The organism is Eisenbergiella massiliensis, from assembly GCF_003435485.1.
In genome coordinates, this window is record NZ_QVLV01000021.1 from 57,672 (window position 1) to 111,174 (window position 53,503).

Genomic DNA, 53,503 nt, shown 5'->3' on the forward strand with positions numbered 1-53,503 from the left:
GGAACGTTTTCACAACCTGCATTTGATAGCGGGGCGTATCCGGGAAGACAGGCCGGAACCGGAAAGTGGTAATACCATATTCCTTCCGGGAGATTTGAAAAAGGTTTCAGTGCACAGGACGGAGGACCTGGTGAGGCAGCTGGAGCGGATGCCGGAGGGAAGGTGTGTTTATTTCGGGCCGGGGCTTCATTATCTGGAAGAATGCGCTATGCGGATACCATCGGATACGGAGGTTTATCTTGAAGGCGGAGCCGTTCTGGTGGGAACCTTTATCATCAGTCACAGGGAAAATATCCGCATCCATGGCAGGGGGTGTCTGTACCTGGCCAATTTCGAGCGTTTCGGGGGGCTGAACGCCATCCGTATCAGTCATGGAAGGAATGTGAGGATAGAGGGAATTCATTTGATCAATCCGCCGCATTACAGCGTGTACATAGGCGGCTCGGAAAAAATAGAGATTGAAGATATCACGGCGTTCAGCTGTGAAGGCTGGTCGGACGGCGTGGATATCATGAGCAGCACCGACATTACAGTGAAAGACTGCTTTCTGCGCACATCGGATGACTGTGTGGCGATTTACGGAAGAAGATGGGATTACAACGCAGACAGCCGGAATATTACCGTATCCAGCTGCTGCCTGTGGGCGGACGTGGCTCATCCTACGGTGATCGGAACCCATGGGGATTATGAGCATGACGGGAATGTGTTGGAGGATATTCGTTTTGAGGATCTGGATATTCTGGAGCACAGGGAGCACCAGGACGGCTATCTGGGCTGCATGGCGATCAATGCAGGAGACAAAAATACGGTGCGGAATGTGGTTTACGAAGACATTCGTATAGAGCCCTTCCAGAGGGGGAAGCTTCTTGATATTCAGGTAAAACGCAACCCGGATTATAATCCGGTGCCCGGCGGCGGGATTGCGCATATCCGGTTTAAAAATATTACTTACACCGGCTGCGGAGAGGTAAAGTCATGCATCAGGGGCTATGATGCGGAGCATATCGTTTCGGATGTTACTATCGAAAATCTTTCCATCCGGGGCAAAAAGGCGGAAAGCCTTGCGGAAGCAGGAATCGAAACAGGGCCTTTTGCAAAAGAAATCAGACTGCTTTCATGAGGAGCGTAGAAAGAGGGTGGAGCATTATTCCTATATGGATTTTTTTCAATATGCCTGTGGAAAAAGGGGCGGAAAATATGCATTTTGTGCGGAAAATGAGGAAGATTTCCTGCGATTGAAGGGGACGCTCAGACAGGCTGTGTCAGAGAAGCTGGGGCTGCACGTCATCACAGGGCTGGCGGGGCCTGAAGACGCGGCAGGAGCGGGCAGGCGTGATGCTCTGGGATATGCAAAGACTCATGGATTACGCGGAAGGGCCGGATTATGTGGACGCAGAAAGGATCGGCTGCGTCGGTTTTTCCGGAGGAGGACAGGCCTCCATGTGGCTTGCGGCCATGGATGAGAGAATCAGCCTGGCAGTCATAAGCGGTTACTTGCACAACTATCCTGAAAGCATGCTTCACAGTCATTTGTGCTGCTGTAATTATTTTCTGGGGTTATGGGAGCTTGCGGATGTCAGCGACATCTGTTCCCTGATAGCGCCCCGGCCGCTCTTTCTGGGAAATGGGGACGAGGATGTGGAAAACGGTCCCAGGGGAATTGCAGGGCCTGTGGAGCAGGCTGAATTTTTAGCCTGGCACAGGCGGGGCGGCCTTCAGTCACCTGACCGTTGGGAATAAATATCCGAATCAGCAGGCGGACAAAGAACGCTGTTGACAGGAACCAACGTGGATTTGAGCTGTGTCCGATTTTGTGGATTTTAACGAAAGATTGTACAGCTTTTATTGCGGCCATGTACAAAGAGTGTTACAATCGAATCAGATCCTAATAGGGACAGAGTGCCGGTAATTTCTATGATATTTCATCAGCTTGCCGAAGCTGTGGGAGAAATCATTTGAATAAAGAGGAAAAGGGATGGAACAAAACAGAGGGCTTACAGATCTGATTTATGAATATTATGAATCCCGTATCCTTTTTGGAATATACAGATATGGGGAGCGGTTGTCGTCGGTGCCGCAGATCTGCGCGGCCTTCCGGTTAGGGCGGAACACGGTTCTGTCCGCATTGGATAAGCTGGAGAAAAACGGCTATATAGAAACAGAAGAGCGGAAAACCGCAAGGGTGATATATCAGGGATCGGAAGAAGTATTCCGGGAAAATGCCGCAAAATATTTTGTACCGCGCAAGGAGGGAATCATTGATTTCCAATATGCCGGTGAATTCCTTTTTTTGCCTATGTGGAAAATAGGGACGCCTGTCGTGGAGCTGGATGTATTAAACAGTGCATTTGGGAATGGTAAAAATAAGGGGAAGGTTACCATATCGCCGCCTGTAAAGCTGTATTTTGACATTCTGCGTGTATTTGACAATGAGCTGCTGATTAACCTTTACTGGCAGTGCCTGCGCTATCTGAAATTTCTGTATCCCCAACGGAATGAAAAAAGGCCGGTGTATGCTGTGGAGGGAAGGTTATCGCAGGAGCAGATCAATGATATGAAACAGGATTTTGATGATTATTTCACCAGCATGCAGGATGAGGTGCTTGATTTCATTGAGACTGCGCGTGAGGAGTATCATCTGGAAAATGTGAAGCAGATTCCCTTTTCATGGATAATCTGCCGCCGGAGGCCTCAGGTGCGTTATACCCTTGCTTCTGAAATCATACGTGAAATTCTGTGGGAGGATTATCCTGTGGACAGCTATCTTCCCTCTCTTCCTAAAATGGCGGAGCGTTACGGGGTGTCCTTAAGCACGGTGCGCCGTACACTGGATGTGCTGAACTCGTTGGGCGTAACCAGGACGTATATGGGAATCGGGACAAAGGTATGTCTGGAGCCGGTAGATATTAAAATTTTGGAAATTCCGGAAATACGCGAAAATTTAAAGATGCATGGAGAAGGAATGCAGATTCTGGCCCTGACGGTAAGCGGTGTGACGCTTTTTACGCTGGAAGCTGCCGAAGAAAAGAAGAAGGGGGAATTCTTACAGAGAATCAGGCAGCTTCATGGAAAAACAAGCAGTATACTCTGTATTGACGTTCTTTTAAGCTTCATCTCCAGTGAATGTCCCTCTTCTATTATCCGGGAATGCTATGAGAAATTGAGGGAGCTGGCAGCATGGGGCTATATTTTTTCAGCAGTAATGATGGAAAACGGAGAGCTGAACAGCAGCCTGGATGAGTTTATCGCGCTGCTGGAAGAGGATTTGCAAAAAGGGGATCTGCCTGCATTTGCCGGACGGTGGCAGTCGTTTATAGATAACAGGTTAAAATATTTTTATGCGAAGCTTTCTTTCCGGAAGAAATAGCAGGATTTGGCCTCCCAAGCGGGCGGCCCATGGATTAAACCGGCCATGCCGGGAGAACATACCGCAGGATGCGGCAGTTCTTCCGGCTTTTTTATGCTTATGCAACATAACAAAAATGTAATGTAAGTAAATTGTCTGCGTTTTAACAGCATGCTAGACTAAGGTCATCAGATGAGAAAACACGCAGGCAGAGAACAAGAGAAAAGGAGAGAATGTCATGAAAAAAATTGATAAGGAAGGCTGGAGAAAGATTATAGAGGAACATCTGTAGGAGGCATATTCTGGTTTTGCAAGCTAATCTGCCTGTCGGGAACGCTGATGGGAGGAATCGTGCTGACTGCGCTGAATCCCTTACTCAGAGCCGGGCTTGGTTTTCTGTTTGGCTGGAAGGTTTTTGGTCTCCATGTTGTTGTGGTGTGGGCCATAAAGGTATATCGTCCGTTTTGCCGCTATCTGTGTCCTCTGGGAGCCATCTACAGCCTGTTTAATCCCATCGCCCTGTACCGGTTTGAAGTTAATCAGGGAAAATGTACCGGCTGCAAGGCATGCCAGAGGGCCTTTCCTATGGATCTGCCTGTATACCAGACGCCTAATACTATGGAATGCATCCGCTGCGGAAAATGCTTAAAGGTATGCAAAAACCATTCCCTTCACAGTACATTTTCCAAAGATAAGGGCTGATGGCAGATAACAAAAAATAAAAGGAGAGCGTAAATGGAAAAAAGAGTATTGGTTCGTTTGCTGGCGGTGGCAATGTCGGCCGTGATACTGTTTGGAAGTGCTGCAGAGGTGACGGAGTCGGGCGGATAATATGAGGAAACGGTACAGGCGGCGGGTACGCCTGAAGAGAATGCCTGTGCCCTGGAGGTGCTGAAAAAGCAGGCTTCCCCTGATTATTATAAATTTTTCCGGGCCTATGCAAAAGCCTGGCTGAGATCCACATCCCGCAAAAATACGGAGGCTATGGCGGAATCGGACGAACATAGCCCCAGCATTCTGCGGGTCAACCGTGTGGTATGTAATTTCCAGGAATTTTATGATACCTATGAAATTAAGGAAGGGAATGGAATGTACGTTCCGCCGGAGGAACGGATTCAGATCTGGTAGGCAGAAGAAAGAAGAACATTTCCCAAAACGTATTCAAGATCCCGAAAAATGGTATGGCATAAAAAACTAAATTGTATGCCACATAATTCTCTTGTTTTCCGGCAGGAAAACGGCTGATATAATCAAGTCGTGGTTAAGAAACGGAAAGGAGAGAATGAAAAGTGCAGTATGAATTTATGAATAAACAGGACAATGCCGCGGCAAGACGCCGCCGCCGGATAAAACGGAGAATCAATGAAGGCCTGGTGGTATTGGGAATTTTTATATTATGTATTTTAACTGTCTGGCTGTTGTTTCAGATCGGGGCCTATGTGGCGGAGGTGAGGATGGGGTTGATGTGAATAGAAGAAATGACTTTTCAGGGGACGCGCAACGGCCGGGAGAGGTCTGGGACATACAGCGGCCGGGAGCTATCCTGGCATCAGACATAGTGGTAAGGTTTGAAAAAATATATTGAAAAGCTTCAGACTGTCGGATTTATATTAGTCCGGCGCCTGAAGCTTTTCTGCATATAGGAAAAGGGTACAACAGTAATATGTTTTGAATACGATAGAAAAATACAGGTAATTACTGTAGCCGATACTGATGGCAACTGCAATGGTGTATTGGAGGGAGTTTTGAGAAAAACTGCGGCCGGAAGCAGCCGTTCCCTGATGAGTTGTTGAGGGCCTCAAAACTTTCCCTATAACGCGTATTGGGAAGAACTGTCATCGAAGTAACTGTGTGGGTATAAGGTTGATGTATTAAATATAATGCACAATAGAAAAAAGCGGTAAAAATAATTTTTACTATAAAATGCATAAAAATATATAGTCTTTTTGAAATTATATACCATATATAGTATATAATTCACAATTGCCAAATGCTATAATCAGGGCAAATAAAGAAAACTTGCAAAAAGAAAGGAGATATTAAAGCATAATGAGTAATCCTGTGGTTAAAAGAAAATCAGGAACGCAGAGACCATTTTCTGAAAGAGTAGCTCCGGTAGTTTTTTTAGGGCCGGCAGTGATAATGCTGGTATGTATATCCATTATTCCGATTGGATATTCATTTTATCTAAGCTTTCAGTCATATAACCTTGCTATGCCTGCAAGTACAATACATTTTGTCGGTCTTAAAAATTATATAGATATGTTGGTCGATAAGAACTTTATTGCATCGATCCAATGGACGTTGACCTTTGCAGTAGTGGTAGTTGTTATTGAAACTGTATTAGGACTTGTAATTGCATCTATGCTCAACAGTGAAGCTTCAGTCCGTTTCGCTGCTCCTTTTAAGACACTTTTGATTATCCCTATGATGGTTGCAGCAGTGGTTTCAGCCACGGTCTGGAAGCTGATGTTCTATCCGGTTTATGGGGTAGTCAATAATACGCTTGCACGTTTGGGATTCTCGGAAATTAACTGGCTGGGAGAAACATTTTATGCAAAAATTGCCATAATAATTGTTGAAATATGGATGGCGACACCGTTTTGTGTTCTTGTTTTCCAGGCAGCTCTTAAGACGGTATCTACTGAAATGATAGAAGCGGCACGAGTTGACGGTGCGACAGGACCGCGTATTTTCTTTAGTATTACACTGCCAACTATCCGTAATTTTATCGCACTTGTGATTTCTATTCGCATCAGTGATGCATTACGTGCATTCGATGCGGTTATGCAGTTGACCAATGGCGCACCGGGAGCCTCTACAGAAACAATTGGAACAACAATTTATAAAACAGCGTTCCGATATAATAATGTGGGACAAGGTTCGGCAGGAGCTTTTATCTTTTTTGTGGTGGTCTCAATTGTAGCTGTTGCTACTATGCTGATTATGCGCAAACAGGACGATTGAAGGGAGGAGGCATATGAAATCCAAATATTTAAAAAAGAAACGTTTGGTTCAAGTGGGAATTTTCATTGGTCTGTGTGTGTTTAGCTTTTTCTTTGTCTTTCCGATTTACTGGGCTGTGACTATGTCATTTAAATACAATGAGGATATTCTTACTACGGTGCCGCAGTACATTCCCACACGGGTGACAACAGCACATTACATAGAGATTTTTCGTAAATCCAATTTTCCGACGTTCCTGTTTAATAGTGCCAAGATTGCAACTTTTACTACCCTTTTATGTGTGCTGGTAGCTTCTATGGCAGGCTTTGGTCTCACACGTTTCAGGTTTAAAGGAAGCAAAACAGTGTCCTTTGGTATTTACGTCATTCGAATGATACCAGGATTGCTTTATACAATCCCATTGTACATTATTTATCTGAATCTGGGACTTTTGGATAATTCCATTGGCCTTATTGCAGCTTATTGTACTTTTTCATTGCCTATGTCGATTTGGCTGTTTCTAAATTTTTATGATGAAATTCCGCGGGAGATTTATGAATCAGCCAGTATTGATGGGTGTTCCAGTTACCGGATGTATTGGAATATTGCTCTTCCTCTGGTGCTTCCGAGTATTTCGGTAGTCGCTATCCTGTGTTTTATCGGAGCATGGAATGAGTTTGGACTGGCATTAACGCTGACATTCCGGGATGAGGCAAAGACCCTGCCGATTGCTATCAATACTATGATTCAGCGTGACCGGGATACGCCCTTTGGCTCAATTGCTGCGGCAGGCACATTATCAATGGTTCCAGCTATAATTCTCTCACTCACCATGCAAAAATATATTGTAAAAGGCTTTACAGCAGGAGCAGTGAAGGGATAGGTACGCAGTCAATAAAAATTGTATCGTTCCAGCCGTTATGATTGCATAAGGGTGGTTCGGACACTCACACAAAGGAGGTTATTTTATGAAAAGAAAGATTCTGGCAATTCTTCTTGCACTGACGCTTCTGGGTAGTGCGACAGGGTGTGGTAGTGGTACGCCTGCAGCAGATCAGAGCAGTGGTGCAAACGCATCTCAACCTGAAGAAAGTCCTGCCGGAGAAACATCGGGTGGAGAAGAAAATGCAGCTGCTGAACAGGTTTCTTCATCGGGAGCCAGGGTTGCAGATTATCCCATGCTGGATAATCTGGATCTTGACGGGACACTTAAACCAGGGATGTATGAAGGAAAAAAGATTGTAGTTGCATGTTCAGGTGCCAATTACGAAACAGTATTTAAAATTTTTGCCTCTCTTTTCGAGGAAATGACAGGGGGAGTAGTGGAAGTACAATCCTTCCCGGATCAGCTCTTTGAGAAAGGGCAGATGGGACTGACAAGCAATCAGTTCGATATTGTCTGTATGCCGATTGCGTATATTCATTCTTTTGCCCATGCAGGTCTGCTAACTGATATTACTGAAATGCTGGATACGGTTGCCAGTCCTAATTACGATGAGAAGGACTTCCTTACAGGCATGTATGATACCTATTCCAGATATAATGGTATGCAGGTTGCATTTCCTTTCAAGCCTGATTCAATGGTATTTTTCTATCGTAAGGATCTGTTTGAAGACGAAAACCTGAAGTCCAAGTTTAAAGAAAAATACGGTCGTGAATTGACTGTTCCTGCGACACCGGAGGAGATGCTGGAAGTGGCGGAATTCTTTACAAAGTCAGAAAATCCCGATTCACCTGTTGACTATGGATATTCAGGAGTTTTGTCCAAGGGATCCAGTCGGTTCACCTGGTTTAACCATTTAGGATATTTTGGGGGAGAAGAAATCGGGGATAATTTTACCCCTGGATTTACGGATGGCAGTGGAGTTAAGGCACTCCAGTTCATGCTGGATTTGGTGAAATTTGCACCCAAAGAGAGTATCACCTTTGACTGGGATACCGGAAATACTTATTTTGCTCAGGGCAACGCAGCGATGATGGAGCAATGGCCGGGCTTATATATGAATTGTGAGGCAGATGGCTCTCCCACAAAGGGAAAGGTTGGATATGGTCTTGTTCCGGGCGGAAGTCCTTGTTTGGGAGGATGGGCAATGTCCATTGCAGCCAGTAGTCCCGAACAGGAAATGGCATTTAAATTCTGTGAATTGGTTACATCCAAGGATGGTGAGTATATTAAGGCACCGATCGAAATGGATCCCTGCCGTGCATCTAACTATGAACGAGATATTTTCCTTGAATTGGGCAATCCGGTTTACGATGCGTTAAAAGAAAATCTGGCGGCGGCTTCTCAGCTTGCAGATACAGATATTCCATACGTTTCAGCTCAGATAGGTGATGTTGAAGAAATAGCTATCCAATCTGCACTGGTCGGTGATATCACGGCACAGGAGGCAATTGACAAAATTGCAGAAGAAATGACCAAGGTAATTGACAGCGTCAAGGATGACCTATGACAAAATCTTTGGGCTACGCAATTGCGTAGCCCTTTTTCTGACAAAAGAACAAAACATGTATCATAAATTGTTCGAGAGTCAGCTTTGGAGAGAAAGAGAGGAATAGTCTATGAAGCAATATCAAAATCCGATTCATCTGCCTGAACTGAAAGGTGAAGGAATGGAAGAGGGCTGGGCTAAGGTTGGTGATCCGTTTGTATATCGGTTTAATGGTCGGTATTATCTGTACCCTTCTGCAGGTCCGGATGGTATTGTAGCTTGGGAATCTGAAGACCTGACGAATTGGGAATGTATTGGAATTGTTGCAGATGATCCAATTCTAAGCTACGCTTATGCGCCTGAGATTTTTTATTTTAATGGTATTTTTTATCTAATTACTTCTCCACGTGGGGAAGGACACTATATTTATACTTCCTGCAATCCTACCGGTCCCTTTGAACGGCTTACGGATAATTTTGGACAGACAATTGATGGTTCCATATTTGCCGACGATGATGGTTCACTTTATTTATTTCGGGCCGGAAATCCTTCAATATATGCTCATAAGCTGGATCGTGATGGAACAGTCCATGAGGCTCATGAACTGTTTGGTACATCAATGGGACATTGGACAGAGGGGCCAGGCGTATTCAAACGAGCCGGACGTTATTATATTACCATGACAGGAAATCATCTGCTGTCTCGGGGATACCGAATTGATTATGCTGTCAGCGAGAAAGGACCGTTAGGTCCATGGATGGTTCCGCGCAATAAGACAGTATTGGTTAATTCTGATTATGAAAGCGGCAGCCTTGGCCATTCCTCCAGTGTAATTGGTCCGGATCTGGATAGTTACTGGATTTTTTATCATAGCTATCCTGTGGATCGAAGGGGAGAACGGGATGGTCGGAATTCGCGGATGGATCGTATTCTCTTTCCGGGAGACGAATTGGCAGTGAGCGGTCCATCACAAGGAAAATGCCCGGTTCCTCCTCGCGCAGATTTTTATGGCTGGGCGGACAGTAAAGAGGATGAAAAAAAATTTCTGCATACCATGGGCCAGATTCTTTCTTCCGAAGAACTGGGAAAGACCGGGACAGCGGAGGTTACATTGATACCGGGAAATGACGGGATTGCGTTATTTGCATATCGAGACGGACAGGAGTATATAAGTATATCCTGCGCAGAAGGCCGGTTTACGGTAAGTCTGGTAAAGGAAAATGAGCAGGAATGTCTGTTGGATAAAGAACTCTTTGAGGGATTTCGCACAGATGTGCTGCATTCCCTGCGCGTGGAATTCGCTGCAGATGAGACTCGTTTTTTTATTGATTTGATGATGCAGGGGCATGTAAGAGTATTGGATGGCACAGGGCGAATTGGCTCACAGAAAGCTATGCAGACATCATACGTCGCTTTCCACGGACAGGTTGGACAGTCAGGAGATCGGCTGCATTATAATAATATTCCAGGTACGGCTTATGCCTTATTAGCTATGCCGGGTTCAGACGGAAAGGAGTTCCGGTGTGCCGACGGGCAGCGGCATCTCTTGTTGCGTGGAGGTGAAACGATCCGACTGCGTATTAATGTGGAAAGAACTGGAGCATATCATATTCAGACGTTGATACAGGCATTTGGAGATACAAATATTAAATGTTGTTTCCAGACAGGTGACTTTGAAATGAGGTTGGACAGGATGGAAACCATGCGGCGTATGGAAATGAATGTTATTACACTGGAGGCAGGAATGCAGGAATGCAGCCTGACTGTAAAGGAGGGAGAAGTGCTTCTTTACAGCATGGAATTATTCCCTGCTCCGGAACCGGAACAGAGAGAATATTGTGGATTGGAGCTTTGCCATATAGCCGATCAGATCGAAGGAGATATCAGTATTGATCGTGTGGAGGGCATGCAAATGGATCGCAAAGGGCATGTACTTTCCCGGTTTGGAAATCGATTTCATACAGATGGTTTTATAGAAGCAGATATTTTATTTTATGAGTTTGATTCGGATAATCCTTCCGGGCTTTTTCTTCGCGTGAGTGAGGATTCCAGTTATCATGAGCAGGTTCATATCGGGCACCGTGGATATTTTTTGGGATTTGACGGTAATGATATGTTCATTTGGCGGATGAATTTTGGGAAAAAGGAGTTGTGGCGCCAGCGTTGTCTGCTTTTGCCCTGGAAAGAATACTGTATCCGTATGGAGATCTATGGTGGTTCAATCGCTGTCTGGGTTGATGGGGAATGTTTGGTAACTGTAACTGAAAATGGGCCTTTTCCTTATGGACGTGCAGGAGTTGGCTCCTTTGGGGCACGAACACTTGTTAAAAGAGTTCAATACGAATTGAGGTGAATGACGTGTTATATGATCATTTTACAGACGAGGGACTAAATTTATCCATATGGCAGTTCTGCAACATGACAACACCATGCCTGGAGATGCCGTATCACGTGGGAAATTCCTGCATTGCGCTTCCTGAGCATGATATATGGAATGAAGGAAATTGTCTGCTGAGCCGCGCCTTTCTTCAGGAAAGCAGTGTTGTTGCAGCTGAATTTACCGGATGGGATGAAGAGTGCATGGGGTGCGGCGTTGGCTTCTATGCCGGGAACAGTTCTTTTGGAAAATACGTGCTTCTTGCTGCAACGAATGATCAAATTGAACTGAGGGTTCATTCAGGCAGTCAGAATGGTGAGGCCTTTATGAGCGGCGGTCAGCCCAAATGGCTGGTAGTTGCAAAGGTCGCCTGGAATAAGACGTTTCCGGTCCGGCTGACACTGCAGAGAGAGGGAAAACACTATACGGCAAAGCTATTTGATAACTTTCTGCTGGAGGCAGATATTCCGGAAATTTCAGGAGATGCCCGTGCATTAATTAAGGCACTCCCTTGGCATGAGCGATTTGAAGCATGCCATGCTTATCTGGACTGGGCTATGATAGATGGTTTTGCACCTATATGTACTCTTTCGGGACAGATATTAGATAACAAGGAACGGCCTGTGGAATGTGCGGGAATTCATTTAGCGGGATTTGATCATTTCTTTACGCTGACTGATCAGGAGGGATTCTTTACGCTGGAAAATGTGCCACGTGGAAAGCAGGTTCTTATCGTGGCAGCAGAGGGATTTCTCTTTACGCGCAGGGAACTGTGCTGTATTCCCGGACAATTGAATTCCTGCTGTATTCATTTACAGACGCAGACTCCGGAAACTACTCCACGCCGTGAGTATAACCGTCCTATGTTTGATCGTAGTGGGCATGGATGGCTTTCACTTAACGGAACCTGGCAGTTTCAGTTTGATCCGAATAATGTGGGAGTGAAGGAGCATTGGTATGAAGAACATGCACCTCAGTATGATCGACATATTCGTGTACCATTTTCCTGGGCTTCCCTGATGGGATTTGGTGAAGAGCATTTGGCTTGCGGCAGTACATTACATGAGATGAATACGCAGTTTAACAATTATCATTTAACAGGAGAATACGCATGGTATAGACGCAATTTTACTATACCGGATTCTTTTCCGGATAACGAGCATATAATCCTGCATATTGGTGCGAGCTCTAATGTAACTTATGTTTGGCTTGATAATGATTATCTTGGAATGAGGGAGGATGAATACAGTGATCTGGAGTTCGACCTTGGACTTCTGGAACCTGGATCTGTACATGTGCTGGTGGTGAAAGTTCAGTTTCCTCATGATATTCTTTCTCATAATATGGGAAAACAGATTTTTTGGTTTTCCAGTGCTCCGGGGATTTGGCAAAGTGTGTGGATAGAGCCTCGGGCAGAAGCTCACCTGACACGCGTCCGGCTGACCCCTATACTGGATTTTACAAATGGCGTATGTACGCATGCAGCAGTATTGGCAGAAGTGGCCGCAGAGAATGCACCGGATGGGATAGTAGAAATGACCCTGACAGCTCCGGAAACAGGAAGGTTATATCAGGTGGATATTCCGCTATGCGCTGGTGAGGGAAAAACGGAAATAATCATAGATGATCCCAAACTCTGGGAATATCGTCATGGAAGGTTATATGAAGTTCTTTCAGAGCTTATAATTGGTGGAAAAGGCATTGACTCTGTCAGAAGTCATGTGGGACTGCGTAAGGTAGAATGCCGTTGGCTGCCGGGACATAGTCCGGAGGATACGGATGATCCACTGGAGCAGTATCAATATCTCTATCTAAATGATCTGCCGTTTTATGTGATCGGAATCCTCGATCAGTGCTACAATGCTTTTGGTATCTATACCTATCGTAGTCTTGATGAAGAGGGAGAAGAGGGCAAACGAGGATCCATCCGTTATGATATTGATCGAACGATAGCATATGGTTATAATCTCTCACGCGTACATATTAAAGAGAATGAACCACTTTGGTACAATGAATGCGATCGGCGGGGACTGCTGGTATGGACAGAGCATCCGGGAAATTTTTATGCAACTCCGGAAGATCCCCGATGGCAAAAGGCTTATTACCGTGAACTGGATGGCATGCTTGAACGTTTACATAACCATCCCAGTATTGTAATTGTTTCTACGATCAATGAATCATGGGGAGTGGAAGGCTGCCATGTAAGTACGCCCTGGGAAAATGAATTGCGTTATCAGTTCCTGCGGGATAATGGATATCGGGCAAAGAAGGCATGGCCTCACGTGCTTGTCTGCGATAACTCAGGGTTTGGTAAAACGGAGGCTTGTGAAATTAATGATTTTCACTATTATCCTGCAGAGCATTGGGAGGCAAAAGAACGTTGGGAAACGTTGATACAAAGCTGCTATCCTGGTTCAACCTACAACTATATTAATCGAGTCCGTGCACCACATTGTGTTGGTGAAGCAATACAGTCAGGAAAACCTATCTTTATCAGCGAATTTTTGCATATTAATGGAATTGACATGCAGCTGCGAATGTTTCAGAAAATTGCAGGCTATTTACGTATGAATGTTGCATCACATGAGATGGAGGATTCCGGGCCGCTGACAGCTGAACGTTATGAACGTGACTATGGCTATGTGGATCATCATATGAATCCGCTGGGATATGATATGGTCAATAATATGGATATGGTCGTAGCTGACTGTAACCGTATTGAACATGTACATTCCGGTCAAAAACTGAGTATTGACCTTTATACTTCCCATTTCGCATGGCGGGATATGAAAAACCCCGTACTGCATGTGACTGTAACGGGTATAGATTGGCTGGGACGTTATATAGAAGGAATTATTACTATAGAACGTTCCATAGATTTTAAGCCATTCGTTGTGGAGCTGCAGGATACTATTGAATTTACTGTCCCGGAAAAAATGCGTGGGGCATATGTCTTTTTCTATGTAGAGGATGATGGAGATATTTTATGCCGTAATTATATTCAGCTTTATATAGAGGAAGCCTGCATGGACAACCGGATGGGTGAAATCACAATTTCTCCTGGCATGTATACACGTGCAGATGGAAACTATGTACAGGTTTTCCAGGAAGAAGGTGTCTGTGCAGTCAGTGTATGCGGAAAAGGAGAACTGCGCTATGTTGTAGAACTGCCGGAAACTATAACGGCAAGTCTGCTTATTTTGGAGGCAGGGGCGCGAGAAGGTAAAAATGCCATTAAAGTGACGGATGAAATTCTTTTTGGGACACAGATAGAGGTATACTGGGATGGCAAATATACGGATACACTAAAACCTCAGGATGATCCTTCAGATGAGCGTGCTCTGTTCTCAAATGGTTCACAGGGAGGAAATCCTTATAACTACCGCAATACTGGACGCCTTGGTTACGGAGAAAGATTTGAAGTACAGCTGCCGACGAATGCACTGGAAGCAGGAGTGCATGAACTTATATTGAAAAGCAGCGGCGGCGGTATGACAATTTATGGCCGGTATACAGGCAGATATGGTATGGATCCTACAATTGTATTTGAATCATAAACATAGTATTGTAATCCTGCTCTTATAATAGCAGGAATATAAAAAGAAAAATGTATGATTTAAAAGGCACGGAATCGCTTCATATGATTCTGTGCCTTTTTATATATTAAGAGATTTAAGGTAAACTAAAAATATTTTAAGTCAGTAAATCTGATTGGGTCCTTTGATTAGATAGCGCAGGCTTTGTGTGTGAGTAGGCTGAGCGTCCATGTAAATAAATGAAGTGGGTATTCGTGTGTGAACAACAGTAAAATCCCCCCGGATCTGTGTAATCAGCAAATCTATCGCATTCTGTACCATAGTACGGTAATCCTGTTGTATAAAATGGACACCAGGCAAATAGGGAGGATCAAAGCTGACGATTTCAAAATCCACACCGGGTGTCCGTTTCATTTGGATTACAGCATAATAAGCAATCTGTGCTATTTCTGCATTGGCACAGAAAAAGCCGCGAAGCTGGCTGTATTTGCGCAGATGCTGAAGAATAGAAGCCATGATATATTCAATACGATTTTCATTGCTTTTGTCCAGAAGCCGAAGATCATCTATCATACAGTCGTTCTTTGGGGTAAAGTGAAGCCTTGCATTGGCGAAGGCTTCTCTAAAACTGTCATATCGTTCAGTGACGGTACTGTTGCAAAGGGGAAAGTGTAATATCGCAATTTGTTCGCCTACTGCATTCAGAAGATAATCCGCAGCTAAACGGGATCCCTGCCGGTTATCTGAAATAATATAGGATCCCCCGGTAGTTTCCAGATAGCGATCGATAAAAACAAGAGGATATGGGGCTGTTGTACCGCAGCCACGGATCAGTCTTGAAATCATAGGGCTGTTCATTTCAGTAACTACAGGAAAAAGGATGGTTCCCTGGACACCGCTTTTTATGTACTGGTTCAAAAGCTCTTTTTCAGTTCTTACATTCTCCTGAGAACAGCAGGAGTAAAGGCGGTAATTATTTTTCTGGCAGAGCTCGTTCAAATACATCATGTATGTTTGATCAATGAGCGATGATGCGCTGGGGAAAATTGCACCAATTGAAATAGGACGGTCATTACTGTCCGTCCGGGAAATGGAATAAGGACTTTTACTTACAAATGATCCCTTTCCCCTTATACGAGTGATTAGTCCGCGGTCTGCCAGTGAATTCAGGGCATTTTTGGCCGTAATGGCACTTACATAATACTGCTCGACCAATTCTGATTGGGACGGAATTCTATCTCCTTCCCGCAGCTGGCCGGATGCAATCATATTAAATAGATCCTGTTGAATCTTTTTGTACATGGGAATTGACATCGTTATCTCCTGGCATATTAGCTTTGAATATAAACAAAAGTTAGTGATTACATATATTAATTATTTCTACAAATCTATTGTATCAAATTGAAAGTGCTGTGGCTAGTGTATGTGATAAATATTATGATGTTGGAGGGTGAATAAAACTTTGTCTAACTCCAACATTAAACCTCTGCCTCCACAAATTTAACTTTCGTTATGAAAAGCCGCCCCCACAAATTAAAGAAAATAATTAGCACTCACCTCTTGACATTGCTAATAATGCGTGTTATATTACAAATAGAACAAAGGAAAGGACAAAGATACAAAAAGCAATAAACATCGAAAGATGAGGGTACTTTTATACCGGAGTCGGAACCTGCGTTCCAGACATGTAAACGATAATTTTTATTTTACAGAAAAGGAGCGATAATTATGTTAATGCCTAGTATTTTTGGAGAAAATTTATTTGACGACTGGATGAGCTTTCCGTTCAGGAATTTCAACACGAACAGCCTTATGAAAACTGATATCAGGGAAACGGACGGCAGCTTTGAACTGGACATTGATATGCCCGGGTTTAACAAAGAGGATTTAAAGGCGGAGCTGAAGGAAGGCTACCTTACCATCAGCGCTTCCACGAACAAAGATAACGGTGAGAAGGACGAGAATGGCAGATATATCAGAAGAGAAAGATATGTGGGTTCCTGCAGCAGAAGCTTCTACGTGGGCGAGGATATTAAGCAGGACGATATCAAGGCGAAATTTGAGAACGGTATCCTGAAGATTTCCGTTCCTAAGAAAGAAGCGCAGCCGAAGGTGGAAGAAGATAAGCACATTGCGATTGAAGGCTGACAAAGTGGCAAGGCTTACAAGGCCGTCGGCAATAAAGCCGGATGCAGCGGCCCGGATAGAGAAAGGCCGCTGTAAGAGGAGAATGCTGTGGTAACTGGTGTCTGATTTCAGAAGAATGGAGGAATGACTTATGTTGATGCCCAGTATTTTTGGAGAGAATTTATTTGATGATTTCATGGATTTTCCGTTTGATGATAAATGGGAGAAGAAGCTGAACAAGGAGTTCTTTGGGAAAAAGAATCCGTTGTACGGCAAAAATGCTTCCCGCCTGATGAAGACCGATGTGCGTGAAACAGATAATTCCTACGAACTGGATGTGGATCTGCCCGGATTCAAGAAGGACGAGATTCAGGTAGAGCTGGAGAACGGCTATCTGACAATCAGCGCAGAGAAGGGCCTGGATAAGGAAGACGAGAAGAAAGGCAGGTATATCCGCAGAGAACGTTACGCAGGAGCCTGCAGCCGTACCTTCTATGTTGGCGAGGATTTGGAACAGGCTGATATTAAAGCCAGCTTCAAGCATGGTATCCTGAAGCTTTCCGTTCCCAAAAAGGAAGAAAAGAAACAGGTGGAAGAGCATAATTATATAGCAATTGAAGGCTGATTCCGTCTGCCGCAGGGCAGGCCGGACAATCGTTTTGGATAATATGGAATTGGAAGTTTCCTCCTTTACAGGCATCGGCGAAGCCGGGCGCAGCAGCGTTTCCCGCTTTGCCGGTGTCCTTTTTTTGTTCGCGGAGGTTTGTGCAATTATGCCATTTTCCTTTTTCACGTACTGTGTTAGACTTATCCTCAGAAAATAATGCAGGGGGAAATGGGCATGGAGAAAAAAATGGTAAGAGTCGCGCCGCCGCAGCTGGGGCGTTCGCTCAGGGAAGCAGAGGACGGCCTGGCGCTTCTTGGCAATGCCTGCAGGGAGGATATGCCTGTGGAGCAATGCCATATCCGCGGACTGACGGTGGAAAACCAGGATTTTTATAAAATAAATCTGGAAGGCGTGATTTTTGAAAACTGTACCTTCCTCCATTGTAATTTCGAAAAAGCCAGTTTTATCGATGTGCGGTTTAAGACCTGCGATTTGTCCAACAGCCGCTTGGACGACTGTTATTTCAGCCGCTGCGAATTCCTTTCAGTAAAAGGGGTGGGTGCGGATTTCCATGAAAGCCTGCTGAAGGAGGTACGCATGGAGGAGTGCGGCCTTTCTTTTGCCAATTTCAGTGGAACCAGGTGGGAATCGGCGATATGGAACGCCTGCGATATGCAGGAAAGCTATCTGGCGGACTGCCGTTTTAAGAAAATGGAATGGAAAGGGCTGAACCTGAAGCGGGCCAGTTTTTTCCATACGCCCTTAAAGGGAATGGATCTTCGCGGGAATGAGATTGAGGGCATTGTTTTATCGGAGGAAAAAGGGGAGCTGCGGGGAGCGGTGACGGATTTATATCAGGCGGCGGAGCTTGCGAGGCTGCTGGGGATTGTTATAAAATAGGGTCTGTAAAAAAGGCCGGACAGCGGAAAGGAAGACAGGAAAATGGCAATTGACAAGGTAAGGAATTATTTGAAAAAATGGAATGCGGACGGCAGGGTTCTGGAATTTGAGGTTTCCAGCGCCACGGTGGAGCTGGCGGCGCAGGCGCTTCACTGCGAAGGCAAAAGAATTGCGAAGACACTGTCCTTTGATTTGGGGGATCGCTGCATCCTTATCGTGACTGCAGGGGATGCAAAAATAGATAACGCAAAGTATAAGGCAAAATTCGGGAAAAAGGCGAAAATGCTTCCTGCCATCGAGGTGGAAGAGAAAATCGGACATGCTGTGGGAGGCGTGTGCCCGTTTGCTGTGAATGAGAATATATCGGTTTTTCTGGATGAATCACTGAAACGTTTTGACACAGTGTTCCCTGCCTGCGGCAGCAGCAACAGCGCGATTGAAGTTAACATGGAGGAACTGGAGGAATACTCCGGAGCCTGTGAATGGGTGGATGTCTGCAAGGATTGGGCGCAGGCAGAGAGTTGATTTCGGACGGACCGGGGCCAGGATAAGCAGGGATCAGGATGCGTACAAGCCGGGATAGGCAGGAAATGGAATACACAGAAGCCGGAATAAAACGGAACCAGGATAAACAGATATGGTAAAAAGCAGGTAAGTGATTATGAAGGAAGAACGGTTTTCAGCTTTCAGACTGCATAAGGAGCATAAAGGGATTATTTTCCTATATGGTGTTTTTGCACTGTTTTTCAGCGCATTTTATCTGTTACTGATGAGCGCCTGGAGGCCGAAGGGCGCGGCGGAGCTGGGGAAATTTGCGGCGTGCGTCGGCCTGATTTATGTGGCGCCGGGGCTTATGTGCAGCCTGCTTGGCGGCATTCTGCTGGCAGGGCAGAAGAAGAGAGGTTATTTCCTTTTGATCCTGCGGAATTTTCCGGGGCTGGCGGCAGCAGTCCTGACAGCCGGGATTGTGGGATTTTTTTCTTCGATCTGTGCTGTTGTAGGGCTTTTCCTCGGCGGTTCTGGAAGAGTCCGTACACAGAAGGAACGGGATAAGGAGTGGGAAAAATTCGCTGAAAGCGGCGTGGGATATGCGGTAAATGCAGAAGAGAACGCGCCGGCGCTGATAGTTGACAATCGAAGGGGGCGTACGGAAGAAGCGGCGATGGTATTATCCGGCGGGCTGATGGCCTCTTTAAGCAACCTGATGCTCTGCGGCGGCATGGGAGAGGGCAAATTGCCGGGACGTGCCGTGGACAGGAGCCTGGAGGTCTATGTGAGGCTTAAGGTTTATTTTGATAAGCTGATATTTTCAGGTGTTGAGGTGGCAGTTGGCTGTCTTATGACAGCGGTGTTTACATTTCTTTATGATGACAGGCGTATTGTGGGGCCGGAGGCGTTTGGGGGCGGAAGGCGGTCTGAGAATTCCCTTGTATTTAAAGCGCTGGCGAGGTGGGCCGGGGCAGCGGGAATGGCCGCAAAGCCCATGCCTGCGGATTTCATGGGCTTTGCGCTCTGGCTGCTGGTTCTGGCCGTAGTCTGTATGTATGGATACCATTTTTACAGGTGCTTCCGGCTTTATTGCTGGAATGATTCCTGGGAAGAAACATACAGGGGGAAGCTTGAGACTGCAGGCGTTGCGCCCCATATCAGTACGGTAACTTTTCCTGAATGGTAAAAAAAGGGAAAGTCCCGGGCATTCTGTGCCGCAGGGACTTTCCCTTTTGTAATTTTTCCGTAGCTGTGAGGGCACTGGAGAATTAAGTCTTTTGCTTAACCCTTTACAGCGCCGATGGCAATACCTTTTACAAAATATTTTTGCATGAAAGGATATATAACCATAACCGGCAGAATGCCCATTACGGTCAGAGCCATGCGGACTGAGGTGGAAGGCAGATCAGCGGTGTTGATATTGCCTCCGGCCTGCGCCTGTTGCCGCAGGGAGTCGAGATCCCTCTGGATATTCATCAGCAGTACCTGGATACTGAACATACGATCGTCGTTCAGATAGTACAGACCGTTCATCCAGTCGTTCCAGTAGGCCAGGCCAACAAGCAGGCCGATGGTGGCGATGATGGGCAGGGCCATGGGCAGTACGATGCCGAAAAGTATCTTAAATTCGCTGGCGCCGTCAACCCGGGCCGCCTCAATGACCGCATCCGGAATATTAGCGGTGAAATAGGTACGCATCATAATAACGTTGAAAGCGCTCATCAGCAGGTTGGGGATAAGCAGGGCGAATACGGTGTTGCGGATATGGAAGGTTTGGGTCCACATAAGGTATGAGGGAACCAGACCACCGGAAAAAAGCATGGTGAAGAATAAATAAAAGGCGAATATGTTCCTGCCCGGCAGTTCCTTCCGTGAAAGCGGATAGGCATACAGTGTGGTGAACAGCAGGTTGCACACCGTACCGATTGCAGTCACCAGAAAGGAAATTGCATAACCGCGGAATACTGCGGCAGATTTCGTAAACAGATATTCATATGCATAGGTACTGAACTTCTCAGGAAAGAAGCTGTAGCCGTTTGTGATCAGAGTCTGTTCTTCAGTGATGGAGGACATAATCAGCAGTATGAAAGGTGCAATTGCACAAATAATAAGAAAGCTCAACAGGATATGAGCAAAAATCTGGAATCCTTTTCCCTTGTCTACCATAATATGCTGCCTCCTTCTTAAAACAGGGAACTCTCATTGTCCACCTTGCGGACAATAAAGTTAGCGGTTACTACCAGAATGAATCCTACAACAGACTGATATACGCCTGCTGCGGAGGACATGCCGATGTTGTTGGTCTGCATCAGGCCGCGGTACACATAGGTATCGATGGTCTGGGTCACGCTGATCAGGGGACCGGAGTTCTGGGGAACCTGATAGAACAGACCGAAATCAGACCGGAAGATACCGCCCAGGGCCATCAGGGTCAAAATGATAATTGTAGATTTCAGGCCGGGCAGTGTTACATTTTTGATTTGCTGCCAACGGCTGGCACCATCTACCACGGCCGCCTCATACAAAGTGTGGTCAATACCGCAGATGGTGGCATAATACAGTATCATGTTGTAGCCCAGGCCTTTCCAGATGTTGATGACAACCAGGATGACAGGCCAGTATTTAGGGCTGTTGTACCAGTCGATAGGTTTTGCGCCGAAAGCAGCCAGAAGCGAGTTGTTGATATAACCATTGCTGCTGCTCAGGAAAGCAAATGCCAGATAGCTGACGATAACCATGGAAATCAGGTAGGGAATGAGGATTACGGTCTGGTACAGCTGTTTGGCCTTTTTGCTGTGGACTTCGTTAAGGATAATGGCCACTGCAACAGCCAATATGGTGCCCAGCCCGATAAATACCAGGTTATAGAGCAGGGTATTCCGGATCATGACGAAGGCATCTTTTGTGCGGAAAAGGAATTCAAAGTTTTTAAAACCGCACCACGGACTGCCATAGATGCCGTCTCTGGCGTTATACTGTCGGAACGCGATCTGAATGCCAAACATGGGTATGTAGCAATTGATAAACAGATAGATGACGCCAGGCACGAACATCAAATAAAGGGGCCAGAATCGTTTCAGCTTTTTTCTGACATTCTTCATATTTTAGTCCTCCCTATGATTTGATAATGTGTAAAGAAGAGGCGGGTTGGGGAGCAACCCATACCCGCCTTCCTTTTTTGCATGCTTATGTTTATATCAGGGTTTCCGGAGTTTATTTCTTACCTGCCAGAAACTCATCCAGCTGACGCTGTTTCTCTGCAATGATTTCATTGATGCCGGCGCTTTCCAGTTCAGCAATGAACTTGGGAAGGTTTTCATTCGGGTCCATAGCGCCCCAGCGAAGTGCTGTGTGGTATGCGGATACAACGTTGTTGCAGGCGGTAACCTGGTTCAATACCGGGTTGCTGTCCCAGGAGAAGCCATGGGCAGGGCTGGCAACACCGCTTTCATTGAACTTATTCAGCTCATCCCACAGGTCAGCCTGAGCACCTTTCCAGAGAGGAGTAATCTGCTGGTTAGGCCAAGCCCAGTCAACGGAGGAATAACCGCTGGCATTAGGATCCACGCCTTCGGGAGTGGTAATAAAGGTTTTGGAATCATCTGTGTATACCCAATGCTTGCCTTCGATACCATTGATAAACAGGTTGGAAACCTCAGGATCGGTATACATCAGGTTCCACAGCTCCATAGCCTTTTCAGGATGGGGTGAGCTGTAAGGAATGATGAAGGAGTTGCCGTTGGATACGTCGGTATATTTGTAAGGCTCAACCACTTTCATGAATACCACTTCTTTGCCTGTGGACTTGTAGTTTTCCAGTTCCTTGCCGGGCTTCCAGTTTTCAAACATTGCAAAACCGTTGCCGGAGAGCAGGTTGTTTTCAGTGGTTGTGGTAGCATCAGGCATGATCAGGCCTTCCTGATTCCATTTGTACATCATTTCACAGAATTTGCGATAGCTTTCAGTCGCATAATAGTTCACAACCTCTGTGGTGTCGTTGTAAACATTTTCCAGAATGCCCAGGTTATCGCCCAGAGGATCAGTAGGCAGAGTTTCCTGCATACCGCCGCCGGCCCATGTGGGAACGAGAGGATACATGTCGGGATATGCTTCATGAACCTGAGTCAGGATTTTGTACATATCATCGTAAGTACCCATTTCAGGAACTTCAATTCCCAGTTCGTCCACGATATCCTTGCGCATGGAGAAACCAGCGGAACGGGAAGTGTCCTTCATGTCGGGAAGTGCATACAGTGTACCGCCGAAACAGCAGGCATCCAAGTCAACAGGATTGATAACTTCAAGAGCGCCCTGTCCGTATTTTTCAACCAGATCGTCCAGAGCTGTAGCATAGTTGTTACGTACAATAGCAGCCAGCTGGCCGTTAACGTTATTATAGTTCAGCATATCGATGGGTTCACCGGAAGTAAGAGCCAGATTGATCTGTTCTGCGTCCTGACCGCGGACAAGCTCGATTTCAACACCGATTTTCTCGCGGGTAATCTCGCTGATAGCGGCGGCAACCTCGTTGCAGTCTTCGGTATCGGCACTGCCGACGCCCCATACCACCAGCTTTACAATCTCGCCGTTATTCTCACTGCCGCCGGTATTTTCGGCACTTGCGCCTTCATTGGAAGCGCCTGCATTGTCTGAATTTCCTGTACTGCCTGTACTGGTGCTGCCGCATGCGGCAAGGCTGGCTGCCATTACGCCGGCCAGCAATAAAGCTGCACCCTGTCTCCAAAATTTAATCATGTTATTTCGCTCCTTACTTGGTTAGTAGTAGTTATTAAAGCCCCTCTCCAAGGGCTGGGTCATGATGTAAGGGCCGCCGCAGCCTGCATGTCCTGCCTGCCCATTGTCCGCGAAACGGAAAACAGTGCAAAAAGGTTCTGGCTACAGTCCCCTGCATTGTAGATAATTGCCTTTCTTATCCGACAGCTAATGGATAGGGAAGGTGTGTGTCTGCCCTGACGGGTTAACCACTGTCAAAATGCGCAGGCGGTTCAAAGCCTGACTTAAATCTCTGCTTTTTCATACTCTTTTTCATCCCTCCTTTTTCAGACTGTCTGAAAACCTCCTTTTGGGTATAAAACCCGCTTCCGTTATTTTCCTGAGTACAATTTATGTTCTCCGTAAAACACCCTCCGGGAAGCTTTTTCCCCTGAAGCAGCCGGTTATCCGGCTGTTTTGTTTTCGGACAATCCTCTTTCTTGATTAATATTATATTTATCGTTAAACTAAATCTTTTTATTATATTGCCATTACTTTATAAACTTTGTCAATATAAATCACAATAAAAAACATAAATTTAGTAATTATATACAATTTTATTTATGTAAATTGGTAATTAATTCCAGTTATATCGTTAAACTTACAAACAGAAGTTAAAAAGCCTCAGAAAGCAAAATCGTGTATGCAGCGGCAGGATTTTTTGGGAAAAAGATTTTCCGTAAAGAAAGGCGGATGGAAAAAAACGTGGTAAACGGCGCATTTTGATTGCATAACCGGACATATCTGTGATAGGATGAAAGCATCGAATTTCTGTTGAGGCCGTAAGCGCCTTGTCATGTGTGTATTGTGTGAGTCTTGAAGAGAGATCTCCCTGAATTTCCGAAAATAACGGAAAAGAACAGACGGAAAAAAAGGAAGAGGCGGCCGGATACGGCGGGCTTTTTATTTGGAGGAACGAAATGGATAAATATCAGATATTGAAGCAGTATTTTGGATATGACAGCTTCAGGGACGGACAGGAGCTGCTGATAGACGGTATTTTGCAGGAACGAGATGTCCTTGGAATTATGCCTACCGGAGCGGGAAAGTCTCTCTGCTATCAGGTGCCTGCTTTAATGCTGCCCGGAATTACGCTGGTGGTATCGCCCCTGATATCCCTGATGAAGGATCAGGTAGGGGCCCTGAACAGCGTGGGAATCCATGCGGCTTTCCTGAACAGCTCACTTACATATGGTCAGTACAGGAAGGCATTGGAATACGCGAAGGCTGGACGATATCCCATCATTTATGTGGCGCCGGAGCGGCTGGTGACGGAGGAATTCCTGGATTTTGCCAGAACTGCCCAAATTTCCATGGTTGCCGTGGATGAGGCGCACTGTGTCTCCCAATGGGGACAGGATTTCCGTCCCAGCTATCTGAAAATTTCAGAGTTTATCGGAATGCTGCCTGAGCGGCCGGTGGTCGGCGCTTTTACGGCTACGGCTACCAAAGAGGTCAGGGATGATATCATAGATATTCTTATGCTCCGTACCCCGGAGGTGCTGACGACCGGCTTTGACCGGCCGAATCTCTATTTTGCCGTGCAGACTCCCAAAGATAAATATGCCACAATGAAAAATTATCTGGAGCTTCACAGGGAAGAAAGCGGGATTATTTACTGCCTGACCAGAAAAGTGGTGGAGGAGGTCTGCGAGCGGCTGCGGGGGGACGGTTTTCCGGTTACCCGTTACCATGCGGGACTCAGTGACGGTGAAAGGAGACAGAACCAGGACGATTTTATTTATGACAGATATCCGGTTATGGTGGCTACCAATGCCTTTGGAATGGGCATTGATAAATCCAATGTGCGGTATGTAATACACTATAATATGCCTAAGAATATGGAGTCGTATTACCAGGAGGCCGGCCGCGCGGGCAGAGACGGGGAGCCGGCGGAATGTATCCTCCTCTACGGCGGCCAGGATGTGGTGACGAATCAGTTTTTTATCGATAATAACCAGGATAATCAGGAGATGGATCCGCTGACAAAGGAGCTTGTGATGGAGAGGGACAGGGACCGGCTCCGGAAGATGACTTATTATTGTTTTACCAATGAGTGCCTGAGAGATTATATTCTGCGGTATTTCGGAGAATATGGCTCCAATTACTGCGGGAACTGCTCCAATTGCTTAAGCCAGTTTGAAGAAGTGGACGTGACGGAGATTGCCAGAGTCCTGCTGGGCTGCGTGCTTGCCTGCCGCCAGCGGTATGGGACGAATGTGATTATAGACACGGTGCATGGTGCAAACACGGCGAAAATCAGGCAGTACCGGATGGATGAAAACCCGCATTACGGGGAGCTGTCCAAAGTGCCTGCCTATAAGCTGCGTCAGGTGATGAATTATCTGATGCTGAATGAGTATCTGGCCGTCACCAACGATGAATACGCCATCGTGAAGCTTACCGGGAAGTCAAAGCTTATCCTGGAAGAGGATGAGACGGTGATGATGAAAATGGCGAAGGAGCAGGAGCATCCTGCGAAGGCTGCCGGTGAAAAGAAGGGCAAAAAGAGCAGGGGCGCCGTCGCCTTCGATCTGGATGAGGAGGATGAGAGGCTGTTTGAAGTCCTGCGCGGACTGCGCGGGGAAATCGCACGAAAGGAAGGCGTGCCGCCTTATATAGTTTTTTCGGATAAGTCGCTGGTGCATATGTGCGTGATACGGCCTGTGGATAAGAATGAGATGCTGTCAGTATCAGGCGTTGGTGAGTTCAAGTTTGAAAAATACGGAGAGCAGTTCCTGCAGTGTATTGCCCGGTTCAACCGGGAGAACGGCAAGACGGATGAACCGGACAGCTTGGGCGCTGTGGATTTTTCCAGCCTGGATTATGATGTGGTGCAGGATTATGAAGGGGTGCCGGAGCTGGAAGCGGATGCGGGAAAAGAGGAACTGCCGGCCGGTACGAAAAGCGGGAAAAAGACGAAGGAAGAGTTTGTGATGACGGAGGAAATCGCGTCGCAGATACACTATGCCCCGCGGATGTCCTTAAGTGATCTTGTGGGTCAGATGAATGATTTACGGGATGAGAGCGCGACGAAACGTCTGACCATAAAGGCGGTGGAGCAGATGCTGCTGGAAGAAGGGCTTTTTGAACTGAAATTCGTCAATCGGATGCCGCTGCGGAAGATAACGGAATATGGGAAGGATTTTGGGATAGAAGCCGAGGTACGGGTCAGTTCCAAAGGGAATGAATATGAGGTGTTTTATTATACGCAGGAGGCGCAGAGAGGGATTGTGGAGCTGCTGCTGACTGCGGAGGATGGAACAAGGGGTTGAAGCAGGATAAGAGTTTAAATATAATTGTACAGGGGGAATTCAAAATGAAGCCTGAAATGATAAATGGTATTATTGTGCCGTATAATTTATCAACCAAACAGCTTATTGACAGACTGCACGCTGCAGCAGATATGTCCTGCTTTTCTGTTTGCTGCACAGCTCTTTCGTATAAAGACGATGAAGAAGCGTATGAGGCCTTGCTTCCGTATTTATCTGACAATGATTATCATAAAAGGCTTTATGTATTCGGTGTGATATTTCGTATGCCTTACGCCATTAAGCTAAATGATAAATTGCAGGAAGCGTTGTTGACTGATGATATCCATTTTATTATAAGAGCATTAGAGGCGTACTCCAGCGGTAAGTTTTGTATTCACGATGAAATTATACGCGCGTGCTTTTTGAACAATCATGAGCAAATTGACGCATGTTATTATGCGTGTTTACAGCAGCTTTCCCCTACACAAGAAAATCTTGAATTTTTTAAATTGCTTTTTAATATATCAAATAACATCAGTCACCGTATTGCACTTGCTGAAGTAATTACCGAGAGAGCGACCCAAAAAACATTTTATGAATTATTGGATTTATTTCTTGATGACAGCGCAGAAAAAATACGTTATCAAGCAGCTAAGCTGGCAATTAGATTCTGTGATACAGATGCATTAAAAAAACTTTCAAACGATACTGATGGTCACATTCGTAAGCTTATAAACAAAAGTCTATGAGCACATTGCCGGCTATAGAAAACAATGTAAAGTTGTGTAGAGGAATAGAGGATAGGGAACAAATATTTTTCCATTATACAGACCGGCTACAGATATGCTAACAGGACTTTGGCGTGGGGACAAAGACATTTTAGATGAGGCGGTTCCAAAAGCAAATAAATTTGCAACATTATTTGTGAAATATCCTGAGCCAACCATAAACCATGTTTTAACCAATCCCAATTTATAAGGAGGAGTAAAATGCCATATATAACAATTGAAAGCGGAGCTTTATCAGATGAACAAAAAGAAAATCTGATTAAGCGTTTAACAGAAGTTTCATCTGAAATAATGAATGTACCGCAGGAATTTTTCTCTGTTACCATTAAAGAATTACCAGATAAAAATTTTGGTATTGGTGGAAAAACAATAGACAAAGTAAAGTCCGAGTATATGGAAAAACATAAATAAATTCCAGCTGGCTGCGCGGCAAATGACGGGGAACCGCCTGCATGAATTCTTCTGTACAGCGGACCGGATATCTGGCCGTCACCAAGGAGGAATATGCCATCGTGAAGCTTACCGGGAAGTCAAAGCTTATCATGGAGGATAGGATGGTGTTATGGAAATGGCGAAGGAGAGGGATATTATGCTGTTTCAAAAAGAAAAGATAGAGGTAATTGCAGGACGCAGGGGGTGTTTGGCGGCATTTCCCTCGGAGCATCTGCTTCTTGCTGTGCGGGGCAGCTGTGGGAGGTTAAGCATGGACTGGTTTGAACCGGAAAAAGAAGCCAGAGGATGCGAAGCGGACTATCGCTCTATCCTGTATCTGGGCGAAACCCCGCTGCTCAGGATACAGGCCAACGGCTCCCCTACCTGTGAGAGTATGCTGGCGGCAGGGTATGGGATACCGGAGGGCTGCAGGGAAATTCGTTCGGTCCGGGCTGCATTGGATAAGCCATATGCCGGACTTGCGGATGCGCTGGAGCGGGTGAGGCCGGTCCTTGGCCTGCTCCAGCCGGGAATTTATGTATTGTCTTATTCGGATTACTATCCAACCGATGGTGACGGGCATTTCTTCTGGGATGTACCGGAGTCATTGACGTCATTCAAAGCGACGTCGGAGTACTATGATTCAGATAAGCATCGTGTGCTTCCCTGTTTCCCCTGCTATCTCTATCCTGCGCAGAGCGCACAAAAGTACGATCCTCAACAGGCGGAGAACTATCGGCGGCGCCTCAGGGCAGGGGAGGCGCTTCCTCCTGTTTTGGCCTATTCGCTCTGGGGATATATGAGTGTCCTTCTGGATGGGCACCACCGCGCCTGCGCCTGTGCACTGGAGGAAAAAACAGTGCCGGCCCTGACCATATCGCGTCCGGGGCGTATCTGGAGAGAGGGAATCCTGCATATTGTCTGGCCGGACGGGAGCGAGACGCCGGCGGCGGATATCATCACCCCTGCGCAGCAAAAACTCTTTGATTGCCCGTTGGGAAGGAAACGAAGGGGAACGCCTCCGCCGATCGCCTCCGGTGTCGGTCCGGTATGGGACATAGAGTATATAAAGGCAGCGCAGCGTTACCCCATGTATGCCGATGCGGGAGCGCTGGCGCTGTACCCGGGGGTGGAACTGAATGCGGAAGGGCTTCGATGTCTGGCGATGGATGATGATCATGAGGATCCGGACTCGGCGGCGCGGCTGCTGCGGTATGCCGCACGGCAGCCCGGAGCCGATGCAAAGGACCTTGCTATGGCGTTCATCGAGCCGGGATACCCGGATGTGCTGCGTCAGAGCGCTTTTGAGGTATTGGATCGGATGAAAGATGATCCGGAAATTGATGAACTGATGATTTCCGTATTGGTCAACTGTGAGCGGGAAGACGATCCTGTCTACCGGATCGCCAACGGGCATTGGGATTCATTGGACGGGGAATGAAATGCTTTGCCGTCCGCTTAAATTTTCCATCATTCAGATAATTGAGAGCGGCGGCCTCGCTTAATCTGGTAGTTCCTGCCGGTTCTAATAGTCCCGTGCATCACGATACGCATCCAGCATAGCCTTCAGATGATGCTCCGGCATATTCGCAGGCAGGTTATGGACTCCTGCAAAAATATAATTTCCACCGGCGCCCAGTATTTTAACATTTTTATAAACGTTTCTGTAGACATCCTCGTAAGAGGAGGATATATCAATAAGCTGTGCATCATAGCCGCCGCCCCAGAAAACCACATCCTTTCCAAAGCGTTGCTTAAGGGCTTCCGCCGACATACCTGCGGCGGAGGTCTGGACAGGGTTAACGATCTGAACGCCGCATTCGATGAGATCCCCTAAGATAGACGCGATGGATCCGCAGGAATGCAGATTTATTTTCATGTTGGTGATGCTGCGCCAGCCCTGGAAAAACTGTTTATAAAAAGGCTTATAAATATCCCTCCACAGTTCTTCGCCGATGGTAACGCCATTGTTGTCGCCAAAGTCATGTGCCACCGATAGGATATCCACGTATTTTCCTACGGCCTGTTCCAGCAGCTCAATCTGCTTTAAGCCTGCTTCCACGCATTTTGACAGCAGCGCCCGCATCACATCCGGTTCTTCCATCATTAAAACCATGGAACCGATCATACCGCCGGGAGCTACCTGCAGGTCGGTAATGCTTTCCCCAAGACAGAGAGACAGATCCGTTTCTTCATATAATTTTTTCGCGGCATTTTCCAGATTACGGAGTGTTTTTTCTTCAATTGTGTCCCTGGGATGGAATTGCTCCGGATCCGGCACTTCGATTTCAGCCATCAGGTCAACAGCCTCATTTTGATCAAAATAATAGGAGCCCTTCGGGCAGATTACTCCGCCGCAGCTGTCCCAGACCAGGTATCCATCGCTGTTTACACTAAAATAATCCTGCACCGGTATGGAGAAGGTTTTTCCCCAGAGCTTCTGTTCCTTCCATTGCCCGTCTGCGTCTCCCCGTAGATCACTTTTACACATATTAGGGGAGGCAAGCAGGATAAGGTCTCCGTCCATGGCACGGATTACGGGTTCTTCAAAAACGGCATTCATCATAAAGGTATCTACTCTGGCGGGCTTTTGCTCCACGCCCATAAGCTCCTGCAGATTGTCATAAGCTATTACGTGCAGTCCTGCTGTTTCGCAGCCGCCCAATCCATTCGGTACACGATCCGGAAGCTGGTGATTAAGGACAGCATGTACGCGTTCTCTTGAATTCATAGCATTTCCTCCCAATAATTCATGTTTTGTGTATAAGTCAATCATGCCAAACCATTCCTGTATATTCAATGACATAACCTATGAATTTGTTGACATATCCTACTGCGATTAATATAATGTGTAATAAATTCAGAAAGGAAAAAATATTATGCCGCTGTTATATGGAATTCGCCATGCCTGGCCGGAACAGGCCGGTTTCTGCCTGAACAGGAGAAAAGGATATCCGGGGTATTCCTTTGTACATTTTCTTACGAGTGTGGAAATTGTCATTGGTGGGGTAAGAACTGTGACGCCGAACCATACCTGCATCATTTATGCACCGGGCACTCCGCAGTATTTCATTGCGCGGCAGCCGCTGGTGCATGACTGGTTTCATTTTTCCGAAATGCCGGAGGGACTGCCGGAATGCCTGGACCTTCCGCTGGATACACTTCTTTACCCACGCCAGCCGGAATTGATAACGGCCATTGTGCAGGAGATGGAAAGCGAGTATTTTTCCCGGAAATCAGGAAGCAACCGGCTTATAATGCTGAAAATGACAGAATTATTTATAAAGCTTTCCCGTTCCCTGTCGGATGAGTATACTGCTGTTATTGATACCACCACCTCGGAGGGCTTACGCAGGCTTCGCAGCGAGGTGCTTCTTTCCCTGAATCATCCATGGACTGTGGCGGAGATGGCGGCCCGTATCCCCCTCAGCGAGTCCCGTTTTTATACGGTATACAAATCCTTTTATGGGACATCTCCCATGGAGGATCTCATCCGTGCAAGGATTGATTCGGCAAAAAATGCGCTTTTGTTTACGGACAGGACCATATCCTCCATCGCAGAGTCCCTGGGGTATAATAACCTGACCCATTTTATCCGCCAGTTCCGCAGCTTTACAGGGATGTCCCCATCCGGATACCGCAGAAATAGGGACAATAATTCATAGCCGGGTGAGTGCTGGTTTATGTTTGTGTGGATGGTATCGGTGAAATTGCCGGATATTTACTGTGCTTAGCTGATTCCGGGGAGGATGCGCATATGAAAGAAAATGTGGAATATATCAAGGTTTTTGCTGACTATGAATCGGACGATATGCCCGTTGTTTACCTTTATGAGGTTGATTTGGAGGATGAGCGGCTGGCGCTCAGGGCAATTGAGATTTTTGCGGACAGGAAAGTGAAATGTATAGAGGATTTCTATCGTGATGTTATTGAGATTCTTTCCATACCTTCTGTGGCAGAGCTGAATTCAGGAGAGTGGGGCGGGGGATTTTTTGCATTGGCCATTAGGGAAGAAGAATTTGAGGAGATATGGAATAGCGATAGTTATATGGGCAGATTATCTGCAGAGTAGCTTTTGGCATATTTGGATCACTTTCTGCGGTCTGCGCGCAGGGCAGGAGGTGGACTGATCTGGCCGAATAAAAATGTCTCACTCCGGGAACAGGGAGTGAGGCATTTTTAGAACGGCGGCGGGAAGCGCCTGTTTGTTTGGCTGGTTAGGCCGGTGGATGCAAAGAACTGCCTTTTGGCCGGCTTTGCCATAAGCCCTGACGTTTTCTTTTTTACACCACGGCAGCGCTGGCAAATTATCAAAGCAGCGTCACGTATCCATACCCGTTTCATAAAACGGTTTTACAGCGCCGAACAGGCCGGCATCATTGGCGAGCCTGGCGGGAACGATTTCGGCCAGATGCCGGTACTGGGGCGGAAGCTGGCGGTTTGTATGTTTTTCCAGGAGAGGAATAAGGATGTCGCTTTGCTTTGAAATGCCGCCGCCGATTACCACCCTGTCAGGGTCAAGCATCAGGATATTGTTCGCCAGGATACGGCCCAGCGTTTCGGTCCAGTCCTCCAACAGCCGGAGGCAGCAGGGATCATTGTCCCGGATGCGCTGGATAAAGGCAAAGCCGTCGAGCTGTTCTCCGGTAAGCTCCGAGGCCCTTCTGAGAATTCCCAGGGTGGAATAATTGATTTCCAGGTATTCTTCAGAGGAGGAATAATCACTGTAGCCGATTTCCCCGCTCTGAAAATGGCTGCCCGGATATGGCCTGCCATCCAGAATCAGGGCGCTGCCGATACCGGTTCCCAGGGTGATGCACAGCAGAACACGGCTGCCCTGGCCGCTGCCCAGCCAGTACTCCCCTAAAGCGGCGGCAGTACCGTCGTTCATAATAGATACCTTGAGAGACGGATTATGTTGCCGGAGGAATTCAGGGATATTCACGCCTTTAAGATAAGGCAGATTCTCAACGCCGCCCATACACAGTCCGTCCGATTGGATAAAGCCCGGACAGGACAGCCCTACATTTACGGCGCCGCAGGCAATAGCCTTATCGATAACAGGCAGCAGGTGCTGATAGAATTCATCCAGGTTTTTCAGGCCGGAGGTGGGAAAGAAATCTTTCCCGGTGAGCTTTCCGTCTGCCGTGACATAAGCATATTTGGCGGAGGTACCGCCGATGTCAATGGAAAGTGAAAGGTTTTTCTGCATAGTAATACTCCTCGTTTGTTTTTTATTTTAACAGAAGGAAAATAGTAACAGTTCAATTGCCGGACTGTTACGGTAAAATCCTTCAAAATAACAGCTTTTTAATGTCTTCTTTTTCCAGCAGGGCATAGGGGCTGAACGCAAATACTGTCATCCGTTCAAGCTCCCCTTTCCCATTCTGCTCCCAGTTAATGGGAAGAAGTTTCTCTGTGATTTCCTCATAAATCCGTGTCCCATGTTCTGTTGTCTGCAGCAGGTTCCAGATTAAGCCGCATAGAACACAGATATTATTATAAAAACGCTCATAATCACTGTTCAGTTCAAACATCATACTGCTCAGTTCGGAATATCCGATTGTCAGAAGCGGATAAATCAGCGGCGGATAGACGAGGTTCCATTTTTCCACAAGGGCGCTGTCCCGGAGAAAAGCATCAATTTGCTCCAGCATGCAGGCTGCATGGGCAGGAAGGCTGTCATGCTTTAAGGACGCTATAATTTCAGCCTGCTGCGCTGTTTTTTCGCTGCTGTAGGTGAGCTGTTCCGGCGTAAGGGCAGAAATGATGTACTTCATACTGCGCAGGAAAGGCTGATAATCCTCAATTACCTTCCGGGAAATTTTGCTCCAGATGAATTCCTGGTATTCACTGCGGGTTCCGGAAAGATAGGGCGTCCATATAAAAAGAGGGATGATTCTCTTGTCCAGCTCCGTAAAATCATCGGCGGCAGCCTTCTTTTCCTCATAGGATTCCATGAGCCTCAGGCTGGCGGCAAGGGAATCGCAGTCGATGGGGGCAGGATCATTTTCAAAATAGCGGGCAAGGATATCCACATTCCGCCGCATGGTGTCAATCCGTTTCGTCAGAGTGTCGATTTGCCGGTAGAAATAGTAGGAAGCGGTTCCTGGGAAACGAAGGATGTGGCGGATATCGGAAACGGGAAAATCCAGCCTGCGCAGCCGTGAAATAATAATGAGATTACGCACGTCCTCGTTCGAAAAATCATGATAACCGTTTACCGGATCTTCTTTTGGCATGATCAGTTTCTGTGAGATATAGAATTGGATGGTTCTCCTGGATAATCCGGTTTTTTCAATCACTTCCTTAATTCTCATGGATACTCCTTCCTTTATCAAAAAAAGCTGCCGTCCGGTGCAAACGTTACCGTCCGCCCGGTGCAAAAGCCTTCACCACAGAATATTTCTCCCTGCACATGATCCGGCCCGCTACCGGAAAGTGTACACCAGGTGAACAGTTTTCGAAAGGCATATTGTGGATAAAAATACATTTCATGTGCATATCTTCTGTTAATTATAACAAAATCTGAATAAAAAAACACCATTGACTGTACAGATTATGAATAGTTTACAATATAAGATATAAGAAAAGGAGGACGGAACTTATGTATGAAAAATTATTTTCTCCCATCAGGATCAAAGGGATGGAGCTGAAAAACCGTGTTATCCTGCCCGCAATGGGTACCCGTATGAGCGATCATAAAATGGTGACGGATAAGCTGATCCGATATCATGTTGCCAGGGTGAAGGGCGGAAACGGACTGAATATGGTGGAGGTAGCCAGCGTGGAGCCGTTAAGCTCCCCCAAGCAGTTCCTTTCCATTGCAGAGGATAAGTATATTCCGGGGCTGAAGAAGCTGACGGATGCCATCCATGAAGCGGGGGGCAAGGCGGGGATCCAGCTTTGGCAGGGAAGCATTGCCGTAAGCTTTGATCCGGCCGCAGTGATGTATGTGGCCTCTGACATGCCGGTGTCGGCGGAGCTTACACTGCCCGGTATCAGCGTGGAACAGATCCATTACATAGCGGACTGCTTTGGCAAAGCGGCGGCAAGGGCTGCAGAAGCAGGCTTTGACTGCGTGGAGTTCCACTGCGCGCATAACTATCTGCCCCATTCCTTCCTGTCGGGCGGAATCAACCATCGGACGGACGAATACGGCGGATCCCTGGAAAACAGGGCGCGTTTCCCGCTGGAAGCTATCCGCGCCATCCGCAGTGCGGTCCCTGCAGACATGCCGGTTTTCATGAGAATAGATGCGCATGATGATTATCTTGAAAACGGGCTGACAATAGAAGAAGTGGCGCAGTTCTGTAAATGGGCAAAGGAAGCAGGCGTGGATGTCCTGGATATTTCCAGAGGAAATATAATAACGCCGGCTTTGAAATATGAGGTGCCTTCCCTTGATCTGCCCTGCGGCTTCAATATTGACAATGCGGCATATATCAGGAAAGAAACCGGCATGCTGACAGTTGGCGTCGGCAGAATCAATACGCCGGAGCTGGCGGAGCAGATTCTGGAAGAAGACAAGGTGGATATGGTGGTTGTCGGCCGGGGACAGCTGGCGGATCCTGAATTCTGCAACAAGGCAAAGGCAGGAAGAAGAGAGGACATCATAACCTGTGTAGGCTGTGATCAGGGCTGCTATGACGGTTTTTCCAATTTGGATATGCCTCACATCACCTGCCTGAGAAATCCGGCGGTAGGCCTGGAAGCGGAGATGGCGCCGGTTCCCTGTAAAGATCCGGAGAAGGTGCTTATCGCAGGCGGCGGAATTGCCGGAATGCAGGCGGCGCTTGTATTGAAGGAACGCGGCGCCAGGCCGGTGATTTATGAAAGCAGCGATCATCTTGGCGGACAGTTCCTGCTGGCAGGGGAAGCGCCCCGCAAACAGGAAATGAAGGCGGCCATGCTTTCCATGGCGTCGCAGGTGAAAAGAGCGGGGATTGAGGTGCATCTGAATACGCCGTTAACCCCTGAACTGATCGCAGAGGAAAAGCCGCATACCGTAATCTGCGCAATTGGTTCCTCGCCCATCAGCCTGAGAATTCCGGGCGCAGACGGGGAAAATGTGGTGAACTCCCATCAGGTGCTGGGCGGAAAGGTGAAGGTTTCCGGTGCCGCCGTGGTAATCGGCGGCGGTCTTGTGGGTATGGAAGCGGCGGAATATCTTGCGGAAAGCGGCTGCAAGGTTACCGTCCTGGAAATGCTGCCGGAGGTATGCGCTGATATCGGGCCTGTCCGTAAAATCTGTGTGATGGAAGAAATTGCAAAACGTGGAATTGTAACAGTCACAGATATCACGGTAAACCGGATTGAAAATGGATGCGTGTATGGAATCAGGGATGGAAAAGAAGAGTCTTACCCCTGTGATTATGCGGTGGTCGCGGTTGGTTCCAGAAGTAATGACGCTTCGGCGCTGGAGGAAATCTGCCGCAATGAAGGCATCGCTTTCGTGAAGGTAGGGGATGCGCTGCGTGCCCGCCGTGCGATGAATGCCACCTTTGAAGCGCAGGAAGCGGCTGTTAAATTCGATCAGCCTGAATACCGTGAGGTGATTTCAAAAGCGCCCAAAACCGTTTTTGTAACAGGCGGAACCGGGAAAATGGGGATTGAAACGGTGAAGCAGCTGCTTGCAAGAAAACCGAAATTTGTGGTCCGCATGCTGGCGCGTCCTTCCGCAAAGAATAAAGAGCTTGTGAAAAAAATTGCAGATCCTTATCTGGAAGTAGTCTGGGGAGACATGAAGGATTATGAGACAATTCTGAAATGTGTAACCGGCGCGGATTATGTGCTGCATATCGGCGCCATGGTATCTCCGGCGGCGGATAAATATCCGGAAGAAACGCTGTATACGAATATCGGCTCCACCCTGAATATTATTAAAGCCATTAAGGAACAGCCGGATCCGGACAAGGTGAAATTCGCCTATGTGGGTACGGTGGCCATGACTGGTGACAGGCCGGTGCCTGTGAACTGGGGACGCTGCGGAGATCCCATCAATCCTTCCGCCCATGATTATTATGCGATGTCAAAGGTATTTTCCGAGCTTTCCGTATTTGACAGCGGGCTGAAATACTGGGTTTCCATCCGCCAGACCGGACAATACCCGCCGGATCAGGGAGCGGGCGAGGAGCCGATCCAGCACCATCAGAATCCCAATAACGTGTTGGAATGGAGCACGGCGGTGGAATCCGGCATCTGCATGGCCAATCTCTGCGAGGACTGGGTTCCTGAGGAGTTCTGGAGGAAGGCCTATAATTTAAGCAGCGGCAAGGGCTGGCGTTTTGCCCATTGGGAGCTGATGAATTTCAGCTTCGGTCCTATGGGAATCCGTTACCAGGATGTATTTGACGTGACAAAATGTGCGCTTTACAATTTCCATGGCCACTATTATACGGATTCCGATTTACTGGATGATATTTTACATTTCAGGGTAATCCCGCCGGAAAGCTACCGGGCGGAGGCGACGGCGGAAATGGAAGCGATGATGAAAAATCCCATGATTGCCGCCATGATGCCCAATACCCGGTCCATGAAGGAAAACCTGGAAAAAATCAGCCATAAAGAAATGGGAACCTCCTGGATGCTGGAGAATAATCAGGAAGACTGGATTCATGCATTTTTCGGATCCAGAGAAAAACAGCAGCAGATTAAGAGTGTGGAGGAAGGATATGAATTTTACCATCCTTCCGAGGAGAAGCCGGTTTATATGGATCACGGCTATGATGAGAGCAAGGCGCTGGAAGAGCTGCAGGCTGAGGATATCAGGAAGGCTGCGCAGTTTAGGGGCTGTGAGCTGCTGGATGAAAATATTCCCGATATTTATACGCCTCTGCGGTTCAGATGTTCGGAAGGCCATGAATATAAAATGAGCGTCAACGCCATGCTGCGCGGCGGCCACTGGTGCCCGGAATGCCAGCGGAACACCTGGCACTATGCCGATATGGCCCGTAAGAGCCCGTTCTATGCCCAGGTGTGGACACCGGTGCATGGGATCGGGGATGATTACAGCATACCGATGCGTTTCTCCGCATTTGATATCTGGAATGAGCTGAAGGAGAAGCTTGGTCTGGAATAAGCGGATGTGAAATGGTGGTTTGAGGAACGGTTTCTTTAAGGATGGTTTGTAATACCATAAAGAGGTTGGGACAAATAAGAAGTAAGGCAGTACAAATGGTATTACAGAAATAAAGCCACAGAAATGAAGCTACAAAAATAAATCTGCAGAAATAATTCAGTGGAAATAAAGCTGCAGCAGAGAAGCCCCTTCCTGCCGTCTTTGGCGGGGAGGGGCTTTAAGTGATTTGAAGAAAAAGCTGAAAAGGACGGCGGCCTCACTTTATCCGGCGGGCGGTAATTTTGTTAGAGGCATGCAGATGCCTGGGAACATTGGGGTGCTCGTCTTCAAAAACATACGACCTGAAATCAATAATCTCCCAATCCTCATACAGCTTCCTGATTTCGTCGTCATCTGCCATACCGATAGAAAAAGGTGCAATATCAGGAGAGGGAGGCACCTGGTTCGTAAACAGCTGCATAATATGAAAGCCTCCGACTGCCGTGGCTTTTTTGGATTTCATAATAAAATTGTGCCAGTCATTCTTACTTACAAAATGTAAGGTTCCAAATGACATTATGAGACTGTATTCTTTTACAAAGGAAAAACTGCATAAATTGCCAGTCCATGCATTAATTTCTAAAGAGTGTGCCACTGCCAAACGGCGCAGCTTTTCAATTGCATTTACCGACAAATCGAAAGCATCAATATTCCTAAATCCCTGTTTAGCCAGATACAATGAATTTTTTCCGTCACCACAGCCAACGTCAAGGACTCTTCCCGATTTGTCCAGCAGGTTTTCGATTGCAGTAATGGACTGGTTTGGTTGATTGCCAAATGTAAAAACTGTATCGTCTTTATATGTTTCTTCCCAAAATGGTACTTCCAATTTCGGCCTCCTTATAAATATGACGAACAATATTATAGGGTTACACGGACCAGTTATGGTTTCAGTCTAACGAATGCCGTTATTTTTGTCAAACCGGAAATGTACGGCACAGGAAAGCGTAACAATTGCCCCCATCAACTGGCCCCCGGAATTTTGTATAAAACAGATTGACTTTTATAACTGCAATAATCATAATTACAGTATAGATAGATGAAAAACGGAACAATAGTAAATGAATAAAGTGACTCACAGAAAGGTGAAAAACAGTATGGACAGCAGAAATCATGTAGAAATCAAAGAAGAACTGAAGAAAGCAGCGGCACTGGCTTCGGTTAAATATATCCGCGACGGGATGACGCTCGGCCTGGGCACCGGCTCCACCGCATATTATCTCATACAGGAGGTTGGCGCTATGGTCCGCGCAGGAAGGACTCTGCAGGCGGCCGTAACCTCTGAAGCGACGGAAAAGCTTGCCGTTTCACTGGGGATTCCCATTATCCGTCCGGAAGCCGGGATTAAAGTGGATTTGGCGATAGACGGTGTAGATGAAATCGATGACAGCTTTTGTGCGGTAAAGGGAGGGGGAGGCGCGCTTCTCAGGGAAAAAGTCGTTGCCCGCAGAGCGGAGCAGGTGATCTGGATCATGGATGAAAGCAAACTGGTAAAACGCCTGGGCACATTCCCCTTTCCCGCAGAGGTCCTGCCCTTTGGTTCCGCCTGGGCGGCTGAGGCGGTCAAAGAGCTGGGAGGAACGTCGGTCTGCCGTCAGAGGGACGGAAGGCCGTTTGTAACAGATAACGGCAACTGGATACTGGACATCAGCTTCTCAGAAAATATTGATTTCCTGACAGCGGCGAAAGCGGTCCGCGGAATACCGGGTGTATTGGAAACCGGCCTGTTTGACAAATTCTGCGACCGGATAATCGTCGGTACAAAGGAAGGCGTCCGTGAACGCAGGAACCCATTTAAAACGTCCGGAAATTCTGAAATGCATGGAGCTAAAGCAGAATGAGAAAAAAAGTCGGGTAACCTGTCCGGGTGTCTGCTATACTGAAAACATCTTAAGATTGCAGGAGGGCAGGCCGGTGAACTACTATGAAAGGATACAGAAAGCAATAGATTTTCTGGAGGATAATCTGGAAAATGAAATCAGGGCGGAAGAGGCGGCGAAAGAAGCGTATATGTCGGTTTCGAATTTTTACCGCCTGTTTTTTGCCATTACGGGATTTCAGGCAAAGGAATACCTGATTATGCGCAGAATGTCCCTTGCGGCTTATGATATATGCCAGGGGATGAAGGTGCTGGATGCCGCCGTTAAATATGCATACACCAGCGCCGATGCATTTTCCAGAATCTTTAAAAAAGTCACCGGCTTCTCTCCAAGCGCCTGTTCCCGGGAAAGAGCGGACTACAAGTTTGAAAGGATAAATGTTATGGATAAATATTTTGAAATTCCCGACGAAGAAATGAATGAAAAGTACCCGGATATCAAAATTTTGAAAGAAATGCCACCCATGCGTGTTGCTTATTTCTGTTATTACGGAAAAAATCCGGAGGACGGTGCATTTGCAACTATGAGCCAGTGGGTTTTGCGGGAAAAACTGGACATACGCAGTGGAAATTACCGTATTTTCGGTTATAATGCGCCTGACTGCGACCCTTCGGCGGAAGAATACGGATATGAGGTATGCGTCACGATTCCGGAGGATATGGAAGTGACGGATGAAAAAATAAAAACAAAGCGGCTGAGCGGCGGTCTGTATGCGGTTATCACAATTGAGCGGACAAAAGAGGAGGAACTGGGAGAAGGCATCATGCGCGGCTGGAAGCGTTTCTCAAATTGGCTGGAGGGAAGCAAATATGTATATGGTGACGCCCAGTGGCTGGAAGAGCATCTTGGCTTTGATGACGCATTTGCGCATACGGGCGGCGTGGAATTATACATGCCAGTGCGGCTGAAAAAGGATATCCAGGCGGAGCTTACCAATGAAACTGAGGAATATGTGGAACCTTTTATGACCGCATCCTGCACGGCGACAGGTCCCGGAGCGGAAGCGCGGGCGAGAAAGAAGCTGGCCGCGTGGATGGCAGACAGAGGAATCCTGCCTGGCAGGGAAGAGAACAGGCTCTTCGCCTTTTATAGCTTTGAAAAGCTGGACAGCCCCGGCTTTTTTTACCGCCTGTATATACAGATTCCGTATGAAATGGAAATAAAAGACGGGGAAGGCGTGATAAAAGAGGAATTTCCCGGCGGGCTGTATCTGAAAAGGCTTGTAAAATATGCGCAGAACGGCCGTTCCTGGTTTGATTTCATAAAAAAGATGGAGAATAGTGATCGGTACGGCTTCGGTCCGCAGCCATTCATGGAGGAGTATCTTGTTGATACTGTGGAAATCTGCGGGGAAACTGAGGTTGTCCAGTATATGCCGGTGGTGAAAAAGGATGGGGAGCAGGCTTAGGACTGGCAGGGGGCGGGAAATAACCCCTACAGGAAAATTATGCCGAGATGCTTTTGCAGAAGATTTGCGTTCCATGTTTTTGCCGATGTTGTAACACCACTGTTTCAGCCTGGATTTCAGGCTGCTGCACCGTTGTATCAGCTCTGGAATTTTACCTTGTTGTATTGATTTCGATATATGTTATAATGTTGCTGTGCGCCACTGAACTGTAGTGGCGCATGGAAAGCCGGCTGCGGCTTTGGCACACGAACATAATAACAAATACAGGGAATCCGGTGCGGAATGAAAAAATTAAGGTTTATCCAATCAGGCTATTTTATATTACTCACATCTTTCTTTGTCGTATTTCTTTTTGCGGTTTTTAATATCTTTACCATCAGACATTTCAATCGTCGGATAGAAGAAATTTATAAAAATTCCCTCAATTATTCCAGTAATTACTGGGCGGATCAGTTTTATGTGGCAAATAAAGAACTGACTTCACTGATTAATAAAAACAACAGCACGGATTATAATCTGATCTGTGATTCCTCCGATTCGGATTTCATTGAAGAAAAAAGTTCGGATCTCCAGCGTGATCTGACCAACCTGTCTATTATCAATGAAAACCAGATTGTTTTTTTCGTCTTTATTCCGGACAAGAATATTATGCTTTCTTCAATTTCATATCTGGATTATTTTCAGGAGAAGGAAAATGATGAACTGAAAGAGTATATACTGAACGTTCAGGTCAATAATTCTGCTGACTGGAAGGATATCAAGCTGGGGGGAAAGGATTATTTCCTGCATCTGTATGAGCATAAAGGGGGATTCAGCGGCTGTTACATCAGTTGTGAAAATGTTCTTAATGATATTATGCCTCAGGATCAGGAAAGTAATGTCTATCTTTTGAATATGGACGGCTCTGTTTTTTATAAGGCTGATAAAATCGAGGAGTACAAAAACTGCTTTACTTTCTCACGTGCAATCAGAATGATTAACAAAAAAATCTGTGTGGAAATCCCTTATTTTAATTTTATAAACAGTGGTTCCTATCTTTTTATTATCATAATAATTGCGATAATAGCCTCTTTTTTTCTGATATGGATAGCGCTGTTTCACCAGGACAGATCCGTATTCAGGCCTCTTACAAAGCTGAAAAATGCAATGGAGGAATTCAGCGGCGGAAATACGGAGATCCGATTGCAGGATCACACAACAAACCGGGAGATTACCGTGCTGTACAGGACCTTTAATCATATGGCGGAGCAGATCATCAATCTGAAAATTGATGTGTATAAGACAAGCCTTGAAAAGGAAAAGATATTTAATCAGTTTCTGCGCGTACAGATACAGCCTCATTTTTATACCAATATTTTGAACCTGATTTATACGCTTGCCAGCATAAAGGATTATGTTACAATACAGGAACTTACTAAAAACATGGCGGAGTATTTCAGGTATCTGTTGTCTTTGAAGGAGGATTATGTATATCTGGAAGATGAACTCCAGTGCATCGTACGCTATGCACAGGTGCAGAAAATAAGGTATCAGGATAATTTTCAACTGAGAATTACCTGTAATGCTGATGCCGATGAGGAAAAAATACCGCCGCTTCTGATACAGACTTTCATTGAAAACAGTATCAAGCATAACATCATGCTGGTACAGGATTTGGAAATCTCTCTGCTGATAGAGGAAGAAGGCGGGATGCTGCATATAATTATTAAAGACAATGGACTGGGCTTCCCTGTTGAAATCCTGGACAGGCTGAATGATAATGAGAATATTGAAGAAGACGGAAGGCATATTGGCATCATTAATGTAAAAAACCGTATGCAGGTATTGTATGGCGGGCAGGCCGCTGTATCAATTCGGAATGAGGTGCAGGGGGCTGTGGTTATGATCCGCATTCCCCGGATGAATAAGGATGAAAATACGGAACTATGAATATATTAATTGTTGATGATGAAGTAATCGTAGTAAATCTTTTGAAAAAGCATATTGACTGGCAGGGGCTGGGAATTCATGAGGTTTTCACCGCCTATACGGCTATGGATGCCAGAAGGCTTGTTTCGGGCAACCAAATAGACATTATTATTTGTGATATTGAAATGCCGCAGGAAAATGGACTGATGCTTCTGGCATGGATAAGAGAAAATTTTCCTGATATTGTGAAGATTATACTTACCGGATATCCGGATTTTAAATATGCACAGGATGCTATAAATATTGGCGTTGTGAAATATTTATTAAAGCCGGTAAGCTTTGAGGAGCTGTCGGAAACCATAAGGCTTGCCGCAGAAGAAATCAATAAAAAAAGGAATGAAAGCCTTCAGGGGAATGCGGGACAGAATGTATATGATCCTAAAAGGGAAGAAAAGATTTTTTACACCAATTTGATTACCGGCGATATTCTGCCTTTTACGGAGTTTATTAATAAAGCGGCTGAGGTAGGAGGACTGGCAAGAGAATCCCTGGAGCCAAAGGGGCTGGTGTATATACGGCTGACAGGAACCCAGGTGCAGGTAAAAAATAACAGCATCCTGCTGTTTGCGTTGAGTAATATTGCAGAAGAGCTTTTTGCTGATATCACGGAGATACATCTTTGGGACAATATCTTCTGGATTATTAAAACTGATAATGACAGGAAGCAAATCCATGATATGTGTGAGCTGTTTATATCCAAGCTCAAAGGAAGGTTCCAGGGGGAGATATTTGCCTATTTTATCAGACGCGTCAGCCTGGAAACCCTATCCGAACGCTCCATGGATTTAAGGTATGCCGCCATGCAGTACCGGAATATGGGGCAGTTCATTTATGATGTGGATAAGCTGATTGATGCATCTATGGACAGGGAGCATTCTCCTGCAGTCCAGGGCGGTGACTGCCCCACATCGGCATGGGCGGTTGTTGAATCGGTTAAGAATTATATTCACGGGCATTATATGGAGGATTTAAGCAGGCAGGATATTGAGGCTGCCGTCCATTTGAATGGGGATTACCTGAACCGTATATTTAAAAAGGCCACGGGTTATTCCCTGGTACAGTACATTCAGTACTACAGGATTTTGGTTTCCAAACGTCTTTTGGCGGAAAAGACATGTACAATAACAGAAGCGGGAACAAAAGTTGGTTTTGATACCCCCTCTTATTTTACCAAGGTATTTAAAAAATGGACGGATATGACTCCGTACGAATACTATAATCGCTCGGAAGGCAGATAATATAAAAGTCTAAAACGTTCTATTCATTGGTCGGTTTTGTTGTTGAGACAAAACCGACTTTTTACTACACTTTAATCAACACAGAAAAATGTGCTTACAAATTTAAGAGCGGGATAAACTATATGTTCAAACGGAGTTTGTTCCGTGGAAAAGAAAAAGGAGGGTATTATGTTACGAAAAAAAATCAGTGTGTTATTAGCAGTGGCAATGGCGGCTGGCTTGGCGGCCGGCTGTGGTTCTTCAGGCGGCAGTACGGTGGAGAGCAGTGTAAATGAATCTTCGGCGGGTACGCAGGCGGAGTCTGTACAGGAAAGTAATGCCGGGCAGGAAAGCGCAGATGGAGAAAAGGAGCTTTCAGCGCAGGAGCCATATACGGTGAGAATTGTAGCAGACGGATATGGATCAGAGGAGGCCTGTGCGGAGATTTCCGCTGCTGTTTCTGAAATCACAAAGGCAAAATTCAATACGGAGGTTGAAATTGTACGTTATGATTTTTCAACCTATGTGGATAAAGTACAGACAGAACTGGCATCCGGAGAAAAGATTGATTTGCTCGGCGGCGTATCGCAGCTTCCTATTCCGAGTGCGGCGAGCCAGGGGCAGGTAATTGCGCTGAATGAACTTTTGGAGTCTGACGGCCAGGATATTCTTGCCGATATCAGTAAAGAAGATTTAGCTTCCACATCTATAGACGGTCAGGTTTATGCAATCCGTAACAACAAAGAATTGGGATTGGGACTGGGATTTGCATGTAATACCGAAATGCTGGAATCTCTCGGTGTTGATTACAGCAATATCATGACGGAAGCTGATATGGAACCGATTCTTCAAGCGGCAAAAGAAAAGTATCCGGATGTATATCCTCTGGCCTCCGACAGCGGCGCAATGGGGGACTATATGCTTGCGATTGACTGGTTGGGAAGGGATTTCGGCGTACTTACGGATTCCTTCAGCGATGACACCACGGTGAAAAATTTCTATACCTCCGACGAATACTATGAATTATGCAAACGAAGATATGAATGGTCCCAGAATGGATTGATTATGCCTGATGCCAGCATCAATACGGAGCAGGTAAGCAGCCTTATGGGTGCGGGAAAGGCCTTCAGCGCAACAACGGAAACCAAACCCGGCATTGAATCACAGTGGGAAAGAAATACGGGAATTGATGTGACCATTATCAATATTGTCCCCTATTATACGACAACCAGCAATCTCAATAACTACTGGTATATCCCTTATACCAGCGAACAGCCCGAGAGGGCCATGCAGGTTCTTAACGAAATGTATTCCAATCCCGATGTGGCAAACCTGCTTATTTATGGCATCGAAGGAAAATATTATGAGTTTGTTGATAAAGAGAAAGGGCTTATCGATTATCCGGAAGGCGTTACCGCCGATGATCTGGGCTGGACAGTTGCCGCATGGCATTTTCCCAATGAACTGATTGCCCATAAGTGGGTTACGGATGGTCCTGATATCTGGAGTGATACAATCCAGTTTAATAAGGACTGCCATCCCTCTATTGCAAAAGGCTTTGTATGGGACAGCACGGACGTAACCAATGAAGTGGTGGCCTGCACCACTGTTCTCAATAAATATAAAAAGGGACTGGAAACAGGGGATGTGGATCCGGATTCCGTATGGGATCAGATGAAAGCTGAATTTGAGGAAGCGGGTATCGAAAAGATTCTCACCGAAAAACAAAAACAGCTGGATAACTGGTTAGCTGATAATAAGTAATTTTACTTTTTAAATACTCCGGCCTTATGGCGGGCTGCAGGCTGCGGCGCTCCTGAGGCCGGAAAAGCAGTACTAAAATTCTCTGTAACACATAAAGCGGGGCATATATGAAAAAGAAAAAAAGACGGTTGCATTTGAATTGGGCTCTATACCTTATGCTGATTCCGGGATTTATATATTTGCTGTTCAATAATTACATACCTATGACATTTACTGTGATAGCTTTTAAAAAGTATAATTTTCAGAAAGGTATCTGGGGAAGTGAATTTATCGGATTTGATAATTTTAAATCCCTGTTTTCCACGAGGGATTCCTGGATTATACTGCGCAATACGGTGGGGTACAATCTTATTTTTATAGCGATAGGCCTTTTTGTGGGACTTGCGATAGCAATTCTTCTGGATGAACTGAATTCTAAAAGAGGGAAGCGCGCCTTTCAGATGACATATCTTATTCCCTATATGATATCCATTACGGTTGTCAGCTATATTGTATACGCTCTGTTAAGTACAGATACCGGGTTTATTAACAATAGTGTTTTGGAACCTATGGGAAAGAAAGGCGTTTCCTGGTATGCACAGCCGGCGTTCTGGCCTTTTATATTGGTTGCTGTGAATCAGTGGAAATGGCTTGGCTATAATTCCATTATTTATTATTCCTCAGTTATCAGCATTGATTCCAGCTATTATGAAGCGGCAACAATAGACGGCGCCACAAGATTCCAGCGGATTATGTACATTACCATTCCGATAATCCGTTCCACTATCATTACGATGACCCTGCTCCAGCTGGGCAGTATCTTCCGATCGGATTTTGGCCTGTTTTATCAGGTACCCATGGACAGCAGCGCTTTGATGAATGTAACGAACACGATTGATACTTATGTTTACCGGGGAATCAAGAGTGTGGGTACTTTGGGGATGTCGTCGGCAGCAGGGCTGTACCAGTCTGTGGTCGGTTTTGTATTGATTCTGGCGGCAAACGGTATCGTCAGAAAAATTGACAGAGACAGCGCCATATTTTAAATAGCAGAAAGCGCCTGCAATCTGTGCGGAGAGGTTATCATGGTAAAAAGAGATAAAGTTTTTCAGACAATAGATCATATTATTTTGTTTTTAGTGTCATTGTTTTGTGTTCTGCCGCTGATTCTGCTTTTTTCATCTTCCTTCAGCAACGAAACGGCGATACTTCATGAGGGCTATCATATACTGCCCAGGCAATTTGATTTAACGGCATATAAGTATATCGTCAATGGCTCCAGCGGCATTTTGAGATCCTATGGCATATCAGCCCTGGTTACGATTGCGGGGACATTGGGAAATCTGGTGCTTACAATACTGTATGCCTATCCGATTTCCAGAAAGGATTTAAGGGGGCAGGCATTTTTTTCCTTTTTCCTGTTTTTTACAATTCTGTTTAACGGGGGCCTGATTCCTACCTATATGATGTGGACCAATACATTCCATATCAAAAATTCTTACCTTGCATATATTCTTCCGAACCTGCTGGTAAACGGATTTTATGTCATTATGGCCAGGAATTACTTCGCCTCTAATATTCCCGTGGCGCTGCTGGAGTCGGCCAAAATGGACGGGGCAGGGGAATTCAGAATACTGCGCAGTATCGTACTGCCCATGTCCAAGCCAATCCTGGCTACCCTGGGGCTGTTTGTGTCCCTGAATTACTGGAATGACTGGCAGAACGGTCTGTATTATATCAGCAATGATAAAATGTACACGATTCAGGTGCTTTTGAACAGAATGCTTTTGGATACGCTGTATATGCAGCAGGGACTGGCGAAAAACATCAGCAGCAGTATCGGCGCTTCTCTGCCGACGGCAACGTTAAAAATGGCAATCGCGGTTCTGGGAGCGATTCCGGTGTTGATTATTTTTCCGTTCATTTCCAAATATCTCTCAGGAGGTATTGTGGTGGGAGCGGTAAAAGGATAACTTAAAAAGGAGTGTAATATGTTATTTGAAAATTTTAAGCAGGGGCTTAATCTGGGAGGCTTCCTGTCACAATATGAGCTTATCGCAGACGCGGGTTCCAAAGAAGCTTTGCAGCAGCATTTTGAAACATTTATTACGGAGGATAATATAAAACAGATTGCGTCCTGGGGTTTTGACCATGTTCGGATTCCGGTGGACGGATGGCTGTTTCTGGATAAAGAAAAGAAAATTCTCAGGGAAAAGCCGCTGGAGTATCTGGATCGTTGTATTGGCTGGTGTGCCGATTACGGCCTGCATGCTGTAATTGACCTGCATAATATTGAAGGGCATGTTTATGGACAGATGGAGATACCTACGCCCCTGATGACGGATGAGGCGCTTCGTGATGATTTCTGCCTGTTCTGGGCGAGAATGGCAGAGCATTTTAAAGGATATAAAGGGACTCTGCTTTTGTTTGAATTATTCAATGAGATTGCGGACTCCACCGGATATATGTGGAACCGGCTGTACAAAAGGGCGATCAAGGAGATACATAAGGAGGATCCCGGCCGGTGGGTTCTGGCAGGGACAAACAATGTAAACAGCGTGGGGTATCTTGACCGGCTGGATTTAGTGGAAGACCCTTATGTATTTTATAATTTCCATTATTATGAACCGAATGCTTTTACACATCAGAAGGCGCATTTTTCAGAGGAATTCTGCGCATACAGGCATACGTTGACCTATCCGGGAGATATGACGGATTATATTGCCTTTCTAAAAGCAAACGACAAGTTCAGGAAGGAACATCCCCTGATGTCGGAAGAAACGGACTGCAACGATAAAAGCCTTATGCTGTCCCTTCTTTCTTATGCGAAAGACTTTATGCAGTATTCCGGTTGTGAGCTTTACTGCGGGGAATTTGGAGTCATTGACTCCGCGCCTGCCACAGAAGCTGTAAAATGGATCCGTGATTTTATCACTATCTGTGACGGACTGAAAATAGGGCATGCTATGTGGAATTACAAATGTCTTGATTTTGAATTGGTAGATATCAATAATCAGATAGTAAGGCCGGAGATCCTGGATTTGCTGAAAGAACTGAATCAATAAATAAGAGACCCTTTCATCTGAAGGAGAACAGGTGAAAGGGTTTTCTGTATTGGCGGTGGTATTTGCAGTTTTGTAAAACATTATAGCGTAAAAAGCGGGTAAGATAAAATATACTGTACTATACGAAGAATGGAATCAGGCAGTGAAGTATAATGATTCGTTTGACTTTTGTACGGTGGACCGTTAGAATTTAAAGATAACACGACCTGCCCACTGGCGAACAGTCTGCCGGTTGCGGCCTGACGCCTTTCTCTAAGCGCCGTAAAAGGCTGCAGTTTGGCTGCTATAGGGAGTATGACATTTATGGCGGAGTTTAAGGAATGAATCGGCAGATGATTATAGGTGACAGGATTAAATTAAAGAGGAAAGATAAATGAGGATATCCGTAGTTAATTTTAAATCACAAAAAGATGTCATCAAAAATATAGCTCTTATGAAGGATTATATTGAAAAAGCAGTTGACAGCGGGACTGACTTTGTTGTTTTTCCGGAGTTGTGTATAACCGGATATTATTATTTTTTAAGTGATCCTAAAATGATAAACGAAGAACTTGTTGCTCAGGCAGTGAGTATGTGTCAGAAAATATCCTGCAAACAGCATATCTATAACCGTCTTTGACAAAGGTATAATAATAAATCACAACAAAAACCGAGCCAACCTACACTAAAACGCCACTTTTTGTATTAACAAAAGGGGCGTTTTTTTCATGGCTCGACAGGGAAAGGAGTGGTATCAATCAAACATTAAAAATGGAAAGGGGGAATATTTTTCGCTGGCCGGGCCGTATGGTCTGGCCTTTTTTCATGTCACAAAAAAGGAGGTTAGCGAATGGCAGATGAAACATTGAACAAGGGCCCGGAGGGAGAAAAGCTCCCGGAGTCCCCGGCCCCGGAGGGGCCCGGCGCACCGCCCGCGCCGGAACAGGCCGAACAGGTGACGCTCCCCGGTATGGGCGAGGGCGGCCCTGCTCCGTCTGGTAAGGTCATCAACCTGTCGGATGTGCGGGGTGATGATAAGGGCGGCAAGGCTCCCGCCGTTGAAGCGGAAAAGCCGGAAAAGCGCCGGGGCCGTCCGCCAAAGGAACAGGCGGAGCCGAAGTCTCCAAAAGCGGAAAAGACGGCCAAGCCCCGCACAGGCCGCCCACCCAAAGGGGACAAGGCGGCCCGCGCCGAGGCCCAGCCGTCCACGCGAGACAAAGTGTCCCAAAGTAAAAAGAAAACCCCGGAAAAGGGCTCCGGTGGAATGGCCCCGCCCAAGTCTCCGCCAAAGGGCAAGGCCGGGCCCGTCAAAGCTGCGGCGGCCCCTGTCCCAGAGATCAACCTGCCGCCTACACCAGCCGAGCCGCCCCGCCCGGTTGAGGAGGGCAAGGTTGTCTATTTGAAATTGTCCGAGCTCCATGCGTTCCACACGTTCCGGGAGCATCCCTACAAGGTGCAGGACGATAAGGCGATGGATGACTTGGTGGGGACGATCAAGGAGCATGGCGTTATGACCCCCGCCACCGTCCGCCCGGAAAAAGACGGCCAGGGTTATGAAATCATCGCGGGCCATCGCCGTCATCATGGCAGTGAACGGGCCGGGCTGGATGAAATGCCTTGTATTGTCCGCAACATGACGGACTTTGAAGCCGTCCGGGAAATGCGGAACAGCAACAAACAGCGCGGGGAGCCCCTCCCCAGCGAGTTGGCCCGCCTGCTGGATTTGGAGGTGGAGGCTATCAAGCACCAGGGGGCCCGCCCCGGCAACAGCCAGGAGGAGCAGGCCCTGGGGAAACGCTCGGTTGAGATTGTGGGCGCGGATCACGGTATGAACTATAAAAAAGTCATGCGTTATATCCGGCTTAATTCTCTTGTCCCGGAGCTCCTGGATATGACGGACGCCAAAAAGCTGGGCTTTATGCCTGCGGTGGAGCTGTCCTATATCCGCCCGGAACACCAGCGGTTGATCGCTGTCTCCATTGAGGGGGAGCAGTCCTCCCCCTCGGTCAACCAGGCAAAGCGGCTCCGGGAGCTTGATAAGGATGGCAAGCTCAACGGCGATGTGATTGACGGAATTTTGAGTGAAGAAAAGAAGGAGGATCGCGGCGTGATTATTTCAACATCTGAACTGTCGAAGTATTTTGGCAAGGAGGTCACTCCCGCCAAAATGAAAGAACAGATTATGGCCCTGCTGGACGACTGGAAAGAGAAACAGCCGCCCGAACTGGCAAAGCCGGAGAAAAAGAACACTCTGGAAAAGTAACGGGGCTTTGCGTCGAGACACTTTGTCCCAAGGTGCCAGGCCCCGGTAAAGCAGGGCTCTGTGGTGATATATCCCCCGTCGCCGGGGATAAAAAAGCGCAGTCGGAGGTGGGCTGTCAAGGGGGCGGAACGCCCCGCCGCTTGCGGAGGCTTGCCCTTGACGGCCTGCCCCGGCTGTGCTATCTCCGGCCACGCGGCGGGGGTATATCCTCCAGAGCCGCGCCCTTTCCCTGGATAGGGAAAGGGCGGGGGGATAGGGTTGACCCGGCCCAACAATTCAGTTACGGAGGTTTTGACGATGAAACGACCCCTTGCTTATATTACCGCCGCATGGTGCGGCGATGACGATGACAACATGGAACGGGCGGCGCGTTACTGCCGCATCGTGTACGAGGCGGGCTTTTCGCCTGTCTGCCCCGCGCTGTATCTGCCCCTGTTTCTCAATGATGCGGTGCCGGAGGAGCACAAGAACGGCATCGACATAGCCCGCGACCTGCTCCGGCGTTCCCGTGTGCTGGTGGTGTGCGGCCACTCTATCACCGAGGCGATGAAAAATGATATTGCGGTGGCCCAGCGGCTGGGGATCACGGCGACCACCCTGGACGGCATTTTGGCGGTCAAGGGCCAGGGCCGCCATTAACGCGCCGGGCCCAAAGAACGGCGGCACTTGGGGACACTTTGTCCCAAAGTGCGCCGGGGAAAGGAGGGATATAGCTGGTTGACGAGGATGTTTCCAGACGTACCATAGCACTATCCATAAAGGCCAGCAAGCTGACGGCGCGGGTGCTGGCCCAGGCGCTCCAGGCGGCGGGCCGCAAAATTGCAAAGGCCCGCCGGGAGCACCAGATGCCCCACGGCAGACAAACGGTGCGCCAGCTTATGGCCCACGGAGCCGCCACAAACAGCATTGAAATTGAAGTTCCCCGGCAGTTTGACCGGGTGGCCCGCCGCTTCAATGTGGACTATGCCTTTTATAAAACCGGGCCGGACAAATACCTGCTGTTTTTCAAGAGCGGCCAGGCGGACGCGGTGACAGCTTGTTTTTCTGAATATTCCAAACGCCTGTTGAAGCGTTCCAAGTCCAGCCGTGTCCCCATCCGGGAACAGCTCAAGCGGGCTGAGGATCAGCTTGCAAAGGAAAAGCCCCGGAAGAAAGAGCGAGTAAAGGAGGCGGCCCGTGAAGACAGATAAGCTCAAAAAATATTTGATACCCAACATCCCCTATCTGTTTATCCTGTGGGCCTGTCTGAAAATGGGGACGGCCTACCGGCTGGCGGCGGGTGCGGATGTTGCTCATAAGCTCATGGGGCTGGGCCAGACCATTGGCCCGGCCTTTGCCGACTTTGCGCCGGGGCTCGCTCTCTTTGACTGGCTCGTTGGCATTGGGGGCGCGGCGGCGTTCCGCCTGCTGATCTACACGAAAAGCAAAAACGCCAAAAAGTACCGCCGGGATGAGGAGTATGGCTCCGCCCGTTTTGGGACGGAAAAGGATATAATGCCCTTTGTCGATCCCAAGTTTGAGAATAACGTCATTCTCACCGGGACGGAATTTCTTACCATGAACACGCGCCCGAAAAATCCGGCCAACGCCCGGAATTTGAATTGCTGTGTCATCGGCTCGTCCGGCTCCGGCAAAACCCGGTTTTGGCTCACGCCCCAGCTCCTCCAGGCTCATTCCTCTTTTGTGGTGGTAGACCCCAAGGGCGGGGTGCTCTCCCAGGTGGGCCGCTTTTTACAGCGGCGGGGGTATAAGATCAAGATTTTTAACAGCATTGATTTTTCTAAATCCATGCACTATAACCGTGCGACTTGTTCGCCGCTGAAAAGGCGGCGCACAGCGCTGTTTTAATCAGT

The 53,503-nt window shown here is 46.9% G+C and carries 43 protein-coding genes and 1 pseudogene (1 of these 44 running past the window's edge); 36 read left to right on the plus strand and 8 right to left on the minus strand.

Features of this window, described 5'->3' with window-relative positions; translation table 11 throughout:
* The 11 genes from DXC51_RS22600 to DXC51_RS22650 form a co-directional block, all read left to right on the plus strand.
* Positions 1-1,120: the 3' portion of a glycosyl hydrolase family 28 protein gene (locus DXC51_RS22600; RefSeq protein ID WP_021640024.1), read on the plus strand. 326 nt of this gene lie to the left of the window's left edge; 1,120 of the gene's 1,446 nt are visible here — the last part of the coding sequence; its start codon lies off the left edge, out of view; its stop codon occupies positions 1,118-1,120.
* 212 nt (positions 1,121-1,332) lie between these two features.
* The gene (locus tag DXC51_RS22605; RefSeq protein ID WP_181970173.1) at positions 1,333-1,740 is read left to right on the plus strand and encodes an alpha/beta hydrolase family protein; all 408 of its coding nucleotides are present in this window, start codon (positions 1,333-1,335) and stop codon (positions 1,738-1,740) included.
* A 235-nt stretch (positions 1,741-1,975) separates the two neighbouring features.
* Positions 1,976-3,367 (plus strand): GntR family transcriptional regulator, encoded by a 1,392-nt coding sequence (locus DXC51_RS22610; RefSeq protein ID WP_021640020.1) that lies wholly within the window; start codon positions 1,976-1,978, stop codon positions 3,365-3,367.
* A 318-nt stretch (positions 3,368-3,685) separates the two neighbouring features.
* Entirely contained in the window at positions 3,686-4,048 is a 363-nt protein-coding gene (locus DXC51_RS22615) for a 4Fe-4S binding protein (RefSeq protein ID WP_021640018.1), read from the plus strand.
* 186 nt (positions 4,049-4,234) lie between these two features.
* The gene (locus DXC51_RS22620; RefSeq protein ID WP_021640017.1) at positions 4,235-4,474 is read left to right on the plus strand and encodes a M13-type metalloendopeptidase; all 240 of its coding nucleotides are present in this window, start codon (positions 4,235-4,237) and stop codon (positions 4,472-4,474) included.
* Positions 4,475-4,635: 161 nt separating this feature from the next.
* A complete protein-coding gene (locus DXC51_RS22625) occupies positions 4,636-4,815 on the plus strand; it encodes a hypothetical protein (protein WP_035324204.1) in 180 nt (59 codons plus the stop codon).
* Between the two features lie 580 nt (positions 4,816-5,395).
* Positions 5,396-6,313 carry a carbohydrate ABC transporter permease gene (locus tag DXC51_RS22630; protein ID WP_035324203.1) on the plus strand — a complete coding sequence of 306 codons (918 nt, stop codon included), beginning with the start codon at positions 5,396-5,398 and terminating at the stop codon, positions 6,311-6,313.
* A gap of 13 nt (positions 6,314-6,326) precedes the next feature.
* Complete coding sequence (locus DXC51_RS22635; RefSeq protein WP_021640011.1) at positions 6,327-7,175, plus strand: carbohydrate ABC transporter permease; 849 nt, start codon at positions 6,327-6,329, stop codon at positions 7,173-7,175.
* Between the two features lie 85 nt (positions 7,176-7,260).
* Positions 7,261-8,745 carry an extracellular solute-binding protein gene (locus DXC51_RS22640; RefSeq protein ID WP_021640010.1) on the plus strand — a complete coding sequence of 495 codons (1,485 nt, stop codon included), beginning with the start codon at positions 7,261-7,263 and terminating at the stop codon, positions 8,743-8,745.
* 109 nt (positions 8,746-8,854) lie between these two features.
* On the plus strand, positions 8,855-11,077 hold the full coding sequence (locus DXC51_RS22645; protein WP_021640009.1) for a glycoside hydrolase family 43 protein: 2,223 nt from the start codon (positions 8,855-8,857) through the stop codon (positions 11,075-11,077).
* A 65-nt stretch (positions 11,078-11,142) separates the two neighbouring features.
* Positions 11,143-14,658 carry a glycoside hydrolase family 2 gene (locus DXC51_RS22650; RefSeq protein ID WP_055725949.1) on the plus strand — a complete coding sequence of 1,172 codons (3,516 nt, stop codon included), beginning with the start codon at positions 11,143-11,145 and terminating at the stop codon, positions 14,656-14,658.
* Between the two features lie 141 nt (positions 14,659-14,799).
* Here DXC51_RS22650 and DXC51_RS22655 read toward each other — a convergent pair whose 3' ends face one another.
* Positions 14,800-15,951, minus strand: a complete 1,152-nt coding sequence (locus DXC51_RS22655) for a GntR family transcriptional regulator (protein ID WP_035324199.1) — start codon at positions 15,949-15,951, stop codon at positions 14,800-14,802.
* Positions 15,952-16,365: 414 nt separating this feature from the next.
* Here DXC51_RS22655 and DXC51_RS22660 point away from each other — a divergent pair, with 414 nt between their 5' ends.
* From DXC51_RS22660 to DXC51_RS22685, 5 genes are all read left to right on the plus strand, one after another.
* Positions 16,366-16,785, plus strand: a complete 420-nt coding sequence (locus tag DXC51_RS22660; protein WP_021640006.1) for an Hsp20/alpha crystallin family protein — start codon at positions 16,366-16,368, stop codon at positions 16,783-16,785.
* Between the two features lie 130 nt (positions 16,786-16,915).
* The gene (locus DXC51_RS22665) at positions 16,916-17,389 is read left to right on the plus strand and encodes an Hsp20/alpha crystallin family protein (protein WP_021640005.1); all 474 of its coding nucleotides are present in this window, start codon (positions 16,916-16,918) and stop codon (positions 17,387-17,389) included.
* Positions 17,390-17,605: 216 nt separating this feature from the next.
* Positions 17,606-18,271, plus strand: coding sequence for a pentapeptide repeat-containing protein (locus tag DXC51_RS22675; RefSeq protein ID WP_035324196.1), 666 nt, complete (start codon positions 17,606-17,608; stop codon positions 18,269-18,271).
* Positions 18,272-18,313: 42 nt separating this feature from the next.
* On the plus strand, positions 18,314-18,796 hold the full coding sequence (locus DXC51_RS22680; RefSeq protein ID WP_021640003.1) for a YbaK/EbsC family protein: 483 nt from the start codon (positions 18,314-18,316) through the stop codon (positions 18,794-18,796).
* 136 nt (positions 18,797-18,932) lie between these two features.
* Positions 18,933-19,946 carry a hypothetical protein gene (locus tag DXC51_RS22685; protein ID WP_021640002.1) on the plus strand — a complete coding sequence of 338 codons (1,014 nt, stop codon included), beginning with the start codon at positions 18,933-18,935 and terminating at the stop codon, positions 19,944-19,946.
* 95 nt (positions 19,947-20,041) lie between these two features.
* Here the strand turns inward: DXC51_RS22685 and DXC51_RS22690 are convergent, their stop codons facing one another.
* From DXC51_RS22690 to DXC51_RS22700, 3 genes are all read right to left on the minus strand, one after another.
* Positions 20,042-20,926, minus strand: a complete 885-nt coding sequence (locus DXC51_RS22690) for a carbohydrate ABC transporter permease (protein ID WP_021640001.1) — start codon at positions 20,924-20,926, stop codon at positions 20,042-20,044.
* Positions 20,927-20,943: 17 nt separating this feature from the next.
* Positions 20,944-21,861, minus strand: coding sequence for an ABC transporter permease (locus DXC51_RS22695; RefSeq protein WP_021640000.1), 918 nt, complete (start codon positions 21,859-21,861; stop codon positions 20,944-20,946).
* 112 nt (positions 21,862-21,973) lie between these two features.
* Positions 21,974-23,515 (minus strand): ABC transporter substrate-binding protein, encoded by a 1,542-nt coding sequence (locus DXC51_RS22700; protein ID WP_021639999.1) that lies wholly within the window; start codon positions 23,513-23,515, stop codon positions 21,974-21,976.
* A 938-nt stretch (positions 23,516-24,453) separates the two neighbouring features.
* Here DXC51_RS22700 and recQ point away from each other — a divergent pair.
* The 4 genes from recQ (at position 24,454) to DXC51_RS22720 (ending at position 29,448) form a co-directional block, all read left to right on the plus strand.
* On the plus strand, positions 24,454-26,808 hold the full coding sequence (gene recQ, locus DXC51_RS22705) for a DNA helicase RecQ (protein WP_021639995.1): 2,355 nt from the start codon (positions 24,454-24,456) through the stop codon (positions 26,806-26,808).
* A gap of 44 nt (positions 26,809-26,852) precedes the next feature.
* Positions 26,853-27,536, plus strand: a complete 684-nt coding sequence (locus DXC51_RS22710; protein WP_147332396.1) for a hypothetical protein — start codon at positions 26,853-26,855, stop codon at positions 27,534-27,536.
* A 240-nt stretch (positions 27,537-27,776) separates the two neighbouring features.
* Positions 27,777-27,986, plus strand: a complete 210-nt coding sequence (dmpI, locus tag DXC51_RS22715) for a 4-oxalocrotonate tautomerase DmpI (RefSeq protein ID WP_021639992.1) — start codon at positions 27,777-27,779, stop codon at positions 27,984-27,986.
* 151 nt (positions 27,987-28,137) lie between these two features.
* On the plus strand, positions 28,138-29,448 hold the full coding sequence (locus DXC51_RS22720) for a hypothetical protein (protein ID WP_021639991.1): 1,311 nt from the start codon (positions 28,138-28,140) through the stop codon (positions 29,446-29,448).
* An 84-nt stretch (positions 29,449-29,532) separates the two neighbouring features.
* Here DXC51_RS22720 and DXC51_RS22725 read toward each other — a convergent pair whose 3' ends face one another.
* Positions 29,533-30,738 (minus strand): uroporphyrinogen decarboxylase family protein, encoded by a 1,206-nt coding sequence (locus tag DXC51_RS22725; protein ID WP_035324192.1) that lies wholly within the window; start codon positions 30,736-30,738, stop codon positions 29,533-29,535.
* Positions 30,739-30,886: 148 nt separating this feature from the next.
* Between DXC51_RS22725 and DXC51_RS22730 the strand changes: the two genes are divergently transcribed.
* The gene (locus DXC51_RS22730) at positions 30,887-31,672 is read left to right on the plus strand and encodes a helix-turn-helix domain-containing protein (RefSeq protein WP_021639989.1); all 786 of its coding nucleotides are present in this window, start codon (positions 30,887-30,889) and stop codon (positions 31,670-31,672) included.
* 92 nt (positions 31,673-31,764) lie between these two features.
* Positions 31,765-32,079 carry a DUF6881 domain-containing protein gene (locus DXC51_RS22735; RefSeq protein ID WP_035324242.1) on the plus strand — a complete coding sequence of 105 codons (315 nt, stop codon included), beginning with the start codon at positions 31,765-31,767 and terminating at the stop codon, positions 32,077-32,079.
* A 249-nt stretch (positions 32,080-32,328) separates the two neighbouring features.
* Here the strand turns inward: DXC51_RS22735 and DXC51_RS22740 are convergent, their stop codons facing one another.
* Positions 32,329-33,219: an ROK family protein gene (locus DXC51_RS22740; RefSeq protein ID WP_021639986.1), complete on the minus strand. Its 891-nt coding sequence runs from the start codon at positions 33,217-33,219 to the stop codon at positions 32,329-32,331.
* Positions 33,220-33,301: 82 nt separating this feature from the next.
* A complete protein-coding gene (locus DXC51_RS22745) occupies positions 33,302-34,327 on the minus strand; it encodes a MerR family transcriptional regulator (protein ID WP_021639985.1) in 1,026 nt (341 codons plus the stop codon).
* A 287-nt stretch (positions 34,328-34,614) separates the two neighbouring features.
* Here DXC51_RS22745 and baiCD point away from each other — a divergent pair, with 287 nt between their 5' ends.
* Positions 34,615-38,088 carry a bile acid Fe-S flavoenzyme BaiCD gene (baiCD, locus tag DXC51_RS22750; protein ID WP_021639983.1) on the plus strand — a complete coding sequence of 1,158 codons (3,474 nt, stop codon included), beginning with the start codon at positions 34,615-34,617 and terminating at the stop codon, positions 38,086-38,088.
* Between the two features lie 256 nt (positions 38,089-38,344).
* Here the strand turns inward: baiCD and DXC51_RS22755 are convergent, their stop codons facing one another.
* Complete coding sequence (locus DXC51_RS22755) at positions 38,345-38,956, minus strand: methyltransferase domain-containing protein (protein WP_035324190.1); 612 nt, start codon at positions 38,954-38,956, stop codon at positions 38,345-38,347.
* Positions 38,957-39,188: 232 nt separating this feature from the next.
* Between DXC51_RS22755 and rpiA the strand changes: the two genes are divergently transcribed.
* The 13 genes and pseudogenes from rpiA to DXC51_RS22820 form a co-directional block, all read left to right on the plus strand.
* Positions 39,189-39,968, plus strand: a complete 780-nt coding sequence (gene rpiA / locus DXC51_RS22760; protein ID WP_021639979.1) for a ribose-5-phosphate isomerase RpiA — start codon at positions 39,189-39,191, stop codon at positions 39,966-39,968.
* Positions 39,969-40,041: 73 nt separating this feature from the next.
* Complete coding sequence (locus tag DXC51_RS22765; RefSeq protein WP_035324235.1) at positions 40,042-41,415, plus strand: effector binding domain-containing protein; 1,374 nt, start codon at positions 40,042-40,044, stop codon at positions 41,413-41,415.
* Between the two features lie 282 nt (positions 41,416-41,697).
* Positions 41,698-43,344, plus strand: coding sequence for a sensor histidine kinase (locus DXC51_RS22770; protein ID WP_021639976.1), 1,647 nt, complete (start codon positions 41,698-41,700; stop codon positions 43,342-43,344).
* Entirely contained in the window at positions 43,341-44,621 is a 1,281-nt protein-coding gene (locus tag DXC51_RS22775) for a response regulator transcription factor (protein WP_021639975.1), read from the plus strand. Before DXC51_RS22770 ends, DXC51_RS22775 begins: the two co-directional genes overlap by 4 nt.
* 168 nt (positions 44,622-44,789) lie before the next feature.
* Positions 44,790-46,364 (plus strand): ABC transporter substrate-binding protein, encoded by a 1,575-nt coding sequence (locus tag DXC51_RS22780; RefSeq protein WP_035324189.1) that lies wholly within the window; start codon positions 44,790-44,792, stop codon positions 46,362-46,364.
* Positions 46,365-46,579: 215 nt separating this feature from the next.
* Complete coding sequence (locus DXC51_RS22785; RefSeq protein ID WP_320919472.1) at positions 46,580-47,389, plus strand: ABC transporter permease subunit; 810 nt, start codon at positions 46,580-46,582, stop codon at positions 47,387-47,389.
* Between the two features lie 39 nt (positions 47,390-47,428).
* The gene (locus DXC51_RS22790) at positions 47,429-48,316 is read left to right on the plus strand and encodes a carbohydrate ABC transporter permease (protein WP_021639972.1); all 888 of its coding nucleotides are present in this window, start codon (positions 47,429-47,431) and stop codon (positions 48,314-48,316) included.
* A gap of 18 nt (positions 48,317-48,334) precedes the next feature.
* Complete coding sequence (locus DXC51_RS22795; protein WP_021639971.1) at positions 48,335-49,408, plus strand: glycoside hydrolase family 5 protein; 1,074 nt, start codon at positions 48,335-48,337, stop codon at positions 49,406-49,408.
* A 373-nt stretch (positions 49,409-49,781) separates the two neighbouring features.
* Positions 49,782-50,027, plus strand: a complete 246-nt coding sequence (locus DXC51_RS22800; RefSeq protein WP_117545494.1) for a nitrilase-related carbon-nitrogen hydrolase — start codon at positions 49,782-49,784, stop codon at positions 50,025-50,027.
* Positions 50,028-50,237: 210 nt separating this feature from the next.
* Complete coding sequence (locus tag DXC51_RS22805; RefSeq protein ID WP_117545495.1) at positions 50,238-51,650, plus strand: ParB/RepB/Spo0J family partition protein; 1,413 nt, start codon at positions 50,238-50,240, stop codon at positions 51,648-51,650.
* Between the two features lie 297 nt (positions 51,651-51,947).
* Positions 51,948-52,289, plus strand: a complete 342-nt coding sequence (locus DXC51_RS22810) for a DUF7768 domain-containing protein (RefSeq protein ID WP_117545496.1) — start codon at positions 51,948-51,950, stop codon at positions 52,287-52,289.
* 143 nt (positions 52,290-52,432) lie between these two features.
* Positions 52,433-52,840, plus strand: coding sequence for a PcfB family protein (locus DXC51_RS22815; protein ID WP_330413872.1), 408 nt, complete (start codon positions 52,433-52,435; stop codon positions 52,838-52,840).
* Positions 52,827-53,450, plus strand: a pseudogene (locus tag DXC51_RS22820) (type IV secretory system conjugative DNA transfer family protein); the annotation flags it as partial. The gene DXC51_RS22815 and the pseudogene DXC51_RS22820, both read left to right, overlap by 14 nt.
* Positions 53,451-53,503: the final 53 nt, after the last annotated feature.

Bases quoted from the DNA above. Each gene is read 5' to 3' on its own strand.
- DXC51_RS22610 (WP_021640020.1), top strand. From the start codon at position 1,976: ATGGAACAAAACAGAGGGCTTACAGATCTGATTTATGAATATTATGAA.
- DXC51_RS22615 (WP_021640018.1), top strand. From the start codon at position 3,686: ATGGGAGGAATCGTGCTGACTGCGCTGAATCCCTTACTCAGAGCCGGG.
- DXC51_RS22630 (WP_035324203.1), top strand. From the start codon at position 5,396: ATGAGTAATCCTGTGGTTAAAAGAAAATCAGGAACGCAGAGACCATTT.
- DXC51_RS22635 (WP_021640011.1), top strand. From the start codon at position 6,327: ATGAAATCCAAATATTTAAAAAAGAAACGTTTGGTTCAAGTGGGAATT.
- DXC51_RS22640 (WP_021640010.1), top strand. From the start codon at position 7,261: ATGAAAAGAAAGATTCTGGCAATTCTTCTTGCACTGACGCTTCTGGGT.
- DXC51_RS22645 (WP_021640009.1), top strand. From the start codon at position 8,855: ATGAAGCAATATCAAAATCCGATTCATCTGCCTGAACTGAAAGGTGAA.
- DXC51_RS22650 (WP_055725949.1), top strand. From the start codon at position 11,143: ATGACAACACCATGCCTGGAGATGCCGTATCACGTGGGAAATTCCTGC.
- DXC51_RS22655 (WP_035324199.1), bottom strand. From the start codon at position 15,951: ATGTCAATTCCCATGTACAAAAAGATTCAACAGGATCTATTTAATATG.
- DXC51_RS22660 (WP_021640006.1), top strand. From the start codon at position 16,366: ATGTTAATGCCTAGTATTTTTGGAGAAAATTTATTTGACGACTGGATG.
- DXC51_RS22665 (WP_021640005.1), top strand. From the start codon at position 16,916: ATGTTGATGCCCAGTATTTTTGGAGAGAATTTATTTGATGATTTCATG.
- DXC51_RS22675 (WP_035324196.1), top strand. From the start codon at position 17,606: ATGGAGAAAAAAATGGTAAGAGTCGCGCCGCCGCAGCTGGGGCGTTCG.
- DXC51_RS22680 (WP_021640003.1), top strand. From the start codon at position 18,314: ATGGCAATTGACAAGGTAAGGAATTATTTGAAAAAATGGAATGCGGAC.
- DXC51_RS22685 (WP_021640002.1), top strand. From the start codon at position 18,933: ATGAAGGAAGAACGGTTTTCAGCTTTCAGACTGCATAAGGAGCATAAA.
- DXC51_RS22690 (WP_021640001.1), bottom strand. From the start codon at position 20,926: ATGGTAGACAAGGGAAAAGGATTCCAGATTTTTGCTCATATCCTGTTG.
- DXC51_RS22695 (WP_021640000.1), bottom strand. From the start codon at position 21,861: ATGAAGAATGTCAGAAAAAAGCTGAAACGATTCTGGCCCCTTTATTTG.
- DXC51_RS22700 (WP_021639999.1), bottom strand. From the start codon at position 23,515: ATGATTAAATTTTGGAGACAGGGTGCAGCTTTATTGCTGGCCGGCGTA.
- recQ (WP_021639995.1), top strand. From the start codon at position 24,454: ATGGATAAATATCAGATATTGAAGCAGTATTTTGGATATGACAGCTTC.
- DXC51_RS22710 (WP_147332396.1), top strand. From the start codon at position 26,853: ATGAAGCCTGAAATGATAAATGGTATTATTGTGCCGTATAATTTATCA.
- dmpI (WP_021639992.1), top strand. From the start codon at position 27,777: ATGCCATATATAACAATTGAAAGCGGAGCTTTATCAGATGAACAAAAA.
- DXC51_RS22720 (WP_021639991.1), top strand. From the start codon at position 28,138: ATGGAAATGGCGAAGGAGAGGGATATTATGCTGTTTCAAAAAGAAAAG.
- DXC51_RS22725 (WP_035324192.1), bottom strand. From the start codon at position 30,738: ATGAATTCAAGAGAACGCGTACATGCTGTCCTTAATCACCAGCTTCCG.
- DXC51_RS22730 (WP_021639989.1), top strand. From the start codon at position 30,887: ATGCCGCTGTTATATGGAATTCGCCATGCCTGGCCGGAACAGGCCGGT.
- DXC51_RS22735 (WP_035324242.1), top strand. From the start codon at position 31,765: ATGAAAGAAAATGTGGAATATATCAAGGTTTTTGCTGACTATGAATCG.
- DXC51_RS22740 (WP_021639986.1), bottom strand. From the start codon at position 33,219: ATGCAGAAAAACCTTTCACTTTCCATTGACATCGGCGGTACCTCCGCC.
- DXC51_RS22745 (WP_021639985.1), bottom strand. From the start codon at position 34,327: ATGAGAATTAAGGAAGTGATTGAAAAAACCGGATTATCCAGGAGAACC.
- baiCD (WP_021639983.1), top strand. From the start codon at position 34,615: ATGTATGAAAAATTATTTTCTCCCATCAGGATCAAAGGGATGGAGCTG.
- rpiA (WP_021639979.1), top strand. From the start codon at position 39,189: ATGAATAAAGTGACTCACAGAAAGGTGAAAAACAGTATGGACAGCAGA.
- DXC51_RS22770 (WP_021639976.1), top strand. From the start codon at position 41,698: ATGAAAAAATTAAGGTTTATCCAATCAGGCTATTTTATATTACTCACA.
- DXC51_RS22775 (WP_021639975.1), top strand. From the start codon at position 43,341: ATGAATATATTAATTGTTGATGATGAAGTAATCGTAGTAAATCTTTTG.
- DXC51_RS22780 (WP_035324189.1), top strand. From the start codon at position 44,790: ATGTTACGAAAAAAAATCAGTGTGTTATTAGCAGTGGCAATGGCGGCT.
- DXC51_RS22790 (WP_021639972.1), top strand. From the start codon at position 47,429: ATGGTAAAAAGAGATAAAGTTTTTCAGACAATAGATCATATTATTTTG.
- DXC51_RS22795 (WP_021639971.1), top strand. From the start codon at position 48,335: ATGTTATTTGAAAATTTTAAGCAGGGGCTTAATCTGGGAGGCTTCCTG.
- DXC51_RS22800 (WP_117545494.1), top strand. From the start codon at position 49,782: ATGAGGATATCCGTAGTTAATTTTAAATCACAAAAAGATGTCATCAAA.
- DXC51_RS22805 (WP_117545495.1), top strand. From the start codon at position 50,238: ATGGCAGATGAAACATTGAACAAGGGCCCGGAGGGAGAAAAGCTCCCG.
- DXC51_RS22810 (WP_117545496.1), top strand. From the start codon at position 51,948: ATGAAACGACCCCTTGCTTATATTACCGCCGCATGGTGCGGCGATGAC.